This window comes from Variovorax sp. P2_H12, from assembly GCF_056403395.1.
Genome location: NZ_JBFUFO010000043.1, coordinates 1 through 49,560, shown reverse-complemented (window position 1 = coordinate 49,560; position 49,560 = coordinate 1). Strand labels below are relative to the sequence as shown.

General features: G+C 66.4%; 52 protein-coding genes and 2 pseudogenes. 37 read left to right on the top strand and 17 right to left on the bottom strand.

All coding sequences use genetic code 11. The features are described 5' to 3' along the window. Window positions 1-336, top strand: a 336-nt coding sequence (locus AC1DYK_RS28755; protein WP_478169401.1) for an ATP-binding protein, incomplete at its 5' end; no start/stop codon positions are given. A 54-nt stretch (window positions 337-390) separates the two neighbouring features. On the opposite strand, the gene AC1DYK_RS28750 is transcribed toward AC1DYK_RS28755, so the two are convergent. Then, on the bottom strand, window positions 391-798 hold the full coding sequence (locus AC1DYK_RS28750; protein WP_478169400.1) for a 2'-5' RNA ligase family protein: 408 nt from the start codon (window positions 796-798) through the stop codon (window positions 391-393). A gap of 310 nt (window positions 799-1,108) precedes the next feature. Here AC1DYK_RS28750 and AC1DYK_RS28745 point away from each other — a divergent pair, with 310 nt between their 5' ends. Genes AC1DYK_RS28745 through AC1DYK_RS28735 form a run of 3 tightly spaced genes read left to right on the top strand, consistent with a single transcriptional unit; the run spans window position 1,109 to window position 3,183 of the window. Beyond that, window positions 1,109-1,930: an alpha/beta fold hydrolase gene (locus AC1DYK_RS28745; RefSeq protein ID WP_478169399.1), complete on the top strand. Its 822-nt coding sequence runs from the start codon at window positions 1,109-1,111 to the stop codon at window positions 1,928-1,930. 42 nt (window positions 1,931-1,972) lie between these two features. After that, entirely contained in the window at window positions 1,973-2,458 is a 486-nt protein-coding gene (locus AC1DYK_RS28740) for a hypothetical protein (RefSeq protein ID WP_478169398.1), read from the top strand. After that, window positions 2,392-3,183 carry a helix-turn-helix domain-containing protein gene (locus tag AC1DYK_RS28735; RefSeq protein WP_478169397.1) on the top strand — a complete coding sequence of 264 codons (792 nt, stop codon included), beginning with the start codon at window positions 2,392-2,394 and terminating at the stop codon, window positions 3,181-3,183. Before AC1DYK_RS28740 ends, AC1DYK_RS28735 begins: the two co-directional genes overlap by 67 nt. A gap of 21 nt (window positions 3,184-3,204) precedes the next feature. Here AC1DYK_RS28735 and AC1DYK_RS28730 read toward each other — a convergent pair whose 3' ends face one another. Then, window positions 3,205-4,122 (bottom strand): LysR family transcriptional regulator, encoded by a 918-nt coding sequence (locus AC1DYK_RS28730; RefSeq protein WP_478090456.1) that lies wholly within the window; start codon window positions 4,120-4,122, stop codon window positions 3,205-3,207. Window positions 4,123-4,287: 165 nt separating this feature from the next. On the opposite strand from AC1DYK_RS28730, the gene AC1DYK_RS28725 reads away from it, so the two are divergent. The 10 genes from AC1DYK_RS28725 to AC1DYK_RS28680 all read left to right on the top strand — a co-directional run bounded on the left by AC1DYK_RS28725 (window position 4,288) and on the right by AC1DYK_RS28680 (window position 12,117). Continuing rightward, complete coding sequence (locus AC1DYK_RS28725) at window positions 4,288-5,007, top strand: pirin family protein (RefSeq protein ID WP_478169396.1); 720 nt, start codon at window positions 4,288-4,290, stop codon at window positions 5,005-5,007. 134 nt (window positions 5,008-5,141) lie between these two features. After that, window positions 5,142-5,795 carry a hydrolase gene (locus tag AC1DYK_RS28720; protein WP_478169395.1) on the top strand — a complete coding sequence of 218 codons (654 nt, stop codon included), beginning with the start codon at window positions 5,142-5,144 and terminating at the stop codon, window positions 5,793-5,795. 12 nt (window positions 5,796-5,807) lie between these two features. After that, window positions 5,808-6,098, top strand: a complete 291-nt coding sequence (locus tag AC1DYK_RS28715) for a XapX domain-containing protein (protein ID WP_478169394.1) — start codon at window positions 5,808-5,810, stop codon at window positions 6,096-6,098. Further along, a complete protein-coding gene (locus tag AC1DYK_RS28710) occupies window positions 6,095-8,092 on the top strand; it encodes an amidohydrolase (protein WP_478169393.1) in 1,998 nt (665 codons plus the stop codon). The genes AC1DYK_RS28715 and AC1DYK_RS28710 overlap by 4 nt, the downstream gene beginning before the upstream one ends. Next, a complete protein-coding gene (locus tag AC1DYK_RS28705; RefSeq protein ID WP_478090461.1) occupies window positions 8,092-8,487 on the top strand; it encodes a DoxX family protein in 396 nt (131 codons plus the stop codon). The genes AC1DYK_RS28710 and AC1DYK_RS28705 overlap by 1 nt, the downstream gene beginning before the upstream one ends. Continuing rightward, window positions 8,459-10,054 carry an MFS transporter gene (locus AC1DYK_RS28700; protein ID WP_478169392.1) on the top strand — a complete coding sequence of 532 codons (1,596 nt, stop codon included), beginning with the start codon at window positions 8,459-8,461 and terminating at the stop codon, window positions 10,052-10,054. Before AC1DYK_RS28705 ends, AC1DYK_RS28700 begins: the two co-directional genes overlap by 29 nt. Window positions 10,055-10,080: 26 nt before the next feature. Then, window positions 10,081-10,599 carry a Dps family protein gene (locus tag AC1DYK_RS28695; RefSeq protein WP_478090463.1) on the top strand — a complete coding sequence of 173 codons (519 nt, stop codon included), beginning with the start codon at window positions 10,081-10,083 and terminating at the stop codon, window positions 10,597-10,599. A 45-nt stretch (window positions 10,600-10,644) separates the two neighbouring features. Beyond that, on the top strand, window positions 10,645-11,319 hold the full coding sequence (locus AC1DYK_RS28690) for an AraC family transcriptional regulator (RefSeq protein WP_478169391.1): 675 nt from the start codon (window positions 10,645-10,647) through the stop codon (window positions 11,317-11,319). 3 nt (window positions 11,320-11,322) lie between these two features. Continuing rightward, window positions 11,323-11,490, top strand: coding sequence for a hypothetical protein (locus AC1DYK_RS28685; protein ID WP_478169390.1), 168 nt, complete (start codon window positions 11,323-11,325; stop codon window positions 11,488-11,490). Between the two features lie 12 nt (window positions 11,491-11,502). After that, window positions 11,503-12,117 (top strand): antibiotic biosynthesis monooxygenase, encoded by a 615-nt coding sequence (locus AC1DYK_RS28680; protein ID WP_478169389.1) that lies wholly within the window; start codon window positions 11,503-11,505, stop codon window positions 12,115-12,117. A 13-nt stretch (window positions 12,118-12,130) separates the two neighbouring features. Here the strand turns inward: AC1DYK_RS28680 and AC1DYK_RS28675 are convergent, their stop codons facing one another. Continuing rightward, entirely contained in the window at window positions 12,131-12,835 is a 705-nt protein-coding gene (locus tag AC1DYK_RS28675) for a YoaK family protein (RefSeq protein ID WP_478169402.1), read from the bottom strand. A gap of 206 nt (window positions 12,836-13,041) precedes the next feature. Here AC1DYK_RS28675 and AC1DYK_RS28670 point away from each other — a divergent pair, with 206 nt between their 5' ends. Next, window positions 13,042-14,484, top strand: a complete 1,443-nt coding sequence (locus AC1DYK_RS28670) for a catalase (RefSeq protein ID WP_478169388.1) — start codon at window positions 13,042-13,044, stop codon at window positions 14,482-14,484. Window positions 14,485-14,499: 15 nt separating this feature from the next. Here the strand turns inward: AC1DYK_RS28670 and AC1DYK_RS28665 are convergent. After that, a pseudogene (locus AC1DYK_RS28665) lies at window positions 14,500-14,670 on the bottom strand (thioredoxin domain-containing protein); the annotation flags it as partial. A gap of 66 nt (window positions 14,671-14,736) precedes the next feature. Between AC1DYK_RS28665 and AC1DYK_RS28660 the strand changes: the two are divergent. After that, entirely contained in the window at window positions 14,737-15,840 is a 1,104-nt protein-coding gene (locus AC1DYK_RS28660) for a helix-turn-helix domain-containing protein (RefSeq protein ID WP_478169387.1), read from the top strand. Between the two features lie 75 nt (window positions 15,841-15,915). On the opposite strand, the gene AC1DYK_RS28655 is transcribed toward AC1DYK_RS28660, so the two are convergent. Then, window positions 15,916-16,857 carry a LysR family transcriptional regulator gene (locus AC1DYK_RS28655; RefSeq protein WP_478169386.1) on the bottom strand — a complete coding sequence of 314 codons (942 nt, stop codon included), beginning with the start codon at window positions 16,855-16,857 and terminating at the stop codon, window positions 15,916-15,918. A gap of 113 nt (window positions 16,858-16,970) precedes the next feature. On the opposite strand from AC1DYK_RS28655, the gene AC1DYK_RS28650 reads away from it, so the two are divergent. Further along, the gene (locus AC1DYK_RS28650; protein ID WP_478169385.1) at window positions 16,971-18,209 is read left to right on the top strand and encodes an MFS transporter; all 1,239 of its coding nucleotides are present in this window, start codon (window positions 16,971-16,973) and stop codon (window positions 18,207-18,209) included. 31 nt (window positions 18,210-18,240) lie between these two features. On the opposite strand, the gene AC1DYK_RS28645 is transcribed toward AC1DYK_RS28650, so the two are convergent. Further along, window positions 18,241-22,272 carry a Pls/PosA family non-ribosomal peptide synthetase gene (locus AC1DYK_RS28645; RefSeq protein WP_478169384.1) on the bottom strand — a complete coding sequence of 1,344 codons (4,032 nt, stop codon included), beginning with the start codon at window positions 22,270-22,272 and terminating at the stop codon, window positions 18,241-18,243. A 166-nt stretch (window positions 22,273-22,438) separates the two neighbouring features. Between AC1DYK_RS28645 and AC1DYK_RS28640 the strand changes: the two genes are divergently transcribed. Next, window positions 22,439-23,458, top strand: coding sequence for a DUF2272 domain-containing protein (locus AC1DYK_RS28640; RefSeq protein WP_478169383.1), 1,020 nt, complete (start codon window positions 22,439-22,441; stop codon window positions 23,456-23,458). An 18-nt stretch (window positions 23,459-23,476) separates the two neighbouring features. On the opposite strand, the gene AC1DYK_RS28635 is transcribed toward AC1DYK_RS28640, so the two are convergent. Continuing rightward, the gene (locus AC1DYK_RS28635; protein ID WP_478169382.1) at window positions 23,477-24,439 is read right to left on the bottom strand and encodes a CysB family HTH-type transcriptional regulator; all 963 of its coding nucleotides are present in this window, start codon (window positions 24,437-24,439) and stop codon (window positions 23,477-23,479) included. 176 nt (window positions 24,440-24,615) lie between these two features. On the opposite strand from AC1DYK_RS28635, the gene AC1DYK_RS28630 reads away from it, so the two are divergent. The 9 genes from AC1DYK_RS28630 to AC1DYK_RS28590 all read left to right on the top strand — a co-directional run bounded on the left by AC1DYK_RS28630 (window position 24,616) and on the right by AC1DYK_RS28590 (window position 33,669). Then, a complete protein-coding gene (locus AC1DYK_RS28630) occupies window positions 24,616-25,200 on the top strand; it encodes a DUF3302 domain-containing protein (protein WP_478169381.1) in 585 nt (194 codons plus the stop codon). Then, the gene (locus AC1DYK_RS28625; protein WP_478169380.1) at window positions 25,200-26,336 is read left to right on the top strand and encodes an HlyD family secretion protein; all 1,137 of its coding nucleotides are present in this window, start codon (window positions 25,200-25,202) and stop codon (window positions 26,334-26,336) included. The genes AC1DYK_RS28630 and AC1DYK_RS28625 overlap by 1 nt, the downstream gene beginning before the upstream one ends. Before the next feature lie 7 nt (window positions 26,337-26,343). Continuing rightward, on the top strand, window positions 26,344-27,741 hold the full coding sequence (locus tag AC1DYK_RS28620; protein WP_478169379.1) for a TolC family protein: 1,398 nt from the start codon (window positions 26,344-26,346) through the stop codon (window positions 27,739-27,741). Window positions 27,742-27,755: 14 nt separating this feature from the next. Next, a complete protein-coding gene (locus tag AC1DYK_RS28615) occupies window positions 27,756-28,343 on the top strand; it encodes a BRCT domain-containing protein (RefSeq protein ID WP_478169378.1) in 588 nt (195 codons plus the stop codon). A 141-nt stretch (window positions 28,344-28,484) separates the two neighbouring features. Then, window positions 28,485-29,885, top strand: a complete 1,401-nt coding sequence (locus AC1DYK_RS28610) for a patatin-like phospholipase family protein (RefSeq protein ID WP_478169377.1) — start codon at window positions 28,485-28,487, stop codon at window positions 29,883-29,885. Window positions 29,886-30,046: 161 nt separating this feature from the next. Then, complete coding sequence (locus tag AC1DYK_RS28605) at window positions 30,047-30,574, top strand: hypothetical protein (protein ID WP_478085759.1); 528 nt, start codon at window positions 30,047-30,049, stop codon at window positions 30,572-30,574. A gap of 139 nt (window positions 30,575-30,713) precedes the next feature. Continuing rightward, window positions 30,714-31,685: a LysR family transcriptional regulator gene (locus tag AC1DYK_RS28600; protein ID WP_478169376.1), complete on the top strand. Its 972-nt coding sequence runs from the start codon at window positions 30,714-30,716 to the stop codon at window positions 31,683-31,685. A 196-nt stretch (window positions 31,686-31,881) separates the two neighbouring features. Beyond that, window positions 31,882-32,811, top strand: a complete 930-nt coding sequence (locus AC1DYK_RS28595) for a DNA-directed RNA polymerase subunit alpha C-terminal domain-containing protein (RefSeq protein ID WP_478169375.1) — start codon at window positions 31,882-31,884, stop codon at window positions 32,809-32,811. Window positions 32,812-33,066: 255 nt separating this feature from the next. Next, window positions 33,067-33,669, top strand: a complete 603-nt coding sequence (locus AC1DYK_RS28590; RefSeq protein ID WP_478169374.1) for an H-NS family nucleoid-associated regulatory protein — start codon at window positions 33,067-33,069, stop codon at window positions 33,667-33,669. An 11-nt stretch (window positions 33,670-33,680) separates the two neighbouring features. Here the strand turns inward: AC1DYK_RS28590 and AC1DYK_RS28585 are convergent, their stop codons facing one another. The 5 genes from AC1DYK_RS28585 to AC1DYK_RS28565 form a co-directional block, all read right to left on the bottom strand. After that, window positions 33,681-34,274, bottom strand: coding sequence for an SRPBCC family protein (locus AC1DYK_RS28585; RefSeq protein WP_478169373.1), 594 nt, complete (start codon window positions 34,272-34,274; stop codon window positions 33,681-33,683). Between the two features lie 5 nt (window positions 34,275-34,279). After that, on the bottom strand, window positions 34,280-35,014 hold the full coding sequence (locus AC1DYK_RS28580) for a YceI family protein (RefSeq protein ID WP_478169372.1): 735 nt from the start codon (window positions 35,012-35,014) through the stop codon (window positions 34,280-34,282). A gap of 1 nt (window position 35,015) precedes the next feature. Next, window positions 35,016-35,573 carry a YceI family protein gene (locus AC1DYK_RS28575; RefSeq protein WP_478169371.1) on the bottom strand — a complete coding sequence of 186 codons (558 nt, stop codon included), beginning with the start codon at window positions 35,571-35,573 and terminating at the stop codon, window positions 35,016-35,018. Continuing rightward, window positions 35,570-36,127 carry a cytochrome b gene (locus tag AC1DYK_RS28570; RefSeq protein WP_478169370.1) on the bottom strand — a complete coding sequence of 186 codons (558 nt, stop codon included), beginning with the start codon at window positions 36,125-36,127 and terminating at the stop codon, window positions 35,570-35,572. The genes AC1DYK_RS28575 and AC1DYK_RS28570 overlap by 4 nt, the downstream gene beginning before the upstream one ends. A gap of 359 nt (window positions 36,128-36,486) precedes the next feature. Next, complete coding sequence (locus AC1DYK_RS28565; RefSeq protein WP_478085787.1) at window positions 36,487-36,753, bottom strand: hypothetical protein; 267 nt, start codon at window positions 36,751-36,753, stop codon at window positions 36,487-36,489. A gap of 82 nt (window positions 36,754-36,835) precedes the next feature. On the opposite strand from AC1DYK_RS28565, the gene AC1DYK_RS28560 reads away from it, so the two are divergent. Further along, entirely contained in the window at window positions 36,836-37,384 is a 549-nt protein-coding gene (locus tag AC1DYK_RS28560; RefSeq protein WP_478169369.1) for a hypothetical protein, read from the top strand. A gap of 25 nt (window positions 37,385-37,409) precedes the next feature. Here AC1DYK_RS28560 and AC1DYK_RS28555 read toward each other — a convergent pair whose 3' ends face one another. After that, entirely contained in the window at window positions 37,410-37,733 is a 324-nt protein-coding gene (locus AC1DYK_RS28555) for a DUF1161 domain-containing protein (protein ID WP_478169368.1), read from the bottom strand. A 144-nt stretch (window positions 37,734-37,877) separates the two neighbouring features. Between AC1DYK_RS28555 and otnK the strand changes: the two genes are divergently transcribed. Both otnK and AC1DYK_RS28545 read left to right on the top strand, forming a co-directional pair. Further along, window positions 37,878-39,167 carry a 3-oxo-tetronate kinase gene (gene otnK, locus AC1DYK_RS28550; protein WP_478169367.1) on the top strand — a complete coding sequence of 430 codons (1,290 nt, stop codon included), beginning with the start codon at window positions 37,878-37,880 and terminating at the stop codon, window positions 39,165-39,167. Then, window positions 39,164-39,838 (top strand): class II aldolase/adducin family protein, encoded by a 675-nt coding sequence (locus AC1DYK_RS28545; protein ID WP_478169366.1) that lies wholly within the window; start codon window positions 39,164-39,166, stop codon window positions 39,836-39,838. Before otnK ends, AC1DYK_RS28545 begins: the two co-directional genes overlap by 4 nt. 49 nt (window positions 39,839-39,887) lie before the next feature. Here the strand turns inward: AC1DYK_RS28545 and AC1DYK_RS28540 are convergent, their stop codons facing one another. Beyond that, window positions 39,888-40,784 carry an AraC family transcriptional regulator gene (locus AC1DYK_RS28540; RefSeq protein ID WP_478169365.1) on the bottom strand — a complete coding sequence of 299 codons (897 nt, stop codon included), beginning with the start codon at window positions 40,782-40,784 and terminating at the stop codon, window positions 39,888-39,890. Between the two features lie 102 nt (window positions 40,785-40,886). On the opposite strand from AC1DYK_RS28540, the gene AC1DYK_RS28535 reads away from it, so the two are divergent. Beyond that, complete coding sequence (locus AC1DYK_RS28535; protein ID WP_478169364.1) at window positions 40,887-41,672, top strand: SDR family oxidoreductase; 786 nt, start codon at window positions 40,887-40,889, stop codon at window positions 41,670-41,672. 34 nt (window positions 41,673-41,706) lie between these two features. On the opposite strand, the gene AC1DYK_RS28530 is transcribed toward AC1DYK_RS28535, so the two are convergent. Next, window positions 41,707-42,396 (bottom strand): GntR family transcriptional regulator, encoded by a 690-nt coding sequence (locus tag AC1DYK_RS28530; protein WP_478169363.1) that lies wholly within the window; start codon window positions 42,394-42,396, stop codon window positions 41,707-41,709. Window positions 42,397-42,586: 190 nt separating this feature from the next. On the opposite strand from AC1DYK_RS28530, the gene AC1DYK_RS28525 reads away from it, so the two are divergent. The 6 genes and pseudogenes from AC1DYK_RS28525 (at window position 42,587) to AC1DYK_RS28500 (ending at window position 48,053) form a co-directional block, all read left to right on the top strand. Further along, a complete protein-coding gene (locus AC1DYK_RS28525) occupies window positions 42,587-43,564 on the top strand; it encodes a Bug family tripartite tricarboxylate transporter substrate binding protein (RefSeq protein WP_478169362.1) in 978 nt (325 codons plus the stop codon). Then, window positions 43,522-44,757, top strand: coding sequence for a DUF6929 family protein (locus AC1DYK_RS28520; protein WP_478169361.1), 1,236 nt, complete (start codon window positions 43,522-43,524; stop codon window positions 44,755-44,757). Before AC1DYK_RS28525 ends, AC1DYK_RS28520 begins: the two co-directional genes overlap by 43 nt. Window positions 44,758-44,915: 158 nt before the next feature. Beyond that, a pseudogene (locus tag AC1DYK_RS28515) lies at window positions 44,916-45,165 on the top strand (DUF1272 domain-containing protein). Window positions 45,166-45,239: 74 nt separating this feature from the next. After that, on the top strand, window positions 45,240-46,823 hold the full coding sequence (locus AC1DYK_RS28510; RefSeq protein ID WP_478169360.1) for a serine hydrolase domain-containing protein: 1,584 nt from the start codon (window positions 45,240-45,242) through the stop codon (window positions 46,821-46,823). A 13-nt stretch (window positions 46,824-46,836) separates the two neighbouring features. Beyond that, a complete protein-coding gene (locus tag AC1DYK_RS28505; protein WP_478169359.1) occupies window positions 46,837-47,583 on the top strand; it encodes a tRNA-uridine aminocarboxypropyltransferase in 747 nt (248 codons plus the stop codon). Further along, on the top strand, window positions 47,580-48,053 hold the full coding sequence (locus tag AC1DYK_RS28500) for an ASCH domain-containing protein (RefSeq protein WP_478169358.1): 474 nt from the start codon (window positions 47,580-47,582) through the stop codon (window positions 48,051-48,053). Before AC1DYK_RS28505 ends, AC1DYK_RS28500 begins: the two co-directional genes overlap by 4 nt. A gap of 77 nt (window positions 48,054-48,130) precedes the next feature. Here the strand turns inward: AC1DYK_RS28500 and AC1DYK_RS28495 are convergent, their stop codons facing one another. Next, the gene (locus tag AC1DYK_RS28495) at window positions 48,131-48,670 is read right to left on the bottom strand and encodes a response regulator transcription factor (protein ID WP_478169357.1); all 540 of its coding nucleotides are present in this window, start codon (window positions 48,668-48,670) and stop codon (window positions 48,131-48,133) included. A 638-nt stretch (window positions 48,671-49,308) separates the two neighbouring features. After that, on the bottom strand, window positions 49,309-49,560 hold a 252-nt coding region (locus AC1DYK_RS28490; RefSeq protein ID WP_478169356.1), incomplete at its 5' end, for a DDE-type integrase/transposase/recombinase.

Genomic DNA, 49,560 nt, shown 5'->3' with positions numbered 1-49,560 from the left:
AACCTGCTCGAGAACGCCGCCAAGTACGGGGCGGCGCCGATCGTGGTCGGCGCGCGCGTCACGCCGAGGAGCCTGGTGCTCACGGTGCGCGACCACGGCCCCGGCCTGCCGAACGCCATGCGGGGCCACGAGCAGCAGCTGTTCGACAAATTCACCCGCGGCCAGGCCGAGTCCGCCACGCCGGGCGTCGGGCTCGGGCTGGCGATCTGCAAGGCGGTGGTGAGCGCGCACGGCGGCGAGATCGCGGCGGCCAACGCATCGGACGGCGGGGCAGAATTCACGGTCACGCTGCCGAGACGCGAACCGCCCGACACGGTCGAAGACGGCGCAAGCTAGGGCCTGTCCAGGCCCTGGTCAGGAGGTTTCCGTCATGGCCGATCGCGTGGGTACCTACTGCCGCAAGTGAAAGACGTGCATCTCCGTCCAGCGTCCGGTCGAGTTCTCCAGCAGCACGACCGCGTCGCACACGACTTCGACCGGGACATCGAGGGCGCTCAGGCGACGCTGCAGTTCGGCTGTTGCCGCATTGGCCTGGGCGACATTGCCGTGGGCGACCGTCAGGTGCGGAACGACGCCACCCTCATGGGCGCCCCCATAGGGCAGGAAGTCCGGGAAGGCGTGCACCAGCGCCTCGGTCAGGGCGACGAAGGGGCCGGCCGGTTCCGGCACCAGGTACGCAGTCGCGGGAAAGCGCGCGACCGCGTCCAGCGAAAAGTAGAAGGCCGGGACGCGACCGCTGCGCCCGGCCGAGCACGGCCGGCGTGATGTGTGCCGGAACGCCCAGCTTCGCAGTGGCATCGAACTGCGCGCGCAGATCGGCGACGAGCGGCTCGGCTGCGGGAACCTCGACTGCGAACGCGGAGATCGCCATGGGCCCGATCGTAGCTGGCCCGGACCTCTCGCTGATTTGCAGAGTGCGCGGCCGGGCTCACTGCGCGGATTCCGGTTCGCCGGGCCCCTGGTGCTCATTGAGCGACGCAGAAGCAGCGTGCGGTCGCTGCCGAATCTGCAAACCGCATGACAAATCGTCAATACGTCGAGCTTTGCACGCTGCACGATGGACATCGCGATTCATCAACCACCAGCAGGACCGAAAGGAAACCAGGCCATGAGCTTCATCACCACCAAAGACGGCACGCAGATCTATTACAAGGACTGGGGCAAGGGCCAGCCGATCGTCTTCTCGCACGGTTGGCCGCTCAGCGCCGACGATTGGGACGGTCAGATGCTGTACTTCCTGCAGCATGGCTACCGTGTCATCGCGCATGATCGCCGCGGCCACGGCCGCTCCAGCCAGACGGCCACCGGCCATGACATGGACCACTACGCCGACGACCTTGCGGCGCTGACCGAGGCATTGAACCTGCAGCACGCCATTCACGTCGGCCACTCGACCGGCGGCGGAGAGGTCGCTCGGTACATCGGCCGCCACGGCAGCCAGCGGGTGGCGAAAGCCGTGCTGGTCAGCGCCGTGCCGCCGCTGATGGTGAAGACGCAGGGCAATCCGGGCGGTCTCCCGATCGAGGTGTTCGACGGCATTCGCGCGGCGGTCGCATCCAACCGGCCGCAGTTCTACAAGGACCTGACGCTGCCTTTCTACGGCTTCAACCGTCCAGGCGCGAAGATCTCGGAGGGCATCCGTGAACACTGGTGGCTGCAGGGCATGATGGGCTCCATCCAGGCCCACTACGAGGGCGTCAAGGCTTTCTCGGAGACCGACTTCACCGATGACCTGAAGAAGATCGATGTGCCGACCCTGGTCATGCACGGCGATGACGATCAGATCGTGCCCATTGCCGATTCAGGTTTGATGAGCGCCAAGATCGTCAAGAATGCCCAATTGAAGGTCTATCCCGGCTATCCGCACGGGATGTGCGCGACGAACCCCGAACAGATCAATCCCGATCTGCTTGCCTTCTTCAAGGCGTAGGGGGCGAGAACGACGCAGACTAGGCAGTGGGACGCCATCGTCGTGGGCGCGGGCCAAGCCGGTCCATCCCTGGCCGTCCGCCTGGCGCAGGCTGGCCACCGCACGGTATTGGTCGAGCGGAGGCGCATCGGCGGTTCTATGCTAGGCGCACCGCGCATCTTCTTGAACGTCGGTTGCAGGCCCGTGGTCCCGGAGTGGGCGAGGAACTCGGGCGTTCCCTATCTCACCAACGAGACCCTGCCTGCTGCAAAAGTTGAAGCCGCTGTAGGAGAAGGTCTGCAGATCATGTCCTGCCGACCTCCCCTGGTTACCATCGTCGCATCGCATTCCACCAGACCATGGCAACTCATCATCGCTCCGACTGCTGGTTCGGCCAGCGCCTGGCGCGGCAGTACGGTGTCGACGCCGTCCCGTCGCTCGTTACCACCTCGCGCTGGGGCACCGAGCTCGGTGTCGCGCGAATGCACCATGAACTCCCGCATCTCTTCGTGCTGGCACCATTGCCGGCCGAAGACGCGTTCCTGCTGAGCGTCGAGATCAGTTCGGGAGGCAGTCGGCGCATTGTCAGGGGCGGTGCTTCCCTCCAGTTGGGCTTGCAGCAAGAGGGAGCGTTCCACATCGCCGATCTGTCGGAGTGCGCCTCCGCCTACGTCTGTAGCCCGTTTCACTCCATGCTGTTTCACATGCCCCGGGCGACCATCGATTCGTTCGCCGAGGAGATGGAGGTGCCGCGCGTCGACATGCTGCGTTGCGATGCCGGTACCGTGGATCCGGTGATTGCAAATCTGGCAAGGGCCATGCTGCCTGCGTTGATGTCCCCAGAGGAATCCAGCACGCTGTTCATCGACCATGTGGCCCTCGCATTGAAGGCCCACGTCATTCATGTCTACGGCGGCGTGCGGCGTGCCGCGCCCCTGCGTTCAAGGGGGCTGGCACCCTGGCAGGAGCGCCGCGCGAAGGCGTTCCTGATGGAGCACCTCGCCGGCGATGTGTCGCTGACCGATCTTGCGCGCGAGTGTGCGCTTTCGCGCAGTCATTTCAGCAAGGCTTTCAAGCAGACCACAGGCCAGGCGCCGCACGCCTGGCTGGTGAGCCAGCGCGTGGATTCGGCGCAGCGCCTGCTCGGCGAACCCGATCTCTCGATCGCGCAGATCGCCGCGGCCTGCGGCTTTGCCGATCAGAGCCACTTGACGCGTGTGTTCGTGGCGCGCACGGGCACATCGCCGGCCCGCTGGCGTCGCAGCCGGACCTGATCGGGGCACGGCGCCGCTGGATCACGGCATCCAGACCGAGCGCGGCAGCAGTGCAGGGACGAGCGGCCTGTTCAGCTGCTTCGCCCACCATTGAAGGGCCCGGCCGTCGGCGCCCGTCTTCCAGGCCAGCCAGAAGGCTTCGGGCGGACGAGGCTCCTCGGTGGGAAGTTCCACCAGCGTGCCGCGCGCCAGCTCGCCCTGGATGCAGGCTCTGGGCAGGAATCCGTGCCCCAGGCCCGCCGCCTGGCAGGCGATCTTCGCCGCCATCGACGGCACCGTGATGCGTTGCTGGCCTGCGAGCAGGCCGATGGTGCGGTCCGACAGCGTGCGGGCGCTGTCGCCGACCACGATGGCGTTGTGCCCCAGCAGGTCGCCGCGTTGAAGCGGGCGATCCAGCCGGGTCAGCGGATGCGTCGGCGCCACGCAGAACACGAACTCGAGACTGCCCACGGTGACCGCCTGGTAGCCGCCGCCGGCCGGCCCTTCGCCCGCGGCGATGACGACATCGGCGCGCCCCTCGCGCAACGCCTCCCAGCTTCCCGTCAGTGCCTCGCAGCCGATGCGCAGCCGCGTCCCGCAACGCAGCGCTTCGAAGGCTCGGACGTCGTCAATGAGCGCCTGCGTCGGGATCAGCGAATCGTGCACGAGCCGCAGCTCCGACTCGAAGCCCGTGGCGATCTGCCGCATGCGGGATTCCAGGTCGCTCGCGGCGTCGAGCAGCCAGCGCCCTTCCTTGAGCATCTCCTCGCCCGCGGCGGTGAGAGACACGCGCGGTCCGTTGCGCTCGAACAGCAGCATGCCGAGCTGCTCCTCCAGCTTGCCCACGGCGTACGAGATGGTGGAGGGCACCTTGTGCAGGTGAGTGGCGGCGGCGGTGAAGGAGCCATGGCGCGCGATGGCGTCCACGACCTCGATGGCTTCCAGGCTGAGTTTGAGCACCTGCGGGTCCTTGCAGCTGAATGATCGAAAAAATCGATTGTTAGTGGCGAAAAGCTTCGCAAAAAGGCCTCATCGGACAAAATAAGATTCGGCCTCGCCTTGGGAATTCTCTTCGAGGTCCATTGTGAATTCAATCGAATTCATTAAATAAATGAGGAATGAAGCATGTTGGAAGTTCGCAGCGCCAACGACCGGGGAATCGCAGACTTCGGCTGGCTGAAGTCGCGCCATACCTTCTCTTTCGGTCACTACCACGATCCAGCACAAGAAGGCTTTTCGGACCTGCTGGTGATCAATGACGACCGCGTGCATGCAGGTCGCGGCTTCGACACGCACCCGCACCGCGACATGGAGATTTTCTCGTACGTGCTCGACGGCGCGCTCGAGCACAAGGACTCGATGGGCACGGGTTCGATCATCCGTCCCGGGGACGTGCAGATGATGAGCGCCGGCACCGGCGTGCGGCACAGCGAGTTCAATTCGTCGTCCTCGGACTCGCTGCATTTCCTGCAGATCTGGATCCTGCCGAATGCCAAGGGTGTTGCGCCGCGGTATCAGCAAGTGCACTTCGCGCCGGCAGAAAAGCGCGGACGGCTGCGCCTGATCATTTCGCCCGATGGCACCGATCGCTCGCTCGCCGTGCATCAGGATGTCCGCGTCTACGCGGGCCTGTTCAATGGTCAAGAAGCCGCCTCGCTGGCGCTCGGCCCCGACCGCTATGCCTACGTTCACGTGGCGCGCGGCAGCGTCGAGGTCAATGGCAAACGCCTGTCCGAGGGCGACGGCGCACGCGTGCGCGACGAACAGCGGCTTGACCTGGCGCACGGCGACGGCGCCGAGCTGCTGGTGTTCGACCTGCGGCCGAATGAACTGCCCTCGTTCTGAAGGCATCCGCGGCCTTCCGAAACGCCGAATATCCAAAAGATCCTCACTAATCGACAAGACATGAATCCACGCCGAAACGAGGATTCACATCGAACGTCACCCCTCTGTTTCCCTTCGCAACCAGGAGTCCTCCCATGACCATCAAAGCCACCCCGACCCCCGGCGCCCTGCTTCTCACGCCCAAGGACCACACCCTGATCATGATCGACTTCCAGTCGCAGATGGCCTTTGCGACGCATTCGATCGACGCCGTCAACCTGCGCAACAACGCGGCTCTGGTCGCGCACGCGGCCGCCGGCTTCGGGGCCTCCACCATCCTGACGACGGTGGCCGAGAAGAGCTTCTCGGGCCCGATGTTCGACGAGATCAAGGCGGCCTTCCCCGAGCAGAAGACGCTGGACCGCACCTCCATGAACACTTGGGAAGACGCTGCCGTGATCCAGGAAGTCAACCGGATCGGCAAGAGCCGCCTGGTAATGTGCGGCCTGTGGACCGGCGTGTGCATCGTTGGCCCGGCGCTGTCGGCACTGGACCAGGGCTTCGAGGTCTACGTGATCTCCGACGCCTGCGGTGACGTCTCGCCCGAGGCGCACGATCGCGCCATGGACCGCATGGTGCAAGCCGGTGCACGGCCGATGACCTCGGTGCAGTACTTGCTCGAGCTGCAGCGCGACTGGGCCCGCACCGAAACCTACGAGATGACGACGGGTATCGCCAGGAAGTTCGCCGGTGCGTATGGCCTGGGCATCACCTACGCCAAGACCATGTTCGGCGCTCACGAAGGCTGAGCGGGGCATGCGATGAAGCCGTACGTCGTATCACTCGCGCTCGGCGTGCTGGTCGGTGTCATCTACGCGCTCTTCAGTGTGCGTTCGCCGGCGCCGCCGATCATCGCGCTCGTCGGCTTGCTGGGCATCCTCGCTGGCGAACAGTTGCCGCCGCTGGTCAAGCGGCTGTTCGATCAAGGCCCGGCGGCCACCTCGTGGTTGCACGAGCAGGTGAAGCCGCACATGTTCGGCGAACTGCCGCAGTGCGCGAAACCGAAGCTCGCCGCGTCCGAGCCGGACCGCTCCGGGGTACATGACGCATGACCGCCGACTTCGATCTTCAGCGCCGCCGGCACTTTCTCGGCGCGCTGGGCGCCGCTCTCGCTGCGCCCAGCCTGGCGCAGCAACGCTCTTCAAGGACACCCGACGTGGTCGATTCCCAAGCCCCGGAACTTATCTTGCACCATGGCCGCTTCACGACGTTGGACCGCGCCCATCCGATCGCCAGCGCGGTCGCAATCAGGGACGGTCGCTTCATCCATGTGGGTCGCGACGAGGACATCCTGCCCCTGGCCGGAGGCCACACTCGGGTCATCAACCTGCTGGGAAAGGCGGCGCTGCCCGGTCTCATCGACAACCACCTGCACATCATCCGCGGCGGCCTCAACTACAACCTCGAGCTGCGCTGGGATGGTGTGCGGAGCCTCGCCGACGCGATGGACATGCTCAAGCGCCAGGTGGCCGTCACGCCGGCCCCCCAGTGGGTGCGCGTGGTGGGCGGCTTCACCGAGCACCAGTTCGCGGAAAAGCGGCTGCCGACCATCGCCGAGCTGAACGCCGTGGCGCCCGACACGCCGGTGTTTCTGCTGCACTTGTACGACCGCGCGCTGCTCAACGGCGCCGCCCTGCGCGCCGTGGGCTACACGAAGGACACGCCCGCACCGCCCGGCGGCGAAATCTCCCGCGACTCCAATGGCAACCCCACCGGCCTGCTGCTGGCCAAGCCCAACGCGGCGATCCTCTATGCCACCCTCGCCAAGGGGCCGAAGCTGCCGGTCGAGTACCAGCTCAACTCCACGCGACACTTCATGCGCGAGCTCAACCGCCTGGGCGTGACGGGCGCCATCGACGCCGGCGGCGGCTTCCAGAACTACCCCGAGGACTACCAGGTCATCCAGCAGCTCGCCGATGCCGGCCAGCTCACCATCCGCCTGGCCTACAACCTGTTCACCCAGAAGGCCAAGCAGGAGAAGCAGGACTTCCTGAAATGGACGGCGAGCTCGAAGTACAAGCAGGGCGACGACTACTTCCGTCACAACGGCGCGGGCGAGATGCTGGTGTTCTCGGCCGCTGACTTCGAGGACTTCCGCCAGCCGCGCCCCGACATGGCGCCGGAGATGGAGGGCGAGCTGGAGGAGGTGGTGCGCATCCTGGCGCAGAATCGCTGGCCCTGGCGCATGCATGCCACCTACGACGAGACCATCACCCGCGCGCTCGATGTCTTCGAGAAGGTGAACGAAGACATCCCGCTGGCGGGCCTGAACTGGTTCTTCGATCATGCCGAGACCATCTCGGAGAAGTCGATCGACCGCATCGCCGCGCTGGGCGGCGGCGTGGCGGTGCAGCACCGCATGGCCTACCAGGGCGAGTACTTCGTCGAACGCTACGGGGCCGCGGCGGCCGAGGCGACGCCGCCGGTCAAGCGGATGCTGGAGAAGGGCGTGAAGGTCTCCGCGGGCACCGATGGGACCCGCGTGGCCTCCTACAACCCGTGGGTATCGCTGTCGTGGCTGGTCACCGGCATGACCGTGGGCGGCCTGCAGATCACGCCGCAGCGCAATTTGCTCGACCGCGAGGCAGCGCTGCGCATGTGGACCGAGAAGGTCACCTGGTTCTCCAACGAGGAGGGCAGAAAGGGGCAGATCGCGGTAGGCCAGTTCGCCGACCTGATCGTGCCGGACCGCGACTTCTTCGCGTGCCCCGAATCGGAAATCGCGGACACCACGTCCTTGCTCACCCTGGTCGGTGGCAAGGTGGTCTATGGGGCCGGCCCCTTCGCGTCGCAGGACGACAGCGTGCCGCCGCCGGCCATGCCCGATTGGTCGCCGGTGCGCACATTCGGCGGCTACGCCGGTTGGGGCGAGAAGGACGGACGGCCGCTGCAAACGACACTGCGCCGCATGGCGGCGGACTGCGCCTGCGCGAACAACTGCAACGTGCACGGCCACCAGCACGCCACGGCCTGGAGCAGCAAGCTGCCCATTGCCGACCTCAAGAGTTTCTGGGGCGCGCTCGGTTGCGCGTGCTGGGCGGTCTGATGCGCTGGCAGCCCGGACCGGCCTTGCGCTGGATCACCTTGCTGCTGTTGTGCGCCGCCTATCTGCAGGGCGGCTTCAACAAGGCGGTGGACTTCGGATCGGCGATCGCCGAGATGAACCACTTCGGCCTGTCGCCGGCCGCACCTTGGGCCATGGCGGTCATCGTGCTGGAACTGGGGGCCTCGGCGCTCATCCTTGCGGGCTACTACCGTTGGCTGGGTGCGCTGGCGCTGGCCGGCTTCACGTTGCTCGCCACTTTCGTTGCATTGCGCTTCTGGGAGATGCCGCAACCCGGGCGATTCGCGGCGGCCAACTCGTTCTTCGAGCACCTCGGCCTGGTCGGCGGCTTTCTGCTGGTCGCTTGGCATGACCTGCAGGAGCGCGCGCGTGGCTGAGTCCGCTCGAGGCGGCTTCGCGCCGCTGCGCCAGCCCGTGTTCGCCGTGCTGTGGGCGGCCACGGTGCTGGGAAACATCGGCAGCTTCATGCGCGATGTGGCGAGTTCGTGGCTGGTGACGGACCTGTCCGCCAGTCCGACCGCCGTGGCGCTGATCCAGACGGCGGCGACGCTGCCGGTCTTCCTGCTCGCCATCCCGGCCGGGGTGCTCTCCGACGTCCTCGATCGCCGCCGATTCCTGATCGCTGTGCAACTCCTTCTGGCCAGCGTCAGCTGCACGCTGCTGGTGCTGTCGCGCACAGGCGCGCTGACCGTCGAGTACCTGATTGCGCTGACCTTTGCCGGTGGCATCGGCGCAGCGCTGATGGGGCCGACCTGGCAGTCGATCGTGCCGGAGCTCGTGCCGCGCGCCGACCTGAAGAATGCGGTGGCGCTGAATTCGCTCGGCATCAACATCGCGCGCTCGATCGGCCCGGCGGCGGGCGGGCTGGTTCTGGCGAGCTTCGGCGCTGCGGTCACCTACGGAGCCGATGTGCTGAGCTATGCGTTCGTGATTGCTGCGCTGCTGTGGTGGAAGCGCCCCGCAGTGGCCGACACCGGCCTGTCGGAAAATTTCCTCGGCGCCTTCCGCGCCGGACTTCGCTACACACGCGCCAGCAAGGAACTGCATGTGGTGCTGCTGCGCGCGGCCGTGTTCTTCCTGTTCGCCAGTTCGGTCTGGGCCTTGCTGCCGCTGGTGGCGCGCCAGATGCTCGGCGGCACGGCCGGCTTCTACGGCGTCCTGCTGGGCGCCGTGGGCGCGGGCGCCATTGCCGGCGCCCTGGTCATGCCGCGCCTGCGCCTACGCCTCGACGCGGACGGAATGGTCCTGCTGGCTTCCGTGCTCGTTGCCGCCGTCATGGCCAGTCTGGTGTTCGCACCGCCGAAGTGGCTGGCCGTGCTGTTGCTGATGCTGCTGGGCCTGGGCTGGATCGTCGCGCTGACCACGCTCAACGGCGTGGCGCAGGCCATCCTGCCGAACTGGGTGCGCGGGCGGGGGCTGGCGGTCTATCTGACCGTCTTCAACGGTGCCATGGCGGCCGGGAGCCTGGGCTGGGGCCTGATCGCGCAGCAGATCGGCGTGCCGGCCACGCTGGTGGCGGGTGCCGTCGGGCTGCTGGTCGTTGGCGTTGCCTTTCACAGGATCCGCCTGCCTGCGGGCGAGTCCGATCTGCAGGCGTCGAACCACTGGCCCGAACCGCTGCTCGCCGAGCCCGTCGCGCACGACCGCGGGCCGGTGATGATCCAGGTCGAGTACCGCATCCGCAAGGACGATCGTCCTGCGTTCCTGGGGGCGATGAAGCGCCTGTCCCTGGAGCGCCGCCGCGACGGTGCCTACGCCTGGGGCCTCCACGAGCACACGGCGGACCCTGAGCGGGTCATGGAGTGGTTCCTCGTCGAATCGTGGGCGGAACATCTGCGTCAGCACCACCGCGTGTCCAACGCCGATGCAGACCTGCAAGGCGAAGCGATTCGCTTCCACATCGGGCCCGAAAGGCCTGCGGTGCACCACTTTCTCGCCCTCTAGCCCCGTCCACTCCTGAAGGAAAAACCATGGCCGATTCGAAGACCCTCAAGAAACGACGCCTCGCTCCGCTCCACACCCCGAACGATCTGACCGCGGACGCGATACGCGATGTCTCTGCGGGGCTGAATGTCCTGCTGGCGGACACTCTCGCGCTCTACTTCAAGACGAAGAACTTTCACTGGCACATGTCGGGCCCGTCGTTTCGCGACTATCACCTGTTGCTGGACGAGCAGGCCGACCAGATATTCGCCACGGTCGATCCCATCGCCGAACGCGTCCGCAAACTTGGCGGGACCACGCTGCGTTCGACGGGCCATGCCTCGCGATTGCAACGTCTCTCGGACAACGACGCGGACTTTGTGACGCCGATCGGAATGCTGGCCGAGCTGCGCGAAGACAACCAGCGCCTCGCCGGCTTCATGCGTGCGACGCACTCGCTGTGCGATGAGCATGGCGACGTCGCCACCGCGAGCGTCCTGGAGAACTGGATCGATGAAGCCGAGCGCCGCACCTGGTTTCTCTTCGAATCCGTGCGACAGGACTGACCACCGGACCGGTCGAGCGACCACCGTATCTGCAAATCTTTCGCGATGACTCTTCCTGCTTCATTTTCCGACGGTGCCTTCGGCGATCGCCTGGGACGGTATTTCGAGTTGCCGTCAGCGCCTGCGCTTGTCATGCTGCCTGCATTGAACGCGCCGTTTGCGGTGACACGCATCACCTGCACGTCCGATCAGCTCGGCATGAAGCTGGAGATTCCAGCGGAAGACGCCTTTGCCGTGACGCTGCACCTCGTCGGGATGCGCCATCATGAACTCTGGGTGCGCGGCCGGCCCGCGGTGGTTCGGAGCTACTCGCGCGGTGCCATCAGCATCGTCGATTTGCGTGACGAGGTGGCCACCTACCTGGGCAGCCCGCTGGACGCGCTCGAGTTCTACGTCCCGCATGCGCTGGTGGACGCGGTAGCGGACGCCGCCGGCGTCGCTCGCGTGAGCGAGCTTTCGTGCCTCCCAGGTCTGGTCGACCCGGTGATGGGGCAGCTGGGCGCGGCGATCCTGCCCCTGTTCAGCAATTCGCGATTCTCGAGCCCGGCCGTCCTCGAGCACTTGGCCATCGCCATATGCGCCCACCTGATTCATCGATTCGGAAACAATGCCAGGAGCGATCTGCCGGCAATCGGCGCTTCGGCATTGTCACCCCGTGGGCTTGACTTCAACCGTGTGACGCTGCCGCGGGCGAGGTGGCGCCGGCAGCATCTGCACTAGACCATGGCCAAGTCTTCTTTCACTTCCGTTCGCGACAACCCTCTGGCCTCCGCGCGTGAACGCGGCCTGCGGGTCATTCCGAAGTGCCCCGTCTTCGCTGCCTGCATGCAGGGACTTCCCGAGACGCACGATCTGCGGGCCGATGAAGGCCGGACGCTTCTCGGCGTTTGAAAGGCGGCGTTCATGGTCGCCGAGGATCGTCACCCCGAATTGCGGACCGCGACGCTGGACGAAATCGCCGGGCGCGAACCACCACGGCCGGACACCGTCACCGCCGTCATCCAGCAGACCGTCAAGCCGGAGGCCATTGCGCAATACGAGCAATGGCTGAGGAAAGTGATGCCGATCGCCGCCCGATTTCCCGGGCATCGCGGTGTCAATGTCATCCATCCGGCAGCAGGGACCCTGCAATACACGATCACCATTCGTTTCGATTCGCTGGCGCATGCGCAAGACTGGTTCGCGTCCGATGCCCGCCGGCAACTGATCGATGAGGCTGCCGCATTCCTCGACGCCGACGAACGGGTGGAAACGCGCAGTGGCCTGGAATTCTGGTTCAGGCCGCCGGCGGGCCAGAAGCCAGCCAAGCGCTACAAGCAATTCCTGCTGACGCTGTCGGTGATCTACCCGTTGACCATGCTGGTCCCGGCCATGTTGAGCCGGCTGTTCGATGTTGTGCTCCCGACGTCGAACTACTTCGGCGAGCACTTCATCGCATCGGCGGTGATCGTTGCCCTGATGGTGTACGTCATCATGCCGAGATACACGCGGCTGGTGGCGCGATGGCTCTACAGGTAGTGCGCCTGGCCCTTCAGCGGGCAACGACGGTCGGTCCTGCCGACTCGCCCTCACGCGTGTTGTGTTGAAGAGCGACGGCGCACGCGGCCAGCACGGGTGGAATCACGAAGCACCAGACATCCAGCCACATGTAGGTGAGGGCGGCAGCTGCGCAGCCTGCTGCGAACACGGCGACGCTGGCCGACATTCGCAGAAGCCGGGCGCGTGCGGGGTCGGCGTCTTGCGATGGCAGCCCTCGCAGCATGTCGGTGAGGTCGATCATGATCTGGGTGGTTGTGCCGGTCATCAGGGTGGTCGGTGGGGCGCTCGCCAGATGAATCCGGTGTGCGGCGTTCTGGATGGCCATCGCCGACACCAGCGCCATCCCCGTGAGCATCGCGAGCCCGCTGTCGCCGTCGCTGAAAGGACCGAAACGCACGGCGATGGCAGCGCCTGCGGCGAGCAGCAGTGTCTTGAAGACCAGCATCGTTCGCAAGACCGGCAGGCCGAAGTCGGGCAGTCTGTAGCTCAGCGTTCGCGTCAAGATGACGACGGCGCAGAACACCGGCAGGGCCAGGAGCTTGGTCAGCGCACCCGAAGTGCCGTGCACCAGCGCCGCGCCAATGGTGACGAAGTTCCCTGTGACATGGGCGGTGAACAGGCCCTGGAGCGCCAGAAATCCGGCGGTGTCCACAAAGCCCCCGTTGAGGCTCATGAGCAAAGGAAGAGACGGTTTCATGGGAGCGCCTTCGTGTGATGGGGCGCGCTTTTGCGCGCAGGGCTTCATGATGCGCCTTGGGCGTTTTCGGTCTTGTCGGGTTGTCAGCCTCCTTGCACATTCGGACGCTGTCATGGCCCAATATTCAACCCGGGCGACTCTTGTTCAAGACAAGCGAGCCGGGGCGGTCCAATATCGCCCGAGATTTTCGACTCGAGAGTTCGCCCATGCCAACAGAAAGCAGGCCGCCCACGCTGACCACGGCCGGCGGTGCGCCGGTCGCGGACAGCCAGCACTCGATCACTGCCGGTCCTCGCGGACCGATCCTGATCCAGGACTACCAAATGGTCGAAAAACTGGCCTATCTGGCGCGCGAGCGCATCCCGGAGAGGGTGCTCCATGCAAAGGGCGCCGCCGCCTTCGGCACGCTGCACATCACGGGCGATCTTTCGCGCCACACCAGGGCCCGGGTTCTTCAGCCCGGCCAGCGCACGCCGGTGCTCGTCCGCTTCTCCGGGCTGACCGGCGAGCGAGGCTCCGCCGACGCGGAGCGCGACGTGCGCGGCTTCGCTCTCAAGGCCTATACGGAAGAGGGAAACTGGGATTTGATCGGCAGCAACCTGCCTGTGGCTTGCATTCGCGACCCGCAGAAGTTTCCTGATCTGGTTCGGGCCTTGAAGCGCCATCCGGTCAGCCACTTGAGATCACCGACGGCGATCTGGGACTTCTGGTCGCTTTCCCCCGAGAGCATGCACCAGATCGTCATGCTGTTCTCCGATCGCGGCCTGCCGTGGAGCTTTCGCCACATGCACGGCTATGGCGTGCACGCCTTCGGCCTCATCAATGCGTCCAACGAACGGGTGTGGGTCAAATTCCACTTCAAGACGCAGCAGGGCATCCGCCATCTGACGGACCCCGAGGCCCGCGAGGTGATCGCCGACGATCGGGAAAGCGCGCAACGCGATCTGTTCGAAGCGATCGAGCGCGCTGAGCATCCGCGCTGGTCACTGAAGGTGCAAGTGATGAGCGAAGAGCAAGCGGCCGGGATGCCGTTCAACCCGTTCGACGCGACGAAAGTCTGGTCGCAACAGGAATTTCCGCTCATGGAACTCGGCACGCTGGAACTCGATGCCAACCCGGACAACTACTTCGCGCAAGTGGAGCAAGCGGCATTCAACCCGGCCAACATCGTGCCCGGGATCTGCTTCTCGCCCGACAAGATGCTGCAGGGGCGGCTGCTCGCCTACGCCGATGCGCAGCGCTACCGGATCGGCACGCACCACGGGGCGCTGCCCGTGAATCATCCCAGGGTCCCCGTGCACACCTATCACGCAGATGGCGCGATGCGTCTGGACGTACCGGCCCGGACCGACGCCTACTATGAGCCGAATTCGTTTGGCGGGCCGCGTCCCGACCGCCAGCTCGCGGAGCCGGCGTTGCCGCTGAGCGGGGACGCGAAGCGATTCGACGATCGTCAGGGACTCGGCGACTATGCGCAGGCGGCCGCCATGTACCGGGGCATGGACAATGGCCAGCGGCAGCGGCTGTTCGAGAACATCGCAGCGGCGATGACCCCTGTGCCCGAAGCCATTCAGCGGCGCCAGATTGCACACTTCCGGCTCGTCGACGACTCGTTGGGACAGGGCGTCGCTGCGCAGCTTGGGATCTGACTGCACGGCCGGGTAAGCCTGGCGACAGGCAGGGCATTCAAAGTCGCCGAATTCGACGATGGTCACCGTGGCCGAGCTTGGTCCGAGATGTGCTCGGTGGCTGGATCGGGCGTGAGAAGCGGATTCGGGTGTGGCAACGCGCTCATTGAAGCCTCTTTCAAGGCAATTTGACGGCGACGAAAACATCGCCGGCTGCGGCGATACCCAACTCCGTGAGGGTGTTATGTACGGTTTGTGCTGCATTTGGAACCCTTGTCGACCGCATCGGCGCGCACGATGCTTGCGTCATCACATGCGTTCAAGAATCCGCACAAGACTGCTATCCGTCGTTCGGCGTCGAGCAGCCAATCGGGTGTTCAGTATCTTCAACTCCTGTTCTGCGAACTCATCTGCATCGAAAGCAGATGCCTTGCGGCGAGAGCGAACTCTTTCCAGCCAATGAATGCCCCTCCATCCTTGCTCGACCTTTCGGCGGCTCCGAAGGACACGCTGGGTTGCGTGTCCAACCAGCTTCAAAGAGATCAGGAGCTCTCGGTGGGCGGCGTCAAGGTCTATCGCAAGACGACCGACGGTAGCAAGCTTCACTACGTGGAAACGCCGGCAACCGGACGCGGCGTCCTTGTCGGGATTTCGCTGCGCGATGGCCACCGGAGACGAATTCTTCATGAGCACCATGCCTCAAGCCATGACTTCGACTCGGGTTCCATCTACATCCGTGATTTCACCGATCGCTATCGCGCCGATCTGAAGAGTTCCTTCGACTTCGTGCTGCTCGAGGTTTCGCATACCGCGATCGAGCGCGCGATCGAGGAAAGGAGCGGCGTCCGCGTCAGCGGGCTCGCACCCGTCACAGGCGTCAAGGACGAAGTGCTGGCCAACCTCGCCCGGGCGCTGACACCGGCGCTGGACCGGCCTGCCGAAGCGAGCATGTTGTTCGTCGAACAGATGAGCATCGCCATGGAGACCTACCTGCTCGAAAAGTACGGTGGCGCCCCCACGGCAGACCCCAGGAGGAAGCGGCTGCTTTCTCGTTCACAAGAGGCGCGGGCGAAGGAAATGCTGCGCAGCAAGATCGACGCCAGCATGTCGATCGCCGAGATTGCGGGCGCATGCGATCTTTCGCGCAGCTATTTCATCCATGCTTTTCGCGAGACCACAGGCCAGACGCCGCATCAGTGGTTGATCGCCCAACGGCTGGAGCGTGCACGCACGCTCCTGATGGAATTTGAGCGCCCGCTCGCCGACGTCGCCGCGGCGTGCGGCTTTGCTGATCAAAGTCACTTCACGCGCGTCTTTACCCAGTCCACTGGCACGCCGCCTGGCAATTGGCGCCGCAGGATGCAAGTCGGCAACTGAGCCTTGGGGCTCGTTCTATCCGATTGCACGACCCGTTGCGCCACACAAATGGAGAATCGTCCTGCGCCATATCGCTCAACTGGCGCGCATCGCGGCCGGGACGGCAGTGCGCATCGTTTCCAGGAATCGCCGCAGCTTGGCCGGATAGAAGCGCGCGTGTGGATAGGTCAGATACACCGGCAGCGGCGACGCCTGCCAATCGGGCACGAGCTGAACCAGTCTGCCTTGCGCAAGGTCTTCGACAAACAGCCAACTGGAGCCAACGCAGACGCCCAGGCCCAGCAACGCGGCACTGCGCAACGCATAGAGGCTGTCGGTGCTCATGCGTGGCCTGATCGGCAGACGGAGAGCCTCGCCACTCGGAGCATGCGTCAGCAGGATGTCCGTCCGGTAGTACGTGCGAAGAGCGAGCCAGGGCAGCTCGGCCAGCATCGCGGCGTGGGTGGGCGTTGCTTTTCCTGCGATCACCGAAGGGGCCGCGACGGCAATGCGCGGCACCTCGGACAGCTTTTGCGCAACGACCGACGGATCGCTGACTTCACCGACATGAATCGCGCAATCGATGCCTTCCGCCACGAAGTCCGGCCGACGGTCGTGCAGCAGCCATTCCACCGACACCCCGGGATGGTTGCGCAGGTAGTCGGCCAGCGGGCCGACCAGCAACTCCTGCCCGAACGCATGCGGCGCCACGACGCGCAGGGTGCCTTCGGGCTCGTTTTCCACGCCACGCAGATCCGCATCGAAGGCCTGCCAGTTCGCAAGGATCTCCTTGGCGCGCTCGAAGCAGCGTTCGCCGTCCTCGGTGAGCTTCATGGCGTGGGTGGAGCGGCGCAGGAGCCGAAGGCCCAGGAAACGCTCGAGAACCTGGAGCCGGCGGCTCACGGTGGGCTGCGTCGCGCCCATCTGCACCGCAGCCGCAGACAGACTTCCCGCCTCCACGATATGCACGAAGGTCTGCAACAACGCCAGGCGATCGGCGTTGCCGGGCGTATTCGACAGGGGTCGTGCAGATGACATGGCGTTTTGGCTTTATGCGTGGAGCGTATATCCATTTTGCGCGTCACGCTACTTCCGTCGCGATGCCCTGAGGATCACACTTCGCGCTCGTTGTGATTTCTAGGGTTAACACTATGTCTCATATTCAATCCGCGTATTCGACCCAGGCGTCCGATGGCGCTTCGCCGAGCGTTCCGGCCGCCCCGACCTTGAGGACGCCACTCATCCTGTTGCTGGCGGGTGGCGCGGGCCTGGCGGTGGCATCGCTCTATTACAGCCAGCCGATGCTTGGCGTTCTCGGGCCTGAAATCGGCGCTTCCGCCCGGTCGGTCGGGCTGGTTCCGACGCTGACGCAGTTCGGCTACGCCATGGGCATCTTGTTCCTGGCGCCCCTCGGCGATCGGTACGACCGGCGCCGCATCATCCTCGCCAAGGCTGCGGTCTTGTGCGCGGCGCTGTTGCTCGCCGCCGCCGCACCGTCGATCGCAACCCTTCTTGTCGCCAGTCTGGTCATCGGTCTGTCCGCCACCATGGCGCAAGACATCGTTCCTGCCGCTGCAACCCTCGCGCCCGAAACCCATCGGGGCAAGGTGGTGGGCACGGTGATGACGGGCTTGCTGCTCGGCATCTTGCTGTCGCGCGTTGTGAGCGGCTTCGTCGCGGAGCATTGGGGCTGGCGAGCGATGTTCATCGCCGCCGCCGCAAGCATCGCCCTCATCGGCGCCTTGGCATGGCGCAACCTGCCGCGCTTCAAGGCGACGACCCACCTGTCGTATGGCGCGCTGCTGGGGTCGCTCGCCAAGCTGTGGAAGCGACATGGGTCGCTGCGGCGCGCCACATGGTCGCAGGGGCTGCTGTCCGTTGGCTTCAGCGCCTTCTGGTCGACCCTGGCAGTCATGCTGCATGGCGAGCCCTTCCACCTCGGTGCGGCAGCGGCGGGGGCCTTCGGTCTTGCCGGCGCGGCCGGGGCGCTCATTGCACCGATTGCCGGTCGCCTGGCGGATCGCAGCGGTCCCGAACTCGTGGCGCGGCTCGGTGCGGGACTGGTCGTCGTCTCGTTCAGTGCCATGGCGCTCGCGCCGTTCATGACGCCGAGTGCGCAGCTCTGGCTCCTGGTTGCCAGCGCCATCGGTTTCGATCTCGGCATCCAGGCTGCGCTGATTGCGCACCAGACCATCGTCTACAGCATCGATCCCGGCGCACGCAGCAGGCTCAATGCGGTGCTGTTTACGGGCATGTTCATCGGTATGGCCGCAGGTTCTGCCATCGGAGCGCTGTTGCTCGCTCAATGGGGCTGGATGGCGGTCACGGCACTCTCTGCTGCTTCGGCGCTTGGTGCACTCGCGCTTCGCATCTGGCCGCGTGCCGCTTGAGCCGGACAGCATGGGCCCGAGCCGGCCAGGATCAGGCCGGCGCTGCGGGATTCCCGCTCCAGCGCGAAGCCGCCGGAATGCTCTCGCCCTTCATCACCAGCGTCAGGGCCCCAAGCTGCGCCCCGTCGTTCACCGTCGCGCCGTAGAGCACGATGCTGCGCGGCCCGATGCTCACCCGCTTGCCGATGTTCACTTCATGGATCTTCATGACCCGGTCCTCGAACAGGTGGGTCTGGGGACAGCATTGCGCGTTGAGTTCGCTGTAGTCGCCGATGTGCACGCAATCGAATTCGGTGAGGTCGGTGGTGTCCAGGTGCACGCCGCGGCCGATGTGCGCGCCCAGCAGATTGAAGGCGATCGGCAGCCAGGGCGTGCCACGCAGATAGTGCATGAAGTTGGGCACCGCGATGCCCTCGTACAGGTTCGTCGCCGCCTCGGAGAGCCAGACGAAGGGCGTCCACATCGGCACGGCGAGCGGGCGGTAGCGGCGCAGGAAGATCCACTTGAAGAGCGCCACGAACACGAAGGTCGAGAGGCCGAAGAGCAGGCCGTCGACGGTCAGGTCCCAGGCCACCGCGCCCCACTGCTCGGCGGCCGCCGAGGGCATCACCGCCAGCACGATGCTGTAGCCCGCGGCGATCACCATCGCATGCGGGGCGACGATGCGGAAGGCCTCGACCACGGCACGCCCCAGCCGGCGCATCGGCGATGGGTTGAAGGTCAGCGACGCGGGGTGGCCGGTCACGGTTTCTCGCGCCGGCAGCCGCACGGCGGGTGAGCCGACCCAGGTGTCTCCGCTGCGCAGCGCCGCCGGATCGGGCGCGCGCCCGAGCACGCCGATCAGCACGTTCTCGGGCAAGGTGGTGCCATCGGGAAGGTAGGCGCCGTTGCCGACGAAGCTGCGACGCGAAATGACGGTGGGCCGCATCGTCATCCAGCCGCCATCGATCTCTTCGTCGCCCAGGAGCACCGCATCGGCGATGAAGGTGTCGTCGCCGAGCGTGAGCATGTCGGGCACCACGCCGAGCGCGGTCGATATCTCTGCGTTGCGGCCTACCTTGGCCCCCAGCAACCGGTACCACATGGGCGCGAACAGCGTGGCGTAGACGCCATGCAGCACCTGCAGGCTCGATTCCTGGATCTGGTTGACCAGCCATTTGCCGCAGTAGACATTGCTGTGCACGGGCCAGCTTCCGCTCTTGAGCCGCGGCAGCACGCTCCAGCGGATGCCCGCGGAGATCAGGGCCGTGAGCACGATCATCACCGCGCCCGCAGGCAGCGCCAGCACGAAATACTTGAACAGCTGCAGCACGGGGACGCTGGTTTCGAGCCAGGGGAACCGTTCGGTGTCGTCCAGCACATCGATCAGCATGAAGGTCGGGAAGACCGGCAGGAAGAACAGCGCCGCGACCAGCATGGCGCCGCAGAAGAAGAACAGGCCTTCGCCGGCGAGCCGGCGTTTGCTGACCGGCGGGCGCGGCCGCAGCGAGGCGGCGTCGAAGGCCCCCGTGTCGCGCGCCGGCGAGCCGCTCCAGATGCGCCCGGCCGGCACCGTCTGGCCGTCGCTGAGTGCCGACTGGCCGTCGAGATGGCCCCAGTTTCCGACCCGCGTGTTGCCTTCCAGTACGGCATAGGAAGCGATATGGGCCTCAGCGCCGATCTCGATGGGACCGATGAGCAACTCGCCGCGCTGCACGCGCACGTTCTCGAAGTTGACCGCGTTGCCGATGCTTGCACCGTCACCGACCGTCAGCAGATCGGGTGCGCGCAGCTTGATCGAACCGATGTTCACGTCCCTGCCGATGCGCGCGCCCAGCGCGCGCAGCCACCAGGCGTGCAGCGAGGAGCCGCTGATGAAGTAGGTGGGCGCCGCATCGACCAGCCGGTCGGCCAGCCACCAGCGGAAATAGGTGAAGCCCCACAGCGGATAGCGGCCAGGCGCCAGTCGGCCTGCGATCAGCCATTTGCCGGCGATCGCCAGCACAAACTCGAGCAGTGTCGCCGCCAGAAACACAACCATCGACATGGCGACCGCACGAAGGATCGAATCCCCTGCGCCGCCGGTATAGAAGTGGTAGGTAAAGAACGGCGCCAGCCACTGCATCATGCGGATGGCCACCAGTGCAGGGATCGCCGCGGCCTGCGCGACCCCACAGCGCCAGCGGCGCCACGCCGATGGCGGTGTCCAATCGGGCACAGGCGTCGTCTGCCGGTCGCCGCAGGCGTCCAACGCGGCGGCGATGCCGCCCACGGTGCGGCGCTGATAGATGTCGCGCACCGTGATCCGGGCGAAGCGGGGGTCGGCACGCAGCAAGGATGCGAGCCGCGCCGCCCACAGCGAATGGCCGCCGAGTTCGTCGAAGAAGTCCGAAGTGCGCCGGATCGCGAGGCCGGGAAAGAGTCCGGCCAGCGCCGCGAACAACGCGATTTCGGCCGGCGTCTGCGGTGTATCCGACCCTTCGGACGGACCCTTCGCCTCGGCCAGCGGCCTCGACTTGAGCGTCTTGCGATCGATCTTCCCGGAACTCAGGCGCGGCATGTGCGGCAGCACCTCGAAGCGGCCGGGCACCATGTAGGGCGGCAGCCGCGCACCGAGCGCCGAGCGCAGAGCAGACGCCGACACGCCGGTGGCGCTCTCGGCCACCAGAAAGGCAATCAACTGGTCGACACCCTCGACCTGGCGCAGCACCACGGCCGCAGTGCCGACACCAGGCTGCTGCGCCAGCACGGCCTCGATCTCGCCGAGTTCGACTCGAAAGCCACGGATCTTGATCTGGTCGTCGGTGCGCCCGAGGCATTGCACGCGCCCGTCCTCGTCGATGCGCGCCAGATCGCCGGTGCGGTAGAGCCGATCGTCGTGCGTGCCGCTCGACCAGGGGTTGCGCAGGAACTTCTCGGCCGTCAGGTCGGGGTGCCCGAGGTAGCCCGACGCGACGCCAGGGCCGGCAATACACAGTTCGCCGACCTCGCCGCGCGGCAGCAGCCTGAGGCCCTGCTCGACATCGGGCGCGATGACCAGCAGCGCATAGTTGGGCAACGGCCGGCCGATGGTCACGGTCTCGCCCGCGCGCAGCTCGGCCATGCTGGCCGACACGGTCGCCTCGGTCGGGCCATAGCTGTTGAACACCCGCCGGCCGGCGGCCGCCCAGCGCGCAACCAGTGACTCGGGGCACATTTCGCCACCGAGGTTGATCAGGCGCAGCCCCGGCACATCGCGATCGAAAAGGGCCAGCAGCGTCGGCACCGCGTGCAGCACGCTGATGCGCTGCTCGATCAGGGCCTTCGGCAACGCTTCGGGGTCGGATGCGATGGCCTTCGGCGCGATCCACAGCGTCGCACCGACCAGGTAGCTGAGCCAGATCTCCTCGAACGACATGTCGAAGGCGATCGAGAAGCCCTGGTAGACGCGGTCGTCCTGGCGCACGCCCAGCACGGCGTTTTCGCTGCGCAGGAAGTGGCAGATGCTGCGCTGGGTGATCGCGATGCCCTTGGGCTTGCCGGTGGAGCCCGAGGTGTAGATCACGTAGGCGGGGTGGCCGGGCAGCGCACCTTCGCGACGGTGCAGCGCGGGGCCGCGGGCGTCGTCGGCCAGTAGCGCCTCTGCGCTCCAGATGGGACGGCCGACCGCCGCCAGTCGGGGCGCAAGCGCCGCGCAACTCACGAGGCCGGCGGCATCGGCGTCGTCCAGGCACACAGCGATGCGTTCGACCGGCGTATCGGCATCGAGCGGGAGCCAGGCGGCGCCGGTCTTGGCGATGGCCAGCTGCATGATCAGAAGTTCGATGCCTCGCGGCAGCCACAAGCCCACGATGCGGCCGGGACGAACGCCGGCTTCGATCAGCTTCGACGCGGCCCGATCCGCCGCTGCACCCAGTTCTCCGTAGCTCAGCGTCCGCTCGCCGAAGATCAGCGCGGTCTGGGCGGGAATCCGCTCGGCGGTGGCCTCGAACAGGTCGGCGAGGATCTCGGGCCGAAGCAGGTCGGCCCGGTCGGGGCCGTGAACGATGTCGGGGGTGTCGGAGGGGGCGGTGGGGAGAAGGGAATCAGGGTTTGTGCGAAACATCGTCAATCCTGGAGTGCCAGCGCGGCCATGTGGCAGCTGGCGATCCAACCTCCCTATTGTCCCCCAGGCGGGGATGGGGCAGGCAGGTGGCGCATGGCGACGATCTCGATCGTTCGATCGCGAAGCTGCGAAGCTGCGAAGGGGCCCGGGCTATGCTCGCCTTCGCATGCTCTCCTTCTGTTCGCCGCGGCGGCTCTTCGCCCCACTCGTCGTTTCCGCGCTGATCCTGCTGGCGCCGCAGGGTGCATTGGCCAGCTCGGCCTGTCTGGACGCAGCCGCCCGGCCTGCGCCGCCGGCCCGCGCATTGGCCTTGGCCGCCGCGGCACTGCGAGAGCACCAGGCTTTCGGTGGCCAGACCATGGACGCCGAGGGCCGGCTCACCGAATCCGGGCTTTCGGAAGCCGAGGACGTCCGCGGCACGCTCCTGGCCAGGGCGCCATGGCAGCGGGTGCTTGGCTACTGGCAGGCGGTCGATCCGCAGCGCCGCCGCTTGCCCTACCTCGTTCGGTTCGGCGCCCTGCGACCGGCCGATCGGGCGCTGCTGAAGCAGGCGCTGAACCAGGCCACGGACGCGCATCTGCAAGGCCTTGGCGTCGGACCCGACCAGGGCCTGGCGTCGCACGAGCTGCGCGCCGTCGGGACCGCGATCGACCGGGTTGCCGTGATCGACACGCCCTGGTCCGCTGCCTTCGTGAGCTGGCTCGCGCGCGAGGCCGGGCTCGGCGCGCAGGAGTTCCTGTTTTCCGAAGCGCATGCCGACTACGCAGGCGCCGCGTGGCAGGCGGGCGTCGACGAAGCGGCAGGCCGGGCCACGCCCTACGCGATGCGCGCCTGCGACATCACGCGCACGCCGCCGCGTGTCGGCGACCTGGTGTGCCAGGCCCGCGGTGCCGGCGCCGGCCTGGACACCTTCGACAAGATCGGGGAAGCGTTGGCCGGCCGCCAAGCCGGCAGTGCCGCGCTGCCGATGCACTGCGACGCGGTCGTGGCGGTGGACGCCACCGGCTTCGACGCCGTGGGCGGCAATGTGCTGCAGTCCGTCACCCTGCGCCGGCTGGCCTTCGCCCCCGGCACGAAGCTGCTGGATCCGAGCTATCTGCCCGGGGGCTGCAGCGCCGAACAGGCCGGCTGCGTCGACCGCCACATGAGCCGCCAGCCCTGGTCGCTGCTGCTGCAGTGGCGTTGAACCAGGTGGATTTTTGATTCAATGCGCGAGCGCCGCATCGAGCGGCGAGGTGTCCTCGGCGACGCTGTTGCCCAGCACCTCCTCGACCACCGCGCGCGACAGCGTCGGCGCGAAGGACTCGATGAAGGCGTAGACATAGGCGCGCAGGTAGTTGCCGCGGCGCACCGCCAGCTTGGTCAGGTTGATGCCGAACAGGTGGCCGGCGTCGATCGCGCTCAACTGCGTGTCGCGTTCGGTCTCGAAGGCGATGCCGGCGACGATGCCGACGCCCATGCCGAGTTCGACATAGGTCTTGATCACGTCGGCGTCCATCGCCGTGATGGCGAAATCGGGCTTGATCGCACGCTGGGCGAAGGCCTCGTCGATGCGGGTGCGGCCGGTGAAGCCGCTGTCGTACGTGACCAGCGGAAAGCGCGCCAGCCCTTCGATCGTGAGCGGGCCGTCGAGCAGCGGATGCCCGGGCGGCGCGATCACCGAGTGGGTCCAGCGGTAGCAGGGCAGGGCGACCAGCTGCGGGTAGTCGCCCAGTGCCTCGGTGGCGATGCCGACGTCGGCTTCGCCCTCGAGCAGCATCTGCGCCACCTGCTTGGGCGAGCCCTGGCGCAGGTGCAACTGCACGTTGGGGAACTTGCCGCGGAACTCCTGCACCGCGACCGGCAGCGCGTAGCGTGCCTGCGAGTGGGTGGCCGCGATCGACAGCGAGCCGCTCTCCTGTGCGAGGAATTCCTGCCCCGCCTGGCGCAGGTTGTGGCTTTCGAGCAGCACGCGCTCGATGATCGGCAGCAGGTGATCGCCGGGCGCGGTAAGTCCGGTCAGGCGCTTGCCGGCGCGGGCGAACAGGGCGAGGCCGAGCTCGTCCTCGAGTTCGCGGATCTGCCGGCTGACGCCGGGCTGCGAGGTGTGAAGCGCATGGGCCGCTTCGGTCAGATTGAAACCGCATCGCACGGCCTCGCGCACGGAGCGCAGCTGTTGGAAATTCATGGGGAGCCAAACGGAAAGCCGTGCCAAGCTGCACGAGGTGGCCGATTCTGCGGGCGTGCCTTCCCAGGCCGAACTACCGATTCGTTGCTTCCAAATGAGCGAAACATCTGTAGCCCATTCCGGTTGCAAATGAAGATCTTCTTGTTACATTTACCCCCCCGACCAGGAGATCGCACTTGCATCCGCTTCTTGAATGTTCCAGAGACTCGCGCAGCGCTGCGCCACGCACCTGTCTGAGCACCGTCCTGGTGCTGTCATCGGGCTGGGCCCTCCCTGCGCACGCTTCGTTTCTCGAGGGCGAAGCGCTCGACACGATGGCCGACGTCATGTCCTATGTCGTCCTGGGGCTGGTGCCGGTCCTCGTGATCGCGCTGTTCTGGATCGTGCACGTGATGCCCGAGAAGATCGCGGAGAAGAACCATCACCCGCAGAAGGCCGCGATCCATACGCTCTGCCTGCTGTCGCTCGTCTTCGGCGGGCTGCTGTGGCCGATCGCGTGGCTCTGGGCCTACACGCGGCCCATCGGCTACAAGATGGCCTTCGGCACCGAGAAGCACGAGGACTTCTACATCGAGCACGGCGAGCGGGCCCACCGGGACGAGCTCGAACACGAGCACCTGGATCACCTTCATGACGAACTCAATACGCTGGAGCAGCGCGGCGGGCTGACGCCCGAACTCAAGCTGGTGCGCGAGCGCCTGCGGGCCGCGCAGCAACGCAGGGTCCAGGCTGCCGCAGTGTCCGAAGGGATCGCCGCGTAATGGAAGCGATCCTGCTCGGCATCTATGCCTTCTTCGTCTGGCTGATCTTCTTCAAGTTCAAGTGGCTGCCCTGGAACAACATCGCGATGGTGATCGTGGTGACCATCCCGGTCGTCGCGATGTCGCTGTTGATCATGCTGCTCAACATCTACGCACCGTCGAGCGCCGACGTGCGGGTCTTCAAGTACGTGGTGAACATCGTGCCGCAGGTGAAGGGGCAGGTGATCGAGGTGGCGGTCGAGCCCAATCAACCGATCAAGCGCGGCGACGTGCTGTTCAGGATCGACCCGACGCCCTACCGGTTGCAGGTCAAGGCGCTGGAGGCCCAGCTGGCGAATGCACAGGGGGGGACGCGCAAGATGCGCGCGGAACTCGATGCCGCGATCTCGAAATCCGGCGCGGTGCGGGCGCAGCTCGAACTCGCGCGCAAGCGGGTCGAGCAGAACCGACAGCTGGTCGCGGCAGGCGCCGGCGATCGCTTCGCGCTCGAGCAGGCGCAAGCCAACGTGCTCGAACTGCAGGCGCAGCTCGCGGCGTCGATCGCCGGCGAGGCGCAGGTGCGCGCCAGCCTGTCGGCGACCGTCGACGACGACCAGGCCGAGATTGCGCAGATCAAGGCGCAGCTCGAGAGCGCCAGGTGGGAGCTCTCGCAGACCACCGTCGTCGCGCCCTCCGACGGCCATGCGATCAACCTGCAGCTGAGGCCCGGCTCGATGACGACGGCGTTTCCGATCACGCCGGCGATGACTTTCGTCGAGAACAAGTACCAGGTCGTCGCGCTCTACCAGCAGAACGAGCTGCACCAGGTCGCGACCGGAGACGAAGCCGAGTTCTCGCTGAAGACCCGGCCCGGCCACATCTTCAAGGCCAAGGTCGAATCCATCATCTGGGCGCAGGCCCAGGGCCAGCAGGTGAACTCGACGCAGCTGCCGACGACCGGAACCGCCGCGATCCCGCCGGGCCGCTTCGGTGTCAGGTTCGAGGTCGACCCGAAGCACCGGAACGAGTTCTTCGCTGCGGGCGCGGTGGGCGAGGGGGCGATCTACACCGAGCATCTGGCGCTGATCCACATCATCCGCAAGATCATCCTGCGTGTCGGCGCGAAGCTCGACGTGCTGATCCTCAAGCTGCATTGAGTCGCGCATGAACACGCTCTCCCTGCGCATCTGGATGGCGCTCGCGCTGGCGGGGCTCGGCGCCGCCGGCTGCGCGCTGAAGCCGCCGCCCGACAGCGCCACGCTCGCGAGCGAGTCGCTGCCGAACGCGCCGACGCCGGCCGCCTGGAAGGCCGGCGCGCTGCCGGGCAGCGTGCGCAACGGCTGGATCGCGGGCTTCGGCGATCCGGTGCTGAGCCTGCTGGTCGCCGAGGCGCTGGACTACAACAACGATCTGCGCGCATCGGCCGCGAGGGTCGAGTCGGCTGCGGCGGGCGTCAAGGCGGCCGGCGCCCAGGCACTGCCCGCCATCGACTTCATCGGCCGGCGCGGCGGCAAGCTCGGCGGCGACGGCTCGGGCCTCAACGGCGGGCTGATCTCGGCCTCGTGGGAAATCGATCTCTGGGGCCGTGTGCGCTCCGCCACGCGCGCGGCCGAGGAACAGCATGCGTCGACCCAGGCCGACCTGACGGCGGCCCGGCAGTCGATCGCGGCGCTCGTCGCGAAGTCCTGGTTCCTTGCGACCGAGGCCTCACTGCAACGCCAGCTGGCACGCCAGATGATCGATGCCGGCCAGCAATCGATCACGCTCGCCGATCAGCGCTGGCGCATCGGGGCGGCGAGCGAGTCCGACGTGGTCCTGGCCCAGGCGTCCCTGCAGACCTATCTCGACGCCGAACGCCAGCTGGACCTGGCCTACACGAAGTCGCTGCGTTCGCTCGAACTCCTGCTGGGCCGCTATCCGGCCGCCGAGCTCAAGACCATCGACGCGTGGCCGCGCATCGACCTGCCGGTCGAAGCGGGCCTGCCGTCCGAACTGCTCGAGCGGCGCCCGGACATCGTCGCCGCCGAGCGCCGCGTGGCTGCGGCCTTCGACCGCATGCAGGAGGCGCAGGCGGCCCGGCTGCCGCGCATTTCCCTCACGGCGGGGCTCTCCTCGATCACCAGCGAGATGTTCGTCCTGAAGGATCGCGACAACCCGAACGCGAGCATCGGTGCCGGGCTGGTCGCGCCGTTGTTCCATGGCGGTGCGCTGCAGGCGCAGGTGGAGGCGCGCAGCGCCGAGCAGAAGCAGGCCGTGGCCGCCTGGGCGCAGACGGCGCTGAAGGCCTTCAACGAAGTCGAGACCGCCCTCTCGGAAGAGGCCACGCTGCGGCAACGAGAACCGATCCTCGACAGACAGGTGAAAGAGGCGCAAAGAGGACTCGAGATCGAGAACGCCCGCTATCGCGTCGGCTCGCGCGATCAGCGCACCGTGACGCAGCAGGAGATGGCCGTTTTCGCGGCGCGTTCCACCCTGCTGCGCGTGCAGGCCGAACGGCGCGTGCAGCGCGTCAATCTCCTGCTGGCGCTTGGCGGGGGATGGGGCCCGGAGGCCACGCCATGACAGGAGACCCAGCCATGCGTCAAGCCATCGAACAGCTTTTGGGCATTGTGGAGGCCATGGTCGCAGATGGTCATCTTCACGATCTGGAGATCGAGTTCCTCAAGGTGTGGCTGGCCGAGCACACCGAGGTCGCGCGAGTGTGGCCTGGCCATGCGGTCAGCGGCGCGATCGAAACCGTCCTGGCGGACGGCCATGTGAGCGAGGACGAGCGCGCCTACCTGATGACCACGCTCAAGCAATTGGCTTCGGGGGAATTCGCTTTCGATGATCGGGAAGGCGTGGCCGAATTCGCGCTTCCTTTGGACAACGCCATCGAGGTCACGCTGCGCGACTCGCTGGTCTGTCTGACGGGCGAGTTCCTCCATGGAACGAAGGCAGCCTGCGAGCGACTTCTGGAACGCGCCGGCGGGTGGCCGGCAGCAGTCGTCAGCCGGAACGTCCGCTACCTCGTCATCGGGTCCAAGGTTTCGCCGAACTGGACGCAAACATCTCTTGGGCAGACGATCAAGGACGCGCTGGCTCTGCAGCAGGCAGGCCACGCCATCGCGATCATCTCTGAGCGACGCTGGCTCGAATGCTTCGCAGGGAAAGCGACACCCTGACCGGGGTCTCGCCGCGAACACCCTTCGTTCCAAGGGCCACTGCTGACGATTCATGGCCCACCCACCGATCTACCGACGGAACCCTGTATGACGATGCCTTTTCAACGCCTGCGAGAGGGACTTCGCTTGGCTCGATGGGGATTGGCGGCCTCCCTGCTGCTGCTCGGCGGATGCGCCACGCGTCCGCTCAATCCGCCGCTCGCCCAGGTCGACGCCAACAGCGGCTACCGCTTCGAGACGCGCCAGGCGGAGGTCAAGGACAAGGATGCGCTGGTCATCCTTGCCTTCTCGGGCGGCGGCACGCGCGCCGCCGCGTTTTCGTACGGCGTCCTCGAGTATCTTCGGCGCACCGAGATCGTCACGCCGAAAGGAAAGGGCCGTCTGCTCGATCAGGTCGACATCATCACCGGCGTATCGGGCGGCAGCTTCACCGCGTTGGCCTACGGCCTCTACGGCGACAAGCTGTTCGACGACTACGAGCAGCGCTTTCTCAAACGCGACGTGCAGGGCGCGATCGTTTCCCGGTCGCTGAGCCCGGGCAACTGGGCCAGGCTGTCGTCGCAGGGGTGGGGGCGCTCCGAACTGGCGTCGGAGCTTTACGACGAGGTCCTCTTCAACAACGCCACCTTCGGTGACCTGAACCGCGGCAACGGGCCGCTGATCCTGGCATCGGCGACCGACATTTCGAGCGGCGCCCGCCTGGTCTTCCAGCAGGGCGTCTTCGACGTCCTGTGCTCGGACCTGAACGCCGTGCCGCTGTCGCGCGCGGCGGCGGCCTCTTCGGCGGTGCCGGTGGTGCTCTCGCCGATCACGCTCAACAACTACGGCGGCACCTGCAACATGGCCCAGCCTCCGTGGGTGAAGCGTTTCCTCGACACCGACAATCCACCGCGTCCGGCCGCACGGGCGATCCGCTCGCTCAGGTCGCTGAACGAGTTCGGCGACGGCGCCAGGCGACCCTACCTGCACCTGGTGGACGGTGGGGTTTCGGACAACGTCGGCATGCGCGGCGTGCTCGATGCGCTGGAGGTCCTGGAGGCGATGCAGGAAGCCGGCATGCCGACCAAGCTCGACAGCGCGAAACGGATCATCGTCTTCATTGTCAATTCGCTCTCCGTGCCGCCGACCCAATGGGACGCATCGGAGTCGCCGCCCGGCAGCGTGCAGATCCTGCTCAAGTCGAGCGGCGTTCCGATCGATCGCTATTCGTTCGAGGCCGTCGAGCTGCTGAAGGACATGGCGGCCCGATGGAACACGATGCGCAAGATCCGGAATTCGGCGGCGATGGCGGACAACAAGGACCCGGCGTTGACGGCGGCGATACGGGGGCCGGACGCCGAGATCTACGCGATCGACGTGTCGTTCCCCGCGCTGAAGGACAAGGCGGAACTGGATTACCTGAACCGGCAGCCGACCAGCTTCGTCTTGCCGGACGAGGCGGTCGATCGCCTGCGCACCGCGGCGGGCACGATCATCTCGGATTCACCCGAGTTCAAGCGGCTGCTGAAGGATGTGGGCGGTCGCCTGGTCGCGCCACCTTGATGCGTGAATGTGGGTGGGCGTGACCGACGAAGCCCCTCGTGCCGGTAGCCCGTGGTGTCTTTGCCAAAGATGGCTCGGGCGATCACTTCAATGGATGACTTTTGAATGGCGCTGCGGAACAATCGCGTCGGCCCGACTTTCGCTGATGAGGAGATGACCCCATGCTCAAGTTCAAGAGTTCGTTCGCTGGCGCGCTGGCGGCCGCCGCATTGCTGCTCGGCGGCTGCACCACCACCGGCATGGGAGGCGGCGAGATCGTGCAGAAGGGCCAGCCCGACAAGCCGGTGCTGTTCTCGTGGAAGAGCACCGACGGCGGCATCACCGGCACCATGACCGCCACGCTGCCCAACGCCACCTACCAGGGCCCCTTCCTGCAGATCACTCAGCAGACCCGCAGCGAGGCCATGGACCCGATGTGGGGCGGCGGCTGGCCGGTGGGTTGGTCCGACTGGTCCTACTGGGGCTACGGCAGCGTCGCGGGGATGGGCGGCATGGGCATGATGCCGGGCTTCGACTCGGTCCAGTTCGCCACGGTCTACAGCGGCAAGGTGATCGCCAACCTGAAGAGCCCGCAGGGCGGCGTGATGCGCTGCCGGCTGCACATGCTGCGGCCCCAGCAGGGCATGTCGGGCGGCGGTACCGGCGAATGCCAGATCCAGGGTGGCGCCACGATCCAGGCCAGCTTCTGATCTCGGGCGCGAGGCCATCCGGCTTCGCCGACCGGGCGGTCGATCGTCCGGTATTAATCTACGTCATGGATGCACCGGTCCGGGTGTCCGGAATCGGCCTTAGCATGCCGATGCCATCGTTCAAAGGTGTACCGGATCCATGCGGCAGAAAAAAAACTACGGCGGCGAACTCAACTTCTATCTTTTGAAGTGCCTGGTGGCGCTGGTCGATCACTCGCATGTGTCGCGCGCCGCGGACGCGTTGTCGGTCAGCCAGCCGGCCATGAGCCGCGCCATGAGCCAGCTGCGCGCGATCACGGGCGATCCCATCCTCGTGAAAGGCGGCAGCCGGCTCATTCCGACCGCCAAGGCGCTCCAGTTGCGCGAGTTCGCCGAGCGCATCCTCGGAGAGATGAGCGAACTGCTGGGCAACGCGGTCGCCTTCGACCCGTACAGCACGCGCTACCAGTTCCGGATGATCGCGACCGACTATCTGGAGTGTCTGTTCATGGACCGACTGGTCCATCATCTCGGCAGCCGCTTCCCGGGGATCGCGATGTCGGTCCGGCATCCGGTTCATCCCTCGGAGTTCAGCAAGGTGCTGGAGTCCGGCGAAGTGGATTTCGCGGTCGGCATCCTGCCGAGCAACATGCGCGAGCTGCGCCACCGGCTGCTCTTTCGAGATCGCATCGTCGGCGTGGCGCGGGCGGGCCACCGGGCGATCGGCCGGGCGCTGTCACCGGCGGCGTTCGCCGCGCTCGACCACCTGGTGATCATGCCGAACACCACCCACACCTTCGGCGAGGCGGTCGACGTTGCGCTCGAGGCCCAGGGCCTGGAGCGCAACCGCCGCTTCGTCACGCCGAACTACATCACCGCTTCGCATCTGTTGGAGAAAACGGACATGGTGGCGCTTCTGCCCCTGTCGCTGGCGTCGCGTTTTCGCGATCGCTTCGGGCTCGCCGAACTGGCGCTGCCGATGGACGTTCCGGAGTTCGAGGTCCACATCTCCTGGCACGATCGCACCCACCGTCACAGCGCCCACATCTGGTTTCGCGACCAGGTGATGCAAAGCCTCGACCCGAGCCGGCAGGGGACCGACATGTTACTCGCAGACACTTTTATTCGATAAGTGAATAGAGTACATCCCTGCGCAGCATGGACAAGGCGCCATGGACTCTCAATACTCGGGCTTTGCCGCTGATTCGGCCCGCAAGGATCCCGAGGATCGGCGCGACCGGTCTTCGGACGCATGTATTGGTAGCTCCTCCTTTATGTCACGAAAGATACGATCCGTTGATGACCTCGCCCAACTTCCCGACGCCGAAATGCTGGCCTGCCTCGGCGCCCTGCGAACCGCCATCCATGAGGCCAAGCGCCAGCACGCGTCTGCGCTGCGCGAGCAGCTGATCCCGCCGGGCTCGCCTTTCAGCTTTCCATCGTTCGACTGGCGCCCCCGGGGTGCCCAGCGCTTCAGCATGCCCGACCAGCTCAGTCGCGAGACGCCGATCGATGAGATCTCGATGCGCGTGGGGGCCCGGGAGGCCCTCAAGAACCTCAGCATCTTCTGCATCGACGACCTCTCCGCGATCAGCGAAGAGGACTTGCTGAAAGAGGAGGCGATCGGTGCCAAGACCGTGGGCCGTCTGCGCGAAGCGCTGGCCCGCGTGGGCCTCGACTTTCTGCCGAATGCCACCGCGCTGCAGGGCCAGCGCCGCGGCGCCGAGTGGGCGCCGCCGACCGGGGTCGGCTTCAGGAAGTCCGAAGAGGCCGCGAAGCCACGGTTCGTCGAGGTCCGAGAGCGGTTGAGTGAACAAGCGCGCCAGGCGCGCGACTTGAGCGAGAGCATGGACTGGATGGGTCTGTATGCCTACCCCTCGCAGCTGATGAAGCTCAAGCCTGGCGACGTCGGTATTTTTGTCTGTCCGCCAGCGTGGAGGGGGCGGCTGGGCACGGTCTGCGGCGTCTGGGTCAAGGGGCGCACCGACTGGGCGTCCGGCTTTCCGCCCGGCACGCCTTGGAAGGAAGTGTTCTGGACCGAGGCGCACATCGATGGCCTGAAAGTGGTGCGCGCGCCTCTGCCCGGCCAGTCCGGCAGCGGCGAGCCCAGGCAATTCGTGTTCGCACCCCGTGTCGCCGCGTCGGCCTCCGAACCGGGCGTGGCCAAGCTCGACCAGGTGGTTTCGCGCTGGCGCGGCCTGTACGGCGCGGGTTCGCGCATGGACCCGGCCATTCACGGCCGGGCGATGTCCGACTGACACCGTGCCGTCAGGTGGCCGGGTCGATCGGCGTGCCCCGGCCTCTGGCCTCCCGGGAGTCCGTCGAAGCCCCGGGACACGCCCAATGATCTGGCGCGTTTTGTTGCTTTTCAAGGAAACAAAATGTATCTGCTTGTGAGATCGCCGAAGGGGCGACGTCTCCATCAGTCGCCGGCAAGCGCCACACGCTGTGCGACGGTTATCACGATCACGCGATGAGATGGGGTCGGCCGAGGGTCTTCACCAGATGAGGCGATGAGTGCGGACTTACTCTGGGAGAGGAAGGTAGTTAAGCTACCACTCCCGAATGGACGACGAATTCAACTCATGACTCAAACCTATTCCCAACTCCAGAACAAGATCGCGAAGCTCCAAAAGGCTGCCGACGCGCTGCGGCAGAAGGAAGTGGCGGGCGTCGTTTCGCGCATCAAGGTCGCCATCGAACACTATGGCTTGACGGCTCGGCAACTCGGCCTGGCCGACGGACCCGCGCCGGGCCAAGCCATGACCAGGGCCAAGCCGTCCAAGAAGGCGAGGCAATCCGGCAAGCCTGCGGCCGCCACGAAGCACAAGTACAGCAACGGCAATGGGCAGTCCTGGTCTGGACGTGGCCCGCGTCCGCGTTGGCTGCGCGAGGCGATCACTGGCGGCCGGGCTCTCGACGAGTTCCTCGCGACGCCTGGCGCACCCGCCAAAGCGATCGGCGCGGAGGCGAAGACCAAGACTGCCAAGCGCCGGCCGTCGACGGTGCTGTATCGCGATGGTGCCGGGAACTCATGGACCGGCCGCGGCCCGCAACCGCGCTGGATGAAGGAAGCCATCGCTGGCGGCAAGACGCTGGATGAGCTGATGAGCTGAAGAGCGCCTGGCTACTTCGCCGGCGCGCCGCGCGCGGCCGTGTCGCGGCGGACAATCTCCGCCACCAGCGCCTGGAACTGCTTCGCGAGGACCATCCGCACGATCACGGTGCCGATCACCGGCGGCACCGGGAACGCCGGCGTCAGGCCGCCCGCGTAGGACAGCCGCACCAGGCCCGACGGCAGCGGCTCGACCGCATAGCGGCCCTCCATGGCCCGGAGGTTGCCGCTCACGGCATGCGCGACGATCCGCCGCTGAGGTGTCTCGAGCACCTCCAGCCGCACCTCGATCGGCTGGCTGAAGAACAGGAAGGACAAATCACCGGCCAGGTCGACCTGCAGCTTGTCGCCGTCGCGCCGCACCACCTTCGAGCTGCGCATGAACGGGATGAATTCGGCGAGATGGTCGTAGTCCGAAATCACCGCCCACACCGTGCGCGGGTCGACCTCAAGGTCCGCCGAAGCCGTCACTGCGATGAAGCCCCCCCGGTTCTCGGCAGCGATGTCGAGTTGCTGCGCCATCGCCACGGCGTGCGTGCCCGGCGTCCCGAGCAGGAGCAGGAGCAGGGCCAGAGCCAGCAGGGTGGAGATCGTCCGGCCTGGCATCGCGGTCAATCCAGATCACCCGGCAGCACGGTCCGGCGCGACCGGATCCTGAAGCGCAGGCTCAACCGGTCCTGAACCTGCACCGCGCCGCCGAGGATGGAAAACGGCACGATGCCGAAGTCCGACTGGTTGAACTCGAACGAGCCACCGACTGCCATCGTGTCGGGTCCGGCCTCGGCCCGTGCCGGGACCACAAAGGTGCGCGTCACGCCGCGCAGCGTGATCGCGACATTCAGGCCCACGCCGGTGGCTGTGCGGTCGCCGCTGGCGACGCGGATCAGGGCATAGGGAAACCTCTGCGTCTCGAGCACCTTGTCGAGCATGTTGGCGCGCGTGCCGGCGATGTCGGATGCGCTTGGCCGGGTGTCCAGGCCCGCTTCGGCGCGAAGCAGCGGCTCGTCGACCGCGAGCTCCGCCAGCGGCACGAAAAGATCGGCGCGGCCGGCGTCCGGCGCGATCCATCCCTGAACCGCATGGCTGGCCACCACGTGATCGTGGCCGAGGTGCCCGAGCGATCCTCCTCGTCGCACCGTGACCACGACCAGCGATTGCGCGGCGTCCACGCGCTGGACCGAACGTCCCTGTGCCGCGGCCTCCTCGTAGGCCTTGCGAAGAGACATCTCGGGCGCCAGGGCTGTCGCGGAATCCGGCTCCCGTGCCGGCTCGCGGCCCTGCTGCGCGCACCCGGCCACCACCAGCGCGAGCAGAACGGCGCACTGCACCGCGTGCAGCCGGGTCACCTCAGCCGTCCTTGCGCAGCCGCACGCGGAACTTGATGGTCACGTCGGGGCCGATCACGTCGGTCGCGACCCATTCGCCGGTGCCGATGCCGAACGGCGCCCGCTTGACCACGAACTCGCCGTCCATGGTCGCGCCGTCGCCGGCTGGCGTCCAGCTGAACGGCACGTCGACCGGCTGCTGCACGCCCTTGAGCGTGAGCGTGCCGTGCGCCACGAAGCGATTCGCGACACGGGCGATGTCGGTGGCGCGGAACTGCGCCTGCGGGTGCTTGGCGAAATCGAACCATTCGGGGCCGGCGATCGCCTTGTTGATGTCGGTGCTGGCCATGTCCGCGCTGGCCACCTGGATGGTGACCTCGAGCCGACCGCCGGCCGGAGCCTGCGGATCGAAGCGGGCGCGGACGTCGAAGTCCTTGAACACACCCGGCGCCGGCACGGTCTCGAAGGAGGCGACGAACTCCAGGCGGCTGCCGGACGGCTCCATCTTCCAGTCGGCCGCGTGCGCGATCTGCAAAGCTGCGCAGGCGAGCAGCGAGACGAGACCGGCGAGTCTTTTCATTTTGGAAGCATCCTTGCAGGCAGCATGCGGATCAGCACATTGTCCCGCTGGATGAAGTGATGGCGCAGCGCCGCGCCGATGTGCACCAGCAGGAGCAAGGCCAGCAGCACGCCGAGCGAGAAATGCACGGTCGACGCGACATCCGCGACCTGCTTGTCGACCGCGGTGATGGATGGCAGCGGAAGGCGCCAGAAGATCTTGAACGGCACGCCCGAGGCGGAGGTGATGACCCAGCCGGCGAGCGGCATGCCGAGCATGACGAGGTAGAGCAGCACGTGGCTCGTGCGAGCCGCGGCCCGCTCCCAAGCCGGCATGCCGGCCGGAAGCGGCGGCGCGGGGGTCGCCAGCCTCCACACGAGACGCAGGACCACGAGGGTCAGAACCAGCATGCCGATGGACTTGTGCCAAACGAAGAGATCGATCTTGGTCGGCGACAGCCGCCAGGTCGCGGCCAGCCAGCCGAGCGCGAACTGCGTGAAGATCAGCAGCGCGATCAGCCAGTGCAGGAACTTCACGACCCCGTTCCAGGAGGGTTCGATGTCCGATGCCTTCATGCAGAGCCCGCGGTGCGCGCGAACGCCCGTCTCCTCGTAGCTGATTCCCTTTTACGGAAAGCGCGACAGTGTCGCGCATCGGCGGGAGTATCTGCTGCCAATGGCATGACGGCTACTGCCGGTCGCCATTGCCCACTTTGACTCCGCTGAGACCACGGACCTGCGTCCCCAAGGTGAGCAAATGCGCTGTATCCGCCGACAACAGTGACTTCCTGGTTCGCGAACGACCCGAGCGCTTCTTCTTCGTCGACGACTTTCCGAAGACGGCCCGCTACAAAAAATGCAGCAGGCTTTCCGGAGGCCTTGCGGCTTGCAATGGCTCCTCGACCTGGGTTCGAACCCGGTGAGGCGTCGCCTCGCTACTGCCCGACGACCGACCAGCCCGCCTGCTGGTTCGTCTTGTCGTTCTCGTACTCCCAGCGCGTGCCGCAGGCGTCGCACCGGTAGCTGGTGACGTTCACGGTGTGGCCGCCGCTGTCGCCGTCGCTGCGCTCTTCCTTGCGGCTGGACAGCTGCACCAGCTCCGCATGCCCGGGCGCGCGGCGCCAGTTGCGCTGGATGCCGGCGCATGAGGCGCAGAGCACCATCTTCTTCAATTCGGCCTGTCGGTTGGACTCGTTCGCCATGCGGCTTGTGCTCTCTCTGGAATGGTTCGCTCGGTCGAGCATGTTAGCGCGCACGGACCAGGAACGGCACAATGAGTCCACCATGCGTCCCCGGCTTCTCGTCCTTGTGATGGCCATCACGCTCGGCGCCGTCTGCAGCGCCGAGGTGGTTCGCTGCGCGGACGCCGCGGGCGATGTCAGCTACACCGACGGCGCCTGTCCCGCAGGCGCCCGCCCCGTGGGGCGCGTGGTGATCCCTCCGCCGGCCGATCCGGTCGTCGACGCCGACCGGGCGAGGCCATTGCAGCGCGAACCGACGGAGGCCGCCGCGCGCCCGCCGCCCGCACCCGCAGGCCCCATCGTCATCGACTCGCGCGGCCACAGCGGCAGCGGTGTGGAGCCGGCCGGCGATTCGCGCTGGAGCGATCGCGGTGCCGATGCCTGGGTGCCGGACGATGGCTACGCCGTCCCGGGCGCCTATCGCCGGCCGCTGCCGCCGCGCGACATGCGGCCGCGCGTCCGCCGCTGCGATGAAGCCGGTTGCGAGGACAGGCAGGGCAACCGGTACAACCATTCCGGACAGCTGGAACGCTACCAGAGCCTCGACGGCAGGACCTGCCGGCCGGTGGGGACGACCACGGTCTGCCGCTGAACGTGATCCCGCGCCGGCGCCGCCGCTATCGGGGGCAATCACCGCCGACGGACACGCTGCCGTCCTTGCATTCGGTCAGGATGGGTTCGCCGCGCGCGCGTGGCGCAGCGGCCCCGGGCTCGGCGCCGCGGTCGCGCTGGTAGACGATCTTCCGGCTGCCCAGTTCGCAACTGCCCACCACCTGGCCATCCGCGGTCGCCGCGGCATCGACCGTGGTGACCGTGAAGCGCGCCACGCCCGCCGCGGCGATCTTCGCCTCGATCTCGGCGCGCAGGGCCTCGCAGTTCTCGGCGGCGCTGGCGGCGCCGGCGAGAGCCCAGGCACAGCAAATCAGCCAGGGTTTGATCATGGGCGTCGATGCTCGCATGCGCCGACGCGATCCGCCAGCGCTTCTGCCGAACGGGCTCGACACAGATGTAGCGAAAGGTAGGCGCGCCGGTTCATCGGTCGCCGTGCTTGCGCGGCGACCCGGGCCTGTCAGTAAACTCGCCCCGTGACCTCACCCGCCCCCGCAGCCCATCCCATCCGCCTCGGTTGCATCGCCGACGATTTCACCGGCGCCACCGACCTCGCCAACAACCTGGTGCGCGCCGGCATGCGCGTGGTCCAGACCATCGGCGTGCCGGAAGGCCCGCTCGGCGCCGAGGTCGACGCCGTCGTGGTGGCGCTGAAGTCGCGCACCGTCCCCGCGGCCGAGGCCGTGGCGCAATCGCTGGCGGCGCTGCACTGGCTGCAGGCGCAGGGCGCCCGGCAGATCTACTTCAAGTACTGCTCCACCTTCGACAGCACGCCCGCAGGCAACATCGGCCCGGTGGCCGAGGCGCTGATGGACGCGCTGCACTGCGACTTCACGATCGCCACGCCGGCCTTTCCCGACAACAAGCGCACCGTGTTCAAGGGCTACCTGTTCGCGGGCGAGGTGCTGCTCAACGAGAGCGGCATGCAGAACCATCCGCTCACGCCGATGACCGATGCCAACCTGGTGCGGGTGCTGCAGGCGCAGTGCCGGCGCAAGGTCGGCCTGATCGACCACGTCGCGGTGGCGCAGGGCGCCGAGGCGATTCGCGCGCGCATCGCGCAGTTGCGCAGCGAGGGCGTGGGCATCGCGATCGTCGACGCGGTGTCCAACGACGACCTGCTGCGCCTGGGTCCCGCGCTGGCCGGCATGCCGCTGGTGACCGCCGGCTCGGGCGTCGCGATCGGCCTGCCGGCGAATTTCGGCATCGGCCCCTCATCGACCGCGAGTGCGCTGCCGGCGCCGACCGGTCACCGGGCGGTGGTGTCGGGCAGCTGCTCGCTGGCCACCAATCGCCAGGTGGCGGCGTTCATCGCATCGGGCCGGCCGGCGCTGGCGGTCGATCCGCTGCAGCTCGCGGCCGGCATCGACGTCGTCGGGCGGGCGCTGGCCTGGGCCGAGCCACTGCTGGACGGCGGCCCGGTGCTGGTCTATTCCACCGCCGACCCTTCGGCCGTGAAGGCGGTGCAGGGCCGCCTGGGCGTGGAGGAGGCGGGCGCGATGGTCGAGCGCGCGATCGCCGCGATCGCGCGCGGGCTGGTGGCGCGCGGCGTGCGCCAGTTGGTGGTCGCGGGCGGCGAGACCTCCGGCGCCTGCGTGCAGGCGCTGGGCATCGCGCAGCTGCAGATCGGCGCCCAGATCGACCCCGGCGTGCCCTGGTGCCATGCGGCCAGCGAGGCGGCCGGCGGCGCGGGCTTGCACATCGCGCTCAAGTCCGGCAACTTCGGCACCGACGATTTCTTCACCAAGGCCTTCGAGCTGCTGTGACGCACGAGCATCGCGCCCGCGAGGAAATCTGCCGCATCGGCCGCAGCCTGTTCGAGCGCGGCTACGTGCACGCCACCGCGGGCAACATCAGCGTGCGGCTCGACGACGGGTTCCTGATCACGCCCACCGATGCCTGCCTCGGCTTCCTCGATCCGGCCAGGCTGGCGCGCCTCGACAGCGGTCTGCGCCAGACCCACGGCGACCGCGCCAGCAAGACCATCGCGCTGCACGCACGCATCTACGGCGCGGCCGCCGGCTTCGATGCCGGCACGCGCTGCGTGATCCACACCCACAGCACGCACTGCGTGGCGCTCACGCTGCGTGAGACCGGCGACGAACTGCTGCCGGCCCTGACACCGTACTTCGTGATGAAGGTCGGCCACGTGCCGGTGATCCGCTACCACCGCCCGGGCGCACCCGAGACGGCGGCGCTGGTGGCCCAAGCCATCGAGCGCTATGGCGCCGCCGGCACGCCGATCCGCGCCGTGATGCTCGAGCGCCTGGGGCCCAACGTCTGGCACGACACGCCCGCCGCGGCGATGGCGGTGCTGGAGGAGCTCGAAGAAACAGCCAGGCTCTGGCTGCTTGCGAACGGGCCTGCGGATCCGCCCGATGGGCTCGGCGAGGCCGAGATCAACGCGCTGCGGCGCAATTTCGGGGCTCGTTGGTAATCGGGGGTGTGCGCAGTCCACGCGCTGAGGGTCACGATGGGGTCGCGTCTTATGGATGACGCGCGTAGCGACTGGGCGGTTGTCCGACATGGCGGCTGAACGCCGTGCTGAACGTGCTGGCCGAGCTGTAGCCGACTTTTTCAGCGACTTCGGTCATGGCTACGCCATGGCGGCTGAGCAGGGTCTTGGCCAGCGCCATGCGCCAGGCCAACAGGTACTCCATCGGGGGCACTCCCACGGCACGCGAGAATCGCTCGAAGAAGGTGGATCGGGACAGGGCGGCCTCCTTGGCAAGCGCCTCCACCGTCCACGAGCGCGCAGGCGCGCCGTGCATCAGCCGCAATCCAACGGCCACCCGGGCATCCGCCAACCCACGCAGAAGCCCGGCCGGGGCGCTGTCACGGGTATGGGAGCGCAGCGCCTCGACCAACAGCACCTCCACGAGCCTCCCCAGCACCAGGTCGCGGCCAGGTCGCGCTTCGATGCACTCTTCCCTGACCAGTTTCACCACCATCGACAGGCGCTCGATGCCTCGCACATGCAGCAGGGTTGGCAGCAGTGACACCAGCAACGCGGCGTCGGGTGAATCGAATTCGAAGTAGCCGCCCAGCATGCGCACATCCGGGGGGCCTTTGCGCCTGCCGTGGCGCAACTCGCCCTCTGGCGTCGGTGCCTGCTGGGGGTCGAAGAAAACCGGCACCGCCGGCTCCATGCCCGACAGCGTGAACCCGGGCGTCGCCGGCATCAGCACGAAGTCGCCCGCCTCCAGGGTCACAGGCTCTTGCTTGTCCACGGTCAGCACGCACAGGCCTTCCAGCATCGTGCAGAAACTGGGCTGGCCAAAGTCCGAGTAGCGCACGGCCCAGGAACCGGCGCCGCTGATCACCTTCGAGAACACTGCACGCGGTCGCAGCAACGTGATGACCTCCGCGAGTGGGTCCACCATGTCCGGACTCCTGCCAAAGAAAATCGGACTTCAGATTGTAGTGAGTCCGGACTTGACCCGATATCGTGAGGCCACCTTCCACTGCAACCAAGGAGTCTCGTCATGAAAACCATCCTGATCACGGGCTGCTCTTCCGGCTACGGCCTGGAGACCGCTCGCCATTTCCACGCCAAGGGCTGGAACGTCGTCGCCACGATGCGCACTCCGCGCGCCGGGATCCTGCCGCCATCGGCTCGACTGCGTGTGCTGCCGCTGGACGTGACCCGGCCTGAAAGCATCGCCCGGACATTGGAGGCCGCGGGGCCCATCGATGTCTTGGTGAACAACGCGGGCGTCGGTCTGTTCGGTGCCTTCGAGGCGACGCCCATGGAGACGGTGCGCGACATCTTCGACACCAACACCTTCGGCACGATGGCGATGACGCAGGCGGTCTTGCCGCAGCTCCGCGCGCGCCGGTCGGGCCTGGTGGTGAATGTGACTTCGAGCGCCACGCTGGCCCCCATGCCACTGGTGGCGGCCTACACCGCCAGCAAGACGGCCATCGAAGGGTTCACTGCGTCGCTGGCCTTCGAGCTGGAATCGTTCAACATCCGCGTCAAGCTGATCGAGCCCGGTTATGCGCCCACGACGCAGTTCACGGCGAATGGCGCGCAGCGAATGCAAGGGCTGATCCCGGATGCCTACGCGTCCCATGCCCAGTCGATCTTCGCCGCGCTGGGCCAGCCCGCGGCCGTCACGACCGCACGGGATGTGGCGCAAGCCGTGTGGCATGCCGTGAACGATGCCTCTGCACGGCTGCGCTATGCAGCCGGTGCCGACGCGGTCGCGCTCGTGGGGCAGAACGCAGCGTGCGCCGGCATGATTGGCGACTGCGAGGTCGCGTCGTGATGCCCAAGGTCCCGCTGAGAGGCCGCTGCCTGGCTCATGTGCGAGTGGCCGCCGACTCGGAAATGTGCCTGGCGTAGACCGCGAGCACGATGCGCTCGGATTGAACCAGGTACTCGTTGAGCGCCGCAGCTGCACCGGGAAAGCTGCCGGCTTCAGCAAGTTCGAGGATCTTCACGTTCATGTCGACGTAGGGCGCGTGCAGGAACTCGGCGTCGCGCAAGAAGCCGAAGGCCAGGCGCAGTTCGGCAAGCACCGGGGCGAACAACAGGTTGAGCCGTTCGCTGTCGGCCAGCTCGACGATTGCCATGTGAAATGCCATGTTGGCGGTACCCACGTCGACCCAGTCGCCGCTGTCCCGGCAGCGAAGCTGGGTTTCCACCGCCTCGCGCATCTTCTTCTTGGCCGGGTGGCGCGGGTAGGCCTGCGAAAGTGCCTGGCATTCGATCAGCCGGCGCACCCGGTAGATGTCGATGATCGACGCGATGCTCGGGATGGCCACGAACACTCCCCGGTTCGGTGCGTGCTTGACCAGGCCGTCCTTGGTCAGCATGCGGAACACCTCGCGCAGCGTGTTGCGCGAAATGCCCAGGCTCTCGCTCAGGGCCTGCTCGGACAGGCGCTGGCCGGGCAAGAACTCGCCCTGCGTGATCTTCTGCCGCACCTGCTCGGCCATGCGTTCGCCCAGCGCCTGGGCTGCGGGGGAGGGGGTTTCGGGCGGGGCCATTGGGGTGGGTTTGTAGCAGATCCTGCTGCCCATGGCCCATGATTGTTCAACAAAACGAGGGTATCCACTTAGAAAGAGACGGGCATCATGCCTTTTGTTCCGGAATGAATTGTTCAACAATACAAAGCCAATGATTCAACCACATGTTCCGATTGGTCGAGTCATACACCCAACCCAACTGGAGTGCCCGATGACTGTTTCCTCCCTGAATGCTCTCGCCGCTGTCGCGCTGCTTGTCGCCGGTGCCCAGCCGGCCTGGTCCGCCGACTATCCGACCAAGCCGATCAAGATCGTTGTGCCGTACTCGGCCGGTGGCTCCACCGACACCCTGGCGCGAGTGGTCGCAGAGCGACTGGGCAAGCGCCTCGGGCATGCGGTGGTGGTCGAGAACAAGCCGGGCGCCAGCGAGCAGATCGCCATCGCCAGCGTCACCAAGGCCGCGCCCGACGGCTACACGATCCTGCTGTCCACGCTCAGCGGGTTGGCGGTCAACCCGGGCCTATACGGCGCGCGGCTGCCCTACAACCCGCAGAAAGACCTCACGCCAATCGTGTTGGCGGCCACCGTGCCCAGCGTGGTGGTTGTGCACCCGTCGGTGCCAGCGAAGAACATGACGGAGCTGGGCGCGTACCTGAAGAGCAAGCCCGGCGCAGTCAGCTATGCCTCGGCCGGCCCAGGGACCCCCAGCCATCTCGGCATGGAGTACTACAAGAAGGCGAACGGATTCGACCCGGTGCATGTGCCCTACAAGGGAGGCGCCCCGGCGTTGCAGGAGGTGATGGGCGGGCAGGTGCAGTTGATGATGGCGCTCGTGCCCGAAGCGATGCCGATGGTCAAGAGCGGACGCATGCGCGCGCTGGCGGTGACGACCACCAAGCGCTTGGCCGCCTATCCCGACTTGCCGACCGTGGCGGAGTCGGGCGGCAAGGACTTCGACATGACCTTCTGGTACGCCTTCATGGCACCGGCCGCCACGCCCGCCGAGATCGTGACCACGCTGAACCAGGCGATCGACGGCATCCTGGCCGAGAAGGAAGTCCGTTCCCGGCTCGACGAGATGAGTCTCGACGTGGTCGGTGGCCCGCCGGCGAAAGTGACCGAACTCATCAAGAACGATTCCGCCAAGTGGAAGAAGGTGATCGACGACGCCGGCATCAAGGTCGACTGATTCCTGGCACCGGCCAGCACCTGCGCGGAGAACACATCGAAGGTGTCCTGCTATCGCTCGGTGCGCTGAGCGCTCACATCAAGTCAGAGGGGCGTTCCGGGCCTTGTCGCTTCGAATCTGTAGCGGCAATGGCCGGGACCGGACGTTCGGGCCTCCTCGGGCTATGCTCGCGGCGCTTTCTTCAAGAGATGGTTGCTATGAACAAGAGACTTGCCGCTTCACTGGTGCTGGCCATGGCTGCGTGGAGTTCGTATGCCGCAGACATCGGCATCGTCATCGCCGGGCCCGTGGTCAAGAAAAATCTTCCTTCCGGCTCCGGCATGGCCTGGCACGCGGGAAGGTACTTCGTGGTCGGGGACGATTCCCCCTATCTGTTCACGCTGAATCGCAAGTTCGCGATCACCGATCGTTCCCTGCTGCAGGACTTTCCGGTTCAAAAGAACGGCCGCATCGCCAAACACATCAAGCCGGACTACGAGGCGATGGCCACGGTGGTGTGGAACGGGGCTGTCTGGAATCTGATCCTGGGCTCCGGCGGCAAGAAGGGGGCGCGGGAAACCGGACTCCTGGTCGCCACGGATGGCAAGTCCGCCTCGCAGGTACGGGACATGGCCGTGCTTTACCGGGACTTCGCCGCGCTCGCGGGTTTCAAGGGCGGCCAGATGGTCAACATCGAGGCCCTGGCCGTGGCCCATGGCGATGCCTATTTCTTCAACCGGGGCAACGCCGACCGGAATCTCCTTTTCAAGGTGGCGCTCGACGACCTCATGGCCTACATGAGCGGCAAGGCCGACAAGATCCCGGAGATCCGCCTGCATGAGGCCAGGCTGCCGCAACTCAACGGGATCGAGGCGGGATTCTCGGGTGCCGACTACTGGCCCGAGATCGACAGCCTGGTCTACAGCGCGTCCGTGGAGGGCTCCGACAACGCCTACGCCGACGGTGCGGTGCTGGGCAGCTACCTGGGGCTGATCCCCCTGTCCACGTTGAAAGATGGTGCGCCACTGGACCTGACCCGAAGCGCGCAGCGCCTGTCCAAGGCCGGAGCGCCGCTCAAGACCAAGGTGGAGTCCATCGCGCTGACGCACACGGGACGGCGTCGCGCCACCGGTGCCCTGGTCAGCGACAACGACGACGGCAGCAGCGAGTTCTTCGACGTCGTGTTGACCATCAAGCCTGCGCCGCTGCATTGATCTCGCCCTGGACGCGGTCGGGTCTGCACGTCGTTGACCGTTGCCGGCCGACGCCCGGATTACGATAAGCTGAGTTCCAGCCACCAGCAGTCATATCAAGGCGGCGCCGGTACGGGTTCGCTCAAGCTGCTCCGATCATGCCAACCGAGATCTTCGCCATGCTCCAAATGCGTCCCGGGTGCGAGTGTTGTGATCGAGACTTGCCGCCGGATTCGGCTTCCGCACGGATTTGCTCCTTCGAGTGCACGTTCCTGCAGCGATTGCGCCGGCCAGCGCCTGGGCGGAATCTGCCCGAACTGCGGCGGTGAGTTTCTTCCGCGTCCGCGCCGCTTGGCCAGCAAGCTCGAGAAATACCCGGCTTCGACCACGCGGGTGTTCAAGCCCGAAGGTTGCGCAGCCGCACCCTGAGCTTCACCCTGCCAAGCGCGGTCGCGTCGCCGATCGGACGTTTCCGCTCAACCTTCAAAAAAAGAAGAAGAACGATGAGACTGCGCACTCTCTTTCATTTTTCGAGCGCCTCACAAGAGGTGCTGCCCGTGACTCCATGGCTGGCGGTGGCCGCGTTGCTCGCTGCTTGCGGAGGAGGTGGCGGTGGCGGTGTCGTTGGCGGCGGCACCACAACCGCTGCCCCAGCCGCCCAGACGTCCGCTCAACTGCCGGCCAAAGAGGCGCTCATCGCTCGGGCGCGAGCCCTGGAACTCGACACGACCTACGTGCCGCCACCCGGCGATCCGCTGGAGCACCACACCGCCGGCTATGCCAAGACGATGTGTTCGGCGGTGTTCATCACCGGGCTGGATCCCGATTTCGCGGCCGAGAGCGTCGGCTACTTCACGGCACCGTATGAGCAACGCAAGAAGGTAGGAAAGCCGGTGATCGACCGTGCGCGGAAAGAAATCCGCATCACGATCCCGAACGGCCCGACCCTGGTCGCGCGCCACTTTGGCTCGCAGGGTTGCATCACCCTTCCGTCTGGCCAGGACGACGTCTTCTTCAAGCCGGTGGAGATCAAGAGCGCATTGCCGGATCCAGCGGAAGTACCCTGGCCGATGGGGGACGTGTTGCCCACCGACCCGCCACCGGCCGGCGTCAACATGGCGAAAATCAGCCAGGCCGTGGATGCCGCGTTTGCGCCCGACGCGTACACCGAAGCGTTCGTGGTCACGCACAAGGGGCGGCTCATGGGCGAGCGCTACACGAACGGCATGGGGATCACAACGCCGCTCCAATCCTGGTCCATGGGCAAGAGCGTGATTGCGACGATGATGGGCGTTCTTGTCCAGCAAGGCGTCTATCAGCTCGACCAGCCCGCGCCCATTCCCGAGTGGCAAGGCGCCGGCGACGGCCGGCAGAAGATCCGCATCTCGGACATTCTTCACATGTCGAGCGGGCTGCGCATCAAGGCGCCGGACGATCCGGACTTCGACCCCAACGGCTCCTACCCCGATCACCTTTACTTTTACACCGGACGGAACAACGCGTTCACTTACGCAGCGACCCGGCCTCAGCAGTGGCCCCCCAACACCGTGGGCCGCTACCGCAACACCGATCCGGTACTTGCAAGCTACTTGATTCGCCTCGCAGTCGAGAAGCGCGGCGAGGACTACCTCTCGTTTCCGCAGCGCCATCTCTTCGACAAGATCGGTATCCGCAGCATGGTGATGGAGACCGATCCCCACGGCAACTTCCTCACGCAAGGCTACGAGGCGATGTCGGGGCGCGATTGGGCGCGCCTGGGCAATCTCTACCTGCAGGACGGCGTATGGAAGGGTGAGCGGATCCTGCCGGAGGGGTTCGTGAACTTCGTGAGCACCGTCGCCCCCGCCTGGGCGGCGGACAAGCGCATGATCTACGGTGGCTTCTTCTGGATCAATGGAGCGGCGACCTATGCCGTGCCCCAGACCGCGTACTACATGTTGGGTGCGGGCGGCCAGTTCGTGTTCGTGGTTCCATCGCACGACCTGGTCGTCGTACGCCTGGGCCACGACAAGGGGGAGCGGGCCGGAGTGGCCAGCCTCAATAAGGCACTTGCGCTGCTGATGGAAGCCGTGCCTCGCGCGCAGTAGCGAAAATCGCCGCATGCCCCACGCCGTCTCCCTCCTGCGCGCCGCCCGCTTGGCGCGCAGCGTCAAACCCTTTCTCGCCCGTGGCGGCTTCAAGCGCGAGCGCTGCGCGGGCTGCCGGCTCGTCCCCAGCCATTGCATGTGTGCCTTGCGCCCGTCGGTGGCCACACGCGCAGGAGTGTGCCTGCTCATGGCCGATATCGAGCCGCTCAAGCCAAGCAACACGGGCTGGCTGATCGCCGACGTGGTGGCCGATACCTTTGCCTTTGGCTGGGCGCGCACCGAAACCGACCCCGCACTTCTGGCCCTGCTGGGCGATCCGCAGTGGCAACCCTACGTGGTGTTTCCGGGCCAGTATGCGGCGCCCGAGCGGGTGGTGCGCACCGTGCAGCCGCCTGAGACCCGCAGTGGTGTGACCGGAAAACGCCCGCTGTTCATCCTGCTGGACGCGACCTGGGCCGAGGCCCGCAAGATGTTCCGTCGAAGCCCTTACCTGGACCCACTGCCGGTGCTGAGCCTGCAGCCTGACCAGATATCGCGCTACAAGCTGCGCCGCTCCGGCCGCGACGACCACTTCTGCACCAGCGAGGTGGCTGCCTTGTGCATGAACCTGGCGGGAGATCACCTTGCCGAGCAAACCTTGGAGGCCTACCTGGCGGTATTCACCCATCACTATCTGCACGCGAAGAACCAGCAGCCCATTGCCTGGGATGGCACGGCGCACCAGCGGTTGCGCGAGGTGTCTCTCTTGGGAAAAGCATGAACATTCCCTCAAGCATCGCCACATTCTGGGACGCCTTCTGCGCCGAGATGGGAGAAGACTGCTCCGCCCGATTCTTCGAGGCGTTCCACTTCGATGACAACGAAGCCGATGCCGACGCACTTGCGGCCCTGGTACTCGCAGGCGTCAAGCAGGCCACTGCCAGTCTCGTCTGGTCGTTTGAGAATTCAGGCGGCTCGCCACCCCAGCCGGGCGCCCTCAGTGTGGTCACCTGCTGGGACGGAAAGCCTGCATGCATCATCGAGACGCTGAAGGTCGAGGTCGTGCCCTTCGAGCAAGTCGGCGCAGAGTTCGCCGCGAGCGAGGGGGAGGGCGATGGATCGCTGGCGTACTGGCGCCGCGTTCACTGGGACTACTTCGGCCGGGAGTGTGCGCGCTTGGGCCGAGCACCGAGTCGGGTGATGCCTGTTGCGTGTGAGAGGTTCAGAGTTATCTACAGAGCCAGCACCTGAAGGCGCGACCTCTTCGTGTTCGTGACGCAAGGCTCCCGAAAATCCGAAGCTAAGGTGTGCCACCTTTGCCTTGGCGTTCACACGATGGACTCATGATCTGCGCGCAGCATTCCAAGCGCGCGAACCAGGTCCGGCACGCCACGGGCGGCCATCTTCACCAGCGCTTTGGCTCGATAGACCTTGACCGTGCGCGCGGAAATCTCAAGGGCCTCGGTGATTTCCTTGTTCCGATGCCCGGCGCCCACCAGATGCGCGACTTCTTGTTCACGCGGGGTGAGCGACGCGTAGCACGTTCTCATTCTGCCCAGTCGCATCTGTCTGCTGCGCTGCGCGAGCCCCTTGGCCATGGCATTGTTGATTGCGTTCACGAGCGCCGCATTGCCGAAGGGCTTCAGAAGCAAGTCGGAGGCGCCAGCCTTTAGCACGGACACGACATCTGCCGGGCTCGGCCTTGTCGCGATAACGATGCCCGGCACACCACAATCCGCTCCCTGGGCCAGCAGCGCCAGGATTTCTTTCGGTATTTCGCGCGCATCGATGTCGACGACAAGACAGCCTGCTTCGCCGCCAATTCCCGACTCCGCAAACGACTCCCAGCACGCGTGGGCGCGAACCACGTGCCCTTCATTCCGAAAGGTCTGATCCAGAATCGTGTGAATTTCACCATCTACCCCGACCAGGCGAACGACCCCTCTGTCGCCCCCGGTTCCCATACAAACAATACTCACACTCCTCGCCACCCTCTAGGTTTCTCTGGCCTCGAAAGGGCCTCTAACAATAAAAATGAGGCACGTTGCCTGGCTGCCGATCAAGGATGACCGGCAGGCCTGGAGGCGCGATCGCTGACGCGAAGGCCTCTCAGATTTGAATCAGACGAATTGAAATCGGCCGCCCGGCCGGCATCACCGCCAAGGCTCTCGCCAGCACACTCACCCGATGGAGCGCGCAGCTGATCAACGAGACCTCCTCGCCGGCCACCTACACGGTGACCGCGTCGGCGGGCGCCGAAGCATCCAACACGAAGTCGCTGCTGTAGGAACTCAGCGAAGATTTCAGTAGCTCCTAGGAGCTTCCACTCTACCTGCACGCTACTTTTCAGTAGTTTCGCTCAGACAAGATTTCAGTTTCCTACGCGGATCAACGGCCACGCACGCAGCCTTTGATGGTCTTGGAAGCCGGGAGCGAGCGCGGAACAGACCGCGGGGCGTTGTCACGTTGACAGTGAATGGTCGCAAAATCGGCAGGAGGTTGCGATTCAGAAGGCCGCAGACGGATTTTCGGTGAGGCCCGTGAAAAGACGCCAGGCGTCGAAACGCGCAGCCAGTTGCTTGCGATAGAGCGATGCGCGCCGCAGATGGCGCTTGAGCGCGAAGTGCTGGCGGATGGGACCGAAGCTCGACAGAAAAGCCTGGGCGCGCTCAAGCCTGCGAAGGCCTCGCATGCGCCGCTCGCGCTCACGGGTGGGTTGATGGCTGTTCTCGGCGCGGTTGTTCGCGCGGGCGCAGGC

Bases quoted from the DNA above. Each gene is read 5' to 3' on its own strand.
- AC1DYK_RS28750 (WP_478169400.1), bottom strand. From the start codon at position 798: ATGCCACTGCGAAGCTGGGCGTTCCGGCACACATCACGCCGGCCGTGC.
- AC1DYK_RS28745 (WP_478169399.1), top strand. From the start codon at position 1,109: ATGAGCTTCATCACCACCAAAGACGGCACGCAGATCTATTACAAGGAC.
- AC1DYK_RS28735 (WP_478169397.1), top strand. From the start codon at position 2,392: ATGCACCATGAACTCCCGCATCTCTTCGTGCTGGCACCATTGCCGGCC.
- AC1DYK_RS28725 (WP_478169396.1), top strand. From the start codon at position 4,288: ATGTTGGAAGTTCGCAGCGCCAACGACCGGGGAATCGCAGACTTCGGC.
- AC1DYK_RS28720 (WP_478169395.1), top strand. From the start codon at position 5,142: ATGACCATCAAAGCCACCCCGACCCCCGGCGCCCTGCTTCTCACGCCC.
- AC1DYK_RS28715 (WP_478169394.1), top strand. From the start codon at position 5,808: ATGAAGCCGTACGTCGTATCACTCGCGCTCGGCGTGCTGGTCGGTGTC.
- AC1DYK_RS28710 (WP_478169393.1), top strand. From the start codon at position 6,095: ATGACCGCCGACTTCGATCTTCAGCGCCGCCGGCACTTTCTCGGCGCG.
- AC1DYK_RS28705 (WP_478090461.1), top strand. From the start codon at position 8,092: ATGCGCTGGCAGCCCGGACCGGCCTTGCGCTGGATCACCTTGCTGCTG.
- AC1DYK_RS28700 (WP_478169392.1), top strand. From the start codon at position 8,459: ATGACCTGCAGGAGCGCGCGCGTGGCTGAGTCCGCTCGAGGCGGCTTC.
- AC1DYK_RS28695 (WP_478090463.1), top strand. From the start codon at position 10,081: ATGGCCGATTCGAAGACCCTCAAGAAACGACGCCTCGCTCCGCTCCAC.
- AC1DYK_RS28690 (WP_478169391.1), top strand. From the start codon at position 10,645: ATGACTCTTCCTGCTTCATTTTCCGACGGTGCCTTCGGCGATCGCCTG.
- AC1DYK_RS28685 (WP_478169390.1), top strand. From the start codon at position 11,323: ATGGCCAAGTCTTCTTTCACTTCCGTTCGCGACAACCCTCTGGCCTCC.
- AC1DYK_RS28680 (WP_478169389.1), top strand. From the start codon at position 11,503: ATGGTCGCCGAGGATCGTCACCCCGAATTGCGGACCGCGACGCTGGAC.
- AC1DYK_RS28675 (WP_478169402.1), bottom strand. From the start codon at position 12,835: ATGAAACCGTCTCTTCCTTTGCTCATGAGCCTCAACGGGGGCTTTGTG.
- AC1DYK_RS28670 (WP_478169388.1), top strand. From the start codon at position 13,042: ATGCCAACAGAAAGCAGGCCGCCCACGCTGACCACGGCCGGCGGTGCG.
- AC1DYK_RS28655 (WP_478169386.1), bottom strand. From the start codon at position 16,857: ATGTCATCTGCACGACCCCTGTCGAATACGCCCGGCAACGCCGATCGC.
- AC1DYK_RS28650 (WP_478169385.1), top strand. From the start codon at position 16,971: ATGTCTCATATTCAATCCGCGTATTCGACCCAGGCGTCCGATGGCGCT.
- AC1DYK_RS28645 (WP_478169384.1), bottom strand. From the start codon at position 22,272: ATGTTTCGCACAAACCCTGATTCCCTTCTCCCCACCGCCCCCTCCGAC.
- AC1DYK_RS28640 (WP_478169383.1), top strand. From the start codon at position 22,439: ATGCTCTCCTTCTGTTCGCCGCGGCGGCTCTTCGCCCCACTCGTCGTT.
- AC1DYK_RS28635 (WP_478169382.1), bottom strand. From the start codon at position 24,439: ATGAATTTCCAACAGCTGCGCTCCGTGCGCGAGGCCGTGCGATGCGGT.
- AC1DYK_RS28625 (WP_478169380.1), top strand. From the start codon at position 25,200: ATGGAAGCGATCCTGCTCGGCATCTATGCCTTCTTCGTCTGGCTGATC.
- AC1DYK_RS28620 (WP_478169379.1), top strand. From the start codon at position 26,344: ATGAACACGCTCTCCCTGCGCATCTGGATGGCGCTCGCGCTGGCGGGG.
- AC1DYK_RS28615 (WP_478169378.1), top strand. From the start codon at position 27,756: ATGCGTCAAGCCATCGAACAGCTTTTGGGCATTGTGGAGGCCATGGTC.
- AC1DYK_RS28605 (WP_478085759.1), top strand. From the start codon at position 30,047: ATGCTCAAGTTCAAGAGTTCGTTCGCTGGCGCGCTGGCGGCCGCCGCA.
- AC1DYK_RS28600 (WP_478169376.1), top strand. From the start codon at position 30,714: ATGCGGCAGAAAAAAAACTACGGCGGCGAACTCAACTTCTATCTTTTG.
- AC1DYK_RS28595 (WP_478169375.1), top strand. From the start codon at position 31,882: ATGCTGGCCTGCCTCGGCGCCCTGCGAACCGCCATCCATGAGGCCAAG.
- AC1DYK_RS28590 (WP_478169374.1), top strand. From the start codon at position 33,067: ATGAGTGCGGACTTACTCTGGGAGAGGAAGGTAGTTAAGCTACCACTC.
- AC1DYK_RS28585 (WP_478169373.1), bottom strand. From the start codon at position 34,274: ATGCCAGGCCGGACGATCTCCACCCTGCTGGCTCTGGCCCTGCTCCTG.
- AC1DYK_RS28575 (WP_478169371.1), bottom strand. From the start codon at position 35,573: ATGAAAAGACTCGCCGGTCTCGTCTCGCTGCTCGCCTGCGCAGCTTTG.
- AC1DYK_RS28570 (WP_478169370.1), bottom strand. From the start codon at position 36,127: ATGAAGGCATCGGACATCGAACCCTCCTGGAACGGGGTCGTGAAGTTC.
- AC1DYK_RS28565 (WP_478085787.1), bottom strand. From the start codon at position 36,753: ATGGCGAACGAGTCCAACCGACAGGCCGAATTGAAGAAGATGGTGCTC.
- AC1DYK_RS28560 (WP_478169369.1), top strand. From the start codon at position 36,836: ATGCGTCCCCGGCTTCTCGTCCTTGTGATGGCCATCACGCTCGGCGCC.
- AC1DYK_RS28555 (WP_478169368.1), bottom strand. From the start codon at position 37,733: ATGATCAAACCCTGGCTGATTTGCTGTGCCTGGGCTCTCGCCGGCGCC.
- AC1DYK_RS28540 (WP_478169365.1), bottom strand. From the start codon at position 40,784: ATGGTGGACCCACTCGCGGAGGTCATCACGTTGCTGCGACCGCGTGCA.
- AC1DYK_RS28535 (WP_478169364.1), top strand. From the start codon at position 40,887: ATGAAAACCATCCTGATCACGGGCTGCTCTTCCGGCTACGGCCTGGAG.
- AC1DYK_RS28530 (WP_478169363.1), bottom strand. From the start codon at position 42,396: ATGGCCCCGCCCGAAACCCCCTCCCCCGCAGCCCAGGCGCTGGGCGAA.
- AC1DYK_RS28525 (WP_478169362.1), top strand. From the start codon at position 42,587: ATGACTGTTTCCTCCCTGAATGCTCTCGCCGCTGTCGCGCTGCTTGTC.
- AC1DYK_RS28510 (WP_478169360.1), top strand. From the start codon at position 45,240: ATGAGACTGCGCACTCTCTTTCATTTTTCGAGCGCCTCACAAGAGGTG.
- AC1DYK_RS28505 (WP_478169359.1), top strand. From the start codon at position 46,837: ATGCCCCACGCCGTCTCCCTCCTGCGCGCCGCCCGCTTGGCGCGCAGC.
- AC1DYK_RS28500 (WP_478169358.1), top strand. From the start codon at position 47,580: ATGAACATTCCCTCAAGCATCGCCACATTCTGGGACGCCTTCTGCGCC.